Source organism: Myxococcus sp. MISCRS1, from assembly GCF_026626605.1.
GTDB classification, from domain to species: Bacteria; Myxococcota; Myxococcia; order Myxococcales; family Myxococcaceae; genus Myxococcus; species Myxococcus fulvus.
In genome coordinates, this window is record NZ_JAPNKB010000001.1 from 1,842,469 (window position 1) to 1,899,540 (window position 57,072).

At 71.3% G+C, this 57,072-nt stretch carries 45 protein-coding genes (2 of these 45 cut by a window edge); 24 read left to right on the plus strand and 21 right to left on the minus strand.

Annotation, left to right across the window (positions count from 1 at the left end):
* On the plus strand, positions 1 to 239 hold the 3' end of the coding sequence (locus OWM54_RS07025; protein ID WP_223752213.1) for a hypothetical protein. It extends 1,768 nt beyond the left edge of the window; 239 of the gene's 2,007 nt are visible here — the last part of the coding sequence; its start codon lies beyond the left edge, outside the window; its stop codon occupies positions 237 to 239.
* Positions 240 to 306: 67 nt separating this feature from the next.
* On the opposite strand, the gene OWM54_RS07030 is transcribed toward OWM54_RS07025, so the two are convergent.
* The 4 genes from OWM54_RS07030 to OWM54_RS07045 form a co-directional block, all read right to left on the minus strand.
* Entirely contained in the window at positions 307 to 1,233 is a 927-nt protein-coding gene (locus OWM54_RS07030) for a TolB family protein (protein WP_267696978.1), read from the minus strand.
* 147 nt (positions 1,234 to 1,380) lie between these two features.
* Positions 1,381 to 2,193 (minus strand): LytR/AlgR family response regulator transcription factor, encoded by an 813-nt coding sequence (locus tag OWM54_RS07035; protein ID WP_248544815.1) that lies wholly within the window; start codon positions 2,191 to 2,193, stop codon positions 1,381 to 1,383.
* A 273-nt stretch (positions 2,194 to 2,466) separates the two neighbouring features.
* The gene (locus OWM54_RS07040; protein ID WP_267701100.1) at positions 2,467 to 3,597 is read right to left on the minus strand and encodes a sensor histidine kinase; all 1,131 of its coding nucleotides are present in this window, start codon (positions 3,595 to 3,597) and stop codon (positions 2,467 to 2,469) included.
* Positions 3,598 to 3,759: 162 nt separating this feature from the next.
* On the minus strand, positions 3,760 to 5,418 hold the full coding sequence (locus OWM54_RS07045; protein ID WP_267696979.1) for a M14 family zinc carboxypeptidase: 1,659 nt from the start codon (positions 5,416 to 5,418) through the stop codon (positions 3,760 to 3,762).
* A gap of 79 nt (positions 5,419 to 5,497) precedes the next feature.
* On the opposite strand from OWM54_RS07045, the gene OWM54_RS07050 reads away from it, so the two are divergent.
* Positions 5,498 to 5,956: a YaiI/YqxD family protein gene (locus tag OWM54_RS07050; RefSeq protein ID WP_141325926.1), complete on the plus strand. Its 459-nt coding sequence runs from the start codon at positions 5,498 to 5,500 to the stop codon at positions 5,954 to 5,956.
* Between the two features lie 10 nt (positions 5,957 to 5,966).
* Here OWM54_RS07050 and OWM54_RS07055 read toward each other — a convergent pair whose 3' ends face one another.
* The 3 genes from OWM54_RS07055 to OWM54_RS07065 all read right to left on the minus strand — a co-directional run bounded on the left by OWM54_RS07055 (position 5,967) and on the right by OWM54_RS07065 (position 10,058).
* Complete coding sequence (locus OWM54_RS07055) at positions 5,967 to 7,424, minus strand: glycoside hydrolase family 6 protein (RefSeq protein WP_223752209.1); 1,458 nt, start codon at positions 7,422 to 7,424, stop codon at positions 5,967 to 5,969.
* A 196-nt stretch (positions 7,425 to 7,620) separates the two neighbouring features.
* Positions 7,621 to 9,294, minus strand: a complete 1,674-nt coding sequence (locus OWM54_RS07060) for an amidase (RefSeq protein ID WP_267696980.1) — start codon at positions 9,292 to 9,294, stop codon at positions 7,621 to 7,623.
* 26 nt (positions 9,295 to 9,320) lie between these two features.
* Complete coding sequence (locus tag OWM54_RS07065) at positions 9,321 to 10,058, minus strand: lysophospholipid acyltransferase family protein (protein WP_223752207.1); 738 nt, start codon at positions 10,056 to 10,058, stop codon at positions 9,321 to 9,323.
* Between the two features lie 113 nt (positions 10,059 to 10,171).
* Here OWM54_RS07065 and OWM54_RS07070 point away from each other — a divergent pair, with 113 nt between their 5' ends.
* From OWM54_RS07070 to OWM54_RS07080, 3 genes are all read left to right on the plus strand, one after another.
* Entirely contained in the window at positions 10,172 to 11,068 is an 897-nt protein-coding gene (locus OWM54_RS07070; RefSeq protein ID WP_223752206.1) for a PilZ domain-containing protein, read from the plus strand.
* A gap of 57 nt (positions 11,069 to 11,125) precedes the next feature.
* A complete protein-coding gene (locus tag OWM54_RS07075; RefSeq protein ID WP_223785063.1) occupies positions 11,126 to 12,907 on the plus strand; it encodes a leucine-rich repeat domain-containing protein in 1,782 nt (593 codons plus the stop codon).
* A 223-nt stretch (positions 12,908 to 13,130) separates the two neighbouring features.
* Entirely contained in the window at positions 13,131 to 13,958 is an 828-nt protein-coding gene (locus OWM54_RS07080; protein WP_223752204.1) for a mechanosensitive ion channel family protein, read from the plus strand.
* Positions 13,959 to 14,024: 66 nt separating this feature from the next.
* Here the strand turns inward: OWM54_RS07080 and OWM54_RS07085 are convergent, their stop codons facing one another.
* Positions 14,025 to 14,966 carry a hypothetical protein gene (locus tag OWM54_RS07085; RefSeq protein WP_223752203.1) on the minus strand — a complete coding sequence of 314 codons (942 nt, stop codon included), beginning with the start codon at positions 14,964 to 14,966 and terminating at the stop codon, positions 14,025 to 14,027.
* Between the two features lie 2,275 nt (positions 14,967 to 17,241).
* On the opposite strand from OWM54_RS07085, the gene OWM54_RS07090 reads away from it, so the two are divergent.
* The 3 genes from OWM54_RS07090 to OWM54_RS07100 are packed head-to-tail and all read left to right on the plus strand — an operon-like array spanning position 17,242 to position 23,327.
* On the plus strand, positions 17,242 to 18,441 hold the full coding sequence (locus OWM54_RS07090) for an HlyD family secretion protein (protein WP_223752202.1): 1,200 nt from the start codon (positions 17,242 to 17,244) through the stop codon (positions 18,439 to 18,441).
* Positions 18,442 to 18,444: 3 nt separating this feature from the next.
* Positions 18,445 to 21,141 (plus strand): ATP-binding cassette domain-containing protein, encoded by a 2,697-nt coding sequence (locus OWM54_RS07095; protein WP_267696981.1) that lies wholly within the window; start codon positions 18,445 to 18,447, stop codon positions 21,139 to 21,141.
* A complete protein-coding gene (locus OWM54_RS07100; RefSeq protein ID WP_267696982.1) occupies positions 21,138 to 23,327 on the plus strand; it encodes an ABC transporter ATP-binding protein in 2,190 nt (729 codons plus the stop codon). The genes OWM54_RS07095 and OWM54_RS07100 overlap by 4 nt, the downstream gene beginning before the upstream one ends.
* Before the next feature lie 1,105 nt (positions 23,328 to 24,432).
* Here the strand turns inward: OWM54_RS07100 and OWM54_RS07105 are convergent.
* Both OWM54_RS07105 and OWM54_RS07110 read right to left on the minus strand, forming a co-directional pair.
* On the minus strand, positions 24,433 to 26,232 hold the full coding sequence (locus tag OWM54_RS07105) for a hypothetical protein (RefSeq protein WP_267696983.1): 1,800 nt from the start codon (positions 26,230 to 26,232) through the stop codon (positions 24,433 to 24,435).
* A 263-nt stretch (positions 26,233 to 26,495) separates the two neighbouring features.
* Entirely contained in the window at positions 26,496 to 28,016 is a 1,521-nt protein-coding gene (locus OWM54_RS07110; protein WP_267696984.1) for a cytochrome-c peroxidase, read from the minus strand.
* 739 nt (positions 28,017 to 28,755) lie between these two features.
* Here OWM54_RS07110 and OWM54_RS07115 point away from each other — a divergent pair.
* Positions 28,756 to 29,577 (plus strand): hypothetical protein, encoded by an 822-nt coding sequence (locus OWM54_RS07115; RefSeq protein WP_223751549.1) that lies wholly within the window; start codon positions 28,756 to 28,758, stop codon positions 29,575 to 29,577.
* A 102-nt stretch (positions 29,578 to 29,679) separates the two neighbouring features.
* On the plus strand, positions 29,680 to 31,068 hold the full coding sequence (locus tag OWM54_RS07120; RefSeq protein WP_267696985.1) for a di-heme oxidoredictase family protein: 1,389 nt from the start codon (positions 29,680 to 29,682) through the stop codon (positions 31,066 to 31,068).
* 134 nt (positions 31,069 to 31,202) lie between these two features.
* Here the strand turns inward: OWM54_RS07120 and OWM54_RS07125 are convergent, their stop codons facing one another.
* Positions 31,203 to 31,718 (minus strand): hypothetical protein, encoded by a 516-nt coding sequence (locus OWM54_RS07125; RefSeq protein ID WP_267696986.1) that lies wholly within the window; start codon positions 31,716 to 31,718, stop codon positions 31,203 to 31,205.
* Between the two features lie 4 nt (positions 31,719 to 31,722).
* Positions 31,723 to 32,310, minus strand: a complete 588-nt coding sequence (locus OWM54_RS07130) for a hypothetical protein (protein WP_267696987.1) — start codon at positions 32,308 to 32,310, stop codon at positions 31,723 to 31,725.
* A 220-nt stretch (positions 32,311 to 32,530) separates the two neighbouring features.
* Between OWM54_RS07130 and OWM54_RS07135 the strand changes: the two genes are divergently transcribed.
* Positions 32,531 to 33,310: an RNase H family protein gene (locus OWM54_RS07135; protein ID WP_267696988.1), complete on the plus strand. Its 780-nt coding sequence runs from the start codon at positions 32,531 to 32,533 to the stop codon at positions 33,308 to 33,310.
* Here the strand turns inward: OWM54_RS07135 and OWM54_RS07140 are convergent.
* Complete coding sequence (locus OWM54_RS07140; protein ID WP_267696989.1) at positions 33,273 to 34,250, minus strand: class I SAM-dependent methyltransferase; 978 nt, start codon at positions 34,248 to 34,250, stop codon at positions 33,273 to 33,275. The genes OWM54_RS07135 and OWM54_RS07140 overlap by 38 nt on opposite strands.
* Positions 34,251 to 34,402: 152 nt before the next feature.
* On the opposite strand from OWM54_RS07140, the gene OWM54_RS07145 reads away from it, so the two are divergent.
* Positions 34,403 to 35,266, plus strand: a complete 864-nt coding sequence (locus OWM54_RS07145; protein ID WP_223751543.1) for a hypothetical protein — start codon at positions 34,403 to 34,405, stop codon at positions 35,264 to 35,266.
* A 37-nt stretch (positions 35,267 to 35,303) separates the two neighbouring features.
* Here OWM54_RS07145 and OWM54_RS07150 read toward each other — a convergent pair whose 3' ends face one another.
* On the minus strand, positions 35,304 to 36,200 hold the full coding sequence (locus OWM54_RS07150) for a DMT family transporter (protein ID WP_267696990.1): 897 nt from the start codon (positions 36,198 to 36,200) through the stop codon (positions 35,304 to 35,306).
* A 124-nt stretch (positions 36,201 to 36,324) separates the two neighbouring features.
* Between OWM54_RS07150 and OWM54_RS07155 the strand changes: the two genes are divergently transcribed.
* The 5 genes from OWM54_RS07155 to OWM54_RS07175 all read left to right on the plus strand — a co-directional run bounded on the left by OWM54_RS07155 (position 36,325) and on the right by OWM54_RS07175 (position 40,839).
* On the plus strand, positions 36,325 to 37,248 hold the full coding sequence (locus OWM54_RS07155) for a LysR substrate-binding domain-containing protein (protein ID WP_223751541.1): 924 nt from the start codon (positions 36,325 to 36,327) through the stop codon (positions 37,246 to 37,248).
* A 15-nt stretch (positions 37,249 to 37,263) separates the two neighbouring features.
* The gene (locus OWM54_RS07160) at positions 37,264 to 38,796 is read left to right on the plus strand and encodes an aldehyde dehydrogenase family protein (RefSeq protein WP_223785058.1); all 1,533 of its coding nucleotides are present in this window, start codon (positions 37,264 to 37,266) and stop codon (positions 38,794 to 38,796) included.
* A gap of 64 nt (positions 38,797 to 38,860) precedes the next feature.
* Positions 38,861 to 39,475, plus strand: coding sequence for a PH domain-containing protein (locus tag OWM54_RS07165; RefSeq protein WP_223751539.1), 615 nt, complete (start codon positions 38,861 to 38,863; stop codon positions 39,473 to 39,475).
* A gap of 210 nt (positions 39,476 to 39,685) precedes the next feature.
* A complete protein-coding gene (locus OWM54_RS07170) occupies positions 39,686 to 39,964 on the plus strand; it encodes a hypothetical protein (protein ID WP_223785057.1) in 279 nt (92 codons plus the stop codon).
* Entirely contained in the window at positions 39,961 to 40,839 is an 879-nt protein-coding gene (locus OWM54_RS07175) for a hypothetical protein (protein WP_223751538.1), read from the plus strand. Before OWM54_RS07170 ends, OWM54_RS07175 begins: the two co-directional genes overlap by 4 nt.
* Before the next feature lie 49 nt (positions 40,840 to 40,888).
* On the opposite strand, the gene OWM54_RS07180 is transcribed toward OWM54_RS07175, so the two are convergent.
* From OWM54_RS07180 to OWM54_RS07195, 4 genes are all read right to left on the minus strand, one after another.
* The gene (locus OWM54_RS07180; RefSeq protein ID WP_267696991.1) at positions 40,889 to 42,325 is read right to left on the minus strand and encodes a glycoside hydrolase family 43 protein; all 1,437 of its coding nucleotides are present in this window, start codon (positions 42,323 to 42,325) and stop codon (positions 40,889 to 40,891) included.
* A 97-nt stretch (positions 42,326 to 42,422) separates the two neighbouring features.
* Complete coding sequence (locus OWM54_RS07185) at positions 42,423 to 42,695, minus strand: DUF2277 domain-containing protein (RefSeq protein ID WP_046717748.1); 273 nt, start codon at positions 42,693 to 42,695, stop codon at positions 42,423 to 42,425.
* Between the two features lie 149 nt (positions 42,696 to 42,844).
* The gene (locus OWM54_RS07190) at positions 42,845 to 44,116 is read right to left on the minus strand and encodes an RNA polymerase sigma factor (RefSeq protein ID WP_223751536.1); all 1,272 of its coding nucleotides are present in this window, start codon (positions 44,114 to 44,116) and stop codon (positions 42,845 to 42,847) included.
* Positions 44,117 to 44,233: 117 nt separating this feature from the next.
* Positions 44,234 to 45,568, minus strand: a complete 1,335-nt coding sequence (locus OWM54_RS07195) for a replication-associated recombination protein A (protein WP_223785054.1) — start codon at positions 45,566 to 45,568, stop codon at positions 44,234 to 44,236.
* Between the two features lie 234 nt (positions 45,569 to 45,802).
* Between OWM54_RS07195 and OWM54_RS07200 the strand changes: the two genes are divergently transcribed.
* Positions 45,803 to 46,159, plus strand: a complete 357-nt coding sequence (locus tag OWM54_RS07200; RefSeq protein ID WP_223751534.1) for a YciI family protein — start codon at positions 45,803 to 45,805, stop codon at positions 46,157 to 46,159.
* 115 nt (positions 46,160 to 46,274) lie between these two features.
* A complete protein-coding gene (gene poxB, locus OWM54_RS07205; RefSeq protein WP_267696992.1) occupies positions 46,275 to 48,002 on the plus strand; it encodes a ubiquinone-dependent pyruvate dehydrogenase in 1,728 nt (575 codons plus the stop codon).
* A 12-nt stretch (positions 48,003 to 48,014) separates the two neighbouring features.
* Here poxB and OWM54_RS07210 read toward each other — a convergent pair whose 3' ends face one another.
* A complete protein-coding gene (locus tag OWM54_RS07210; RefSeq protein ID WP_267696993.1) occupies positions 48,015 to 48,479 on the minus strand; it encodes a cupin domain-containing protein in 465 nt (154 codons plus the stop codon).
* A 103-nt stretch (positions 48,480 to 48,582) separates the two neighbouring features.
* Here OWM54_RS07210 and OWM54_RS07215 point away from each other — a divergent pair, with 103 nt between their 5' ends.
* On the plus strand, positions 48,583 to 50,010 hold the full coding sequence (locus OWM54_RS07215) for a PLP-dependent aminotransferase family protein (RefSeq protein ID WP_223785051.1): 1,428 nt from the start codon (positions 48,583 to 48,585) through the stop codon (positions 50,008 to 50,010).
* Between the two features lie 6 nt (positions 50,011 to 50,016).
* On the opposite strand, the gene OWM54_RS07220 is transcribed toward OWM54_RS07215, so the two are convergent.
* Entirely contained in the window at positions 50,017 to 50,400 is a 384-nt protein-coding gene (locus tag OWM54_RS07220; protein ID WP_267696994.1) for a VOC family protein, read from the minus strand.
* A 106-nt stretch (positions 50,401 to 50,506) separates the two neighbouring features.
* Here OWM54_RS07220 and OWM54_RS07225 point away from each other — a divergent pair, with 106 nt between their 5' ends.
* From OWM54_RS07225 to OWM54_RS07240, 4 genes are all read left to right on the plus strand, one after another.
* On the plus strand, positions 50,507 to 51,106 hold the full coding sequence (locus tag OWM54_RS07225) for a DUF998 domain-containing protein (RefSeq protein ID WP_223785049.1): 600 nt from the start codon (positions 50,507 to 50,509) through the stop codon (positions 51,104 to 51,106).
* Positions 51,107 to 51,279: 173 nt separating this feature from the next.
* The gene (locus OWM54_RS07230) at positions 51,280 to 52,620 is read left to right on the plus strand and encodes a hydroxymethylglutaryl-CoA reductase, degradative (RefSeq protein WP_267696995.1); all 1,341 of its coding nucleotides are present in this window, start codon (positions 51,280 to 51,282) and stop codon (positions 52,618 to 52,620) included.
* Complete coding sequence (locus OWM54_RS07235; protein WP_267696996.1) at positions 52,617 to 54,848, plus strand: MMPL family transporter; 2,232 nt, start codon at positions 52,617 to 52,619, stop codon at positions 54,846 to 54,848. Before OWM54_RS07230 ends, OWM54_RS07235 begins: the two co-directional genes overlap by 4 nt.
* Complete coding sequence (locus tag OWM54_RS07240; RefSeq protein ID WP_267696997.1) at positions 54,845 to 56,044, plus strand: glycosyltransferase; 1,200 nt, start codon at positions 54,845 to 54,847, stop codon at positions 56,042 to 56,044. The genes OWM54_RS07235 and OWM54_RS07240 overlap by 4 nt, the downstream gene beginning before the upstream one ends.
* Here OWM54_RS07240 and OWM54_RS07245 read toward each other — a convergent pair.
* A protein-coding gene (locus tag OWM54_RS07245; protein WP_223785047.1) for an FAD-dependent oxidoreductase crosses the window boundary here: on the minus strand, positions 56,041 to 57,072 show its 3' portion. It continues 330 nt past the right edge of the window; 1,032 of the gene's 1,362 nt are visible here — the last part of the coding sequence; the start codon falls outside the window, past its right edge — the gene reads right to left on this strand; the stop codon is at positions 56,041 to 56,043. The genes OWM54_RS07240 and OWM54_RS07245 overlap by 4 nt on opposite strands.

Consider the following 57,072-nt stretch of genomic DNA (forward strand, 5'->3'; position numbering starts at 1 on the left):
CGCTCGTGCCGGGGCGCGGCTGGGCCGTGGCCTTCGACACGTCGCGCGCCACGCGGGGGATGATGTGCGGCTTCATCACCGCCGACGGGCGGGAGCCACGCATGCCGTGTGACGCGGTGGCGAAGCGGGTGCGCGCCAACTTCCAGCTGGGCACCGCGCAGCCCGTCGCGTTCTTCGTCGACCTGCCCGAGGGCCACCCCGACGTGGCCCTGGACAACCTGCGCCTGCAGTCGCGCTGAGATGCTCGCGCGGGGCCCTTCCGCCCGGAAGAGGGATGACTCCGGGCGGAGGCGCTCACGCGGTGGCTCAGTGGCTCACGTCGCAGGTGCCGTCGTCGGACAGCAGCCCGCCGACGCGGACGTGGTAGAGCTCCCCGGGGACGAACGGCTCGTACTGGTGGCGCACGAAGTAGAGCGTGCGCTGGTCCGGCGAGAGCGTCGGGTGGTACTCGTCCAGGTCCGTGTTCACCGTCGGCCCCAGGTTGCGCGCCGGCTGCCAGCCACGCCACGTCTTGCGGGCGACGTAGAGGTCACCGTAGCCGTGGCCATCCGGGCGGGCGATGGACGCGAACAGCAGCGTCCTGCCGTCCGCGAGGACGTTGGGGTTGAACTCCCAGGACTCGGTGTTGATGGCGGGCCCCAGGTTCTCCGCGGGGCCGTAGGAGCCGTCGCGACGCGGGCGCGAGCGGTAGATGTCCCAGCCGCCGTAGCCGCCCTCGCGGTCCGAGCCGAAGTACAGCGTGCCCTCCGCGTCCACGCTCGGGTAGAGCTCGTCGGAGGTGCTGTGGACCGCGGCGCCCAGGTGACGCGGCTCGCCCCAGCCGCCATCGCGGCGACGCTCCACCACCCACATCTCCACGTCCGCGCGCGGCTGGCCGTTGACGGGACGGATGGAGGAGAAGAAGAGGCGGCGTCCGTCGGGGGAGACGAACGGGTCGATGTCCGAGTGCACGCCGGAGAAGGACGCGGGGCGGGGCTGCGTCCAGCGGCCGTTGCGCCACTCGGAGAAGACGATGGTGGCCTGACGCGTCTCGGGGAAGAAGCCGGCGCTCACGCCCCAGAACGCGGTGCGGCCGTCCGGCGTGAAGGCGATGCGCCACTCCTCCTGCTCGGGCAGGGAGATGAAGCCGGGGGAGAGCACCTCCGGCGTGCTGGGCGCGGAGGCGGAGGCGGACGTCGCGACGGACAGCGCGAGCGTCGCGAGCAGCGTGGGGATGCGACGGGACGACGACATGGTGAGCTCCTCTCGGGTGTGGCGAAAGGAGCCGGGCTCGCTCTCGCCATGGCCGTAGAGGTACAGGGTGCCCGCTCGCCTGTCCGGGAAGCGGGGATGAAGCGAAAGGGGCGCGGGATGGATGGCGCGCCACCAGGGACGGCGCCTTCAGCGGGCGCTGTCGCTTCCCAATCCCAGCGCGGCCTCGACGCGCGCGCGGTGACTGCGACCGGTGCGCACGGCGGTACCGCTCGAGCCGAGCACCAGCAGGTACTCCCCTTGGGACAGCGGCTCCGCCTCGCGCACCTGGTCCAGGTTCACGAGCACGGAGCGGTGCACGCGCAGGAAGCGCCGTGTGTCCAGGCGTTCCTCCAGGTGCGTCAGCGTCTCGCGCAGCACGTGCTGCTCCGCGCCCACGTGCACGCGCACGTAGTTGGCCTCGGACTCGACATGGGAGATGGCGGAGCAGTCGACGAAGCGGATGCGACCGTCCACCTTGACGGGCAGACGCCGCAGCGGAGCCTCCGCCAGCGCGAGCCCGGACAGGAGCGCCTCCTGCCGAGCCACCGCCTCGCCTCGACGCACCAGCCGCACCTGCTGGCGCGCGCGGGCGAGCGCGGCGCGGAAGCGCTCCTTGTCATAGGGCTTGAGCAGGAAGTCCAACGCCTGGGCCTCGAAAGCGCGCACGGCGTGCTGCTGCCACGCGGTGACGAAGACGACCACGGGCAGCGACTCGGGCGGCAGCGCGCGGAGGACCTCGAAGCCGTCTCCCGCTGGCATCTCGACGTCCAGCAGCAGCACGTCCGGCGAGGACTGGAGCACGCCGCGCACGGCCTCCGCGCCGCTGGCGGCCTCGGAGACGAGCTCGACGTGCGGCTCCGCGGCGAGCAATGCGCGCAGGCGCGAACGGGCGAGCGGCTCGTCATCCGCGAGCGCCACGCGAAGCACGGACGGCTCCGCCGCTTCACCACCGCCCATCATCACCCAGCCCTCCCGGACGCGCGCTCCATCACGACACGCCGACGCGCGGCTCTCATGCGGCCACCCGCTCCGGCGAGCGCCACGCGAAGCACCGACGGCTCCACGACCTCTTTGCCGCCCATCATCACCCTGCCCCCTCCACGCGCGGCCCTCCTGCCGCCACCCGCTCCGGCGAGCGCCACGCGAAGCACCGACGGCTCCACGACCTCTTTGCCGCCCATCATCACCCTGCCCCCGGAGGCGTGCTCCATCACGCCCCCCCACGCGCGGCGCTCATGCGGCCACCCGCTCCGCGCCGGGCGCGTCATCGAGCGGAACCCGCAGCTCCACCACCGCGCCGCGAGGCGTCCCCGCGCGCAGCTCCAGCGCGGCACGAGGCCCGTACAGCGTCGCCAGCCGGGCGCGCAGGTTCGACAGCCCCACCCCGCCACCTCGCGGAGGGCCGCTCACGGGGGGGCCCATCCCGTCATCGCTCACGCACAGGCGCAGCACGTCGCCCTCCCGCTCAGCGGAGATCTCGATGCGCCCGGGCTCCGCGCGCGGCGCCAGCCCATGACGGATGGCGTTCTCCACCAACGGCTGCAACGCCAGATACGGCACGCGCGCATCCAGCACGTCGGGCCCCAGCCTCCAGGCGACCTCCAGTCGCGGCCCGAAGCGCGTCTGCTCGATGTCCAGATACGGCGCCAGCGCCTGCTGCTCCTCGCGCAGCGTCACCTCCTGCCGCGCATGGGACTCCAGGCTGTGGCGCAGCAAGTCCCCCAGGCGCGCCAGCATCTTCTCGGCGGCGTCCGGGTCCACGTGGACCAGCGAGGACACGGCGTTGAGCGCGTTGAAGAGGAAGTGGGGGCGCAGCTGCGACGCCAGGGCCTGCAGCCGCGCCTGCGCGAGCTGCGCCTGCAACTGGTCGGCGCGCCGCTGACGCACGTGCGCGCGGCGCGCCAGGCCCAGCGCATGCGCTCCCGCCGTCAGCAACACGAAGGGCAGCAGGTTGTTGACGACGCTCTGCGCGAGCACGTCGAGCACCTGCGGCGTGCGCTCGTACCAGCCGATGAGGTCCTGCGTGAGCACGACGAAAGTCGCCCGCCCCAGCACGACGACGAGCAGCGCCCCTCCGTGGAAGCCCAGCGCCCGCCGCAGGTGCCCCCGCGACAGGGGCACCCGCTCGGACAGGCGCAGACACATCACCGTGATTGGCACCCACAGCAGGGAGCTGGCCAGCGACATCCGCCACAGCGCCCCCTCCACGACCTTCAGCTCGCCGATGCGTTGCAGCAGCTGCGTCTGGCTCACGGAGATGAGCGCATCCGCGAGCCACCACCCCAACGCCCCGATCCACACGGCCCAGGACGGCAGGGGCTCCACCTCATCCACTCGGGGACGAACCGGCTCCGCGTCGCGCATGCGCACGGAGGCTAGCCATCTCCCGGGACCGCTTCCACGTGCCCTGGGATGAACCGCGCCGCCTCAGGGATGAACGGCGTGCCCCCCGTCAGGCGGGCAATCCAGCGTCGCGGTGACGTTGCCATCCTGCTGGACCCCGACCCGCGTCAGGGCCCTTGGGCCTCACTCCGCCTTCTTCGGCGCGGGAGCGGGGCTCACCACGCGGTGCACGGGGTAGTAACCGCCCACCTCCAACAAGGTGTCCAGGAACTGCCACCGGCAGAAGCCATCATCGGAGTGCGGCTCCAGCAGGTAGACGGCCAGCGTGCCCGCGCGCTGCGCGGTGGGGACGCGGAGCGTGCCCTGGGCGAACTCGCGCTCGCCGCGCTCGGGCGACACCGTCAGCACCGTCTCGAAGCGCACCGGCTTGGGCTTCTGGCTCAGCGGCACCTCCGCCTGCCCCGGCGGCGGCACATTGGCGGCCACGTCCGGGCTGAAGGTCTCCTCGCGCCGGGCGATGCGGTAGCTGTCCACCAGGAAGCGCTGCGCCTTGGGGAGCACCTCGAAGCGGATGCCCTGCGACTCCAGCCGGGGCGCCAGCTCCGCGGGCACCAGGTACGCCTCCGGCGTGCTCACCGACTGCGTCGGGATGAAGGTGCGGAAGTGCGGCACGCGGTAGACCTTGCGCTTCTTGCCCGGGAAGCGCCGCTCCGTGACGCTCTTCTCGTCGAACGCCTGGATGCGCGCCAGGTCACCGGGCTTCACGTAGGCCGGGTAGTCGAACGTCAGCTTCCCCTCCCCGTCGCGCGTGGCCACGCCGTAGTTGATGCCCACCAGCGTCTGCGGATCCGGCGTGGTGCCCCGGGCGATGATGGCCTCCTCCTGCGCCTGGGTGAGCGCGCGGTACGTCTTCGCGCTCCGGGCCGCCTCGCGAATCAGCTCCAGCAGCCACGCGTACATCACCGCGCAGCGGCGCGGGAAGTCGATGTAGCTGTACGTCTCCAGCAGCACGTCCAGCCGGCCGAGCAGTCCCCGGTAGTGGCTGCCGAAGCGCGGCAGCGCCGGGTACGTATGCCAGCCCGAGCTGGGCACGCCCTCCTCGCGGTAGTTGCCGTACCAGAAGCTGTCGAAGCCGTGGCGCTTCTGCACCGCCTGGGCGACGCGGTCCAGCATCTGCCGGTTGTAGTCGCGCAGCTCCTGGAACAGCGGCTCGTTGGAGTGCGACGTGTCGTAGGTCAGGTCGAAGTCGTGGATGCTGCCGTCGGTGGTGTGGCAGTCGATGAACAGCTCCGGCCACCACGTCTGGTGCAGCTTCGCCATGGCGCGCGTCTCCGGCGCCTCCTGCTTGGTGCTGTCGCGGTTGAGGTTCCAGCCCTCGCCGGTGTAGCGCGTGCCCACGCCGCCCGCCGGGTTGACCTGCCCCTCCAGGTCCTGGAGGTTCAGCTTGCGGTTGTTGGGGCTGATGCGGTCATTGCCGTCCGGGTTGAAGTTCGGCACCAGCACGAGCACCAGCTTGTCGAGCAGCTTCTGGCCCAGCCTGGTGAGCGTCAAATCCCGCGCGAGCGCGAGCACCGACTCCTTGCCCTCCACCTCGCCGGCGTGGATGTTAGCCTCCACCATCACCACGACCTTCTTCTGCTTGCGCGCCAGCTCCGGCGTGAAGCAGTTGCGGTCGCTCACCACCAGCGACACCAGGGGCTGGCCCTCGCCGCTGGTGCCGAAGTCCACCCGTCGGGCGAGCTTCGTGCGGCGGCAGAGCTCGTCGATGAAGGCGAGCACGTCGGAATGACGCGAGGTTTCAGCGTGATTCGAGGCTTCGGCGCGGGTGAGCAGCTCGGACATGGGCGCGCATCCGAGCGCCACGCATGGGCGGCGTCAAGCACTTCATCTTCGCGCCTGTCCACGCGAGGATGCGAGCGCCATGCGAATCTGGGTCGACGCCGATGCCTGCCCCACGCCCGTCCGCGACATCCTCCTGCGCGCCTCACAGCGCCTGAAGGTGCCGCTCGTCTTCGTGGCCAACAAGTCCCTGTCCCTGCCCCGCTCGGAGCTCGTCTCCACCGTGCAGGTGGGCGCGGGGCTGGACGTGGCGGACCAGCACATCGCCACCTCCGCCCAGAAGGGGGACCTGGCCGTCACCCAGGACATCCCCCTGGCGGCGCTGCTGGTGCCGCGCGGCGTGGTGACCCTGGACCCGCGCGGCGAGCTGTTCTCCGAGGAGAACATCGCCGAGCGGCTGTCCGTGCGGAACTTCATGCAGGAGCTGCGCGAGAGCGGCGTCGTGACGGGCGGCCCCAGCGGCTTCAACGCCCAGGACCGCCAGCGCTTCGCCGCCACGCTGGACCGCGAGCTGGCCCGGCTCCTGCCCAAGCGAGGCTGAGCCCCGCCCGTCAGGTGCCGTCGATGAGCCGGAGGGCCAGGTCGGGGCTGAACGTGCCCGCGGGCGTGTTCGGCGCGATGCCGCAGTTGCCGTCGGAGTCCCCTGGCACCTTCACCCACAGGAGCAGCTCCGCGCCACCGCCCACCTGGGACGTCACGCCCAGCCGGCGGCCGCCGGGGTTGCACCACTCGCCGTTGTGCCCGTTGCCATTGCGGCTGGTGTCCACGACGAAGGGCTTCGTGTAGCCGTAGCGCGAGGTGAGCGCGGTGTTGACGTGGGTGCCGTACGTCGTCGACTGCGCCGTCGTGTAGAAGTTCGACACGTTGAGCGCGAAGCCGCGGATGTTGCGCACACCCGCGGACTCCAGCCGCTGCGCCATGGTGTCCGCGCCAATCCAGTTCGCGTTGCCGCCGTCCAGGTAGGCCCAGGTGTTGGGCGCCCTGTCGCGCAGCTGCTCCGTCGCGTAGCGCAGCAGGCCCAGGCGCGTCTGGCGCTCGGGGTCGTTGGGCAGACAATCCAGCTGCGCGACGGCATCCGGCTCGATGATGACGATGGCGGGGCGGCTGCCCAGGCCGGTGACGAAGGCGGAGATCCACGCGCGATAGGCCTCCGGGCTGCCCGCGCCGCCGCCGGAGTGGCTGCCGCAGTCACGCCCGGGGATGTTGTACGCCACGAGCACCGGCAGCTTGTCGGCCGTGTCCGCCGCGCCCACGAAGCCGGACACCGCGGCCGTGATGTCGCCGCTCCAGTTGCCGAACCAGCGCGCCCCCGGCTTGCTCGCGATGGACGTCTGGATGCGCGAGGCGCGCGAGTCCCCGCCGTTGTCGCGCACCCAGACGGCCGGGTTGGAGTGGGGGTCCACGTAGAAGCCGCTCGTCATCGCCACCGGCCCGCCGCCGCCCGGATTGCCTCCGCCCGACGTGGTGAGCGAGACGTTGTCCAGGAACAGCGAGAAGGCGCCCCGCCCGCCCACCTGGAACGTCACCTGCCCCGCCGCCGTCGCGAGATTCGAAGTGAAGGGGAACGTGAACGTGCGCGCCGTGCCATCCAGCGTGATGTTCTGGTCCAGCGGCGCGGTGTACGGCGCCGCGCCCAGCTGCACCGTGGCCCGCACCGTCACGTTCGCCGTCGCGGAGGCGGTGAAGGTCAGCGTGTACGCCTGCCCGTTCGCGAGCGCGATGTTGTCCTGCCCCATGGGCGCGTCCCACGGATTCGCCGTGCCACCCGTGACGTTGACGCGCAGCCGGCCGTTCTCCACCACCGACTGAGTGTTCGGTCCGCTCCACCAGGGCGCGGTCTGCCCGTTGCTGAAATCTCCGTTGACCACCAGCTCCACCAACTCCGCGGCCCGCACGCCTGTCGACTCCGGCGTTGGCGCGGGCGTCTCCGACGAGGACGGACCACATGCCGCCACCAGCGACGCCGCGAGGACGAACGGCACCCAACCCACCTGCGGACGCAGTTGCATGAAACAATTCCTCCTGCCCGGAACCGGATGCCAGGAATTGACGTCCAGCGAATCACGGGCCTGTGGCAGCCTGGAGAGTCCACGCTGCCGCGCCGAGGGAATATGGGCGGGTCTTTCTGGTTTTGCCAGCGTTAATACACACAAGCCCACCAGGAACGATGGGCTTGGCAAATTCCAGGATGTCTTTGAATCGTGCTCAGCGCAGGGCGGTGACATGCACGGCGGGCGTGCGAGCGGCCGTGGCGCGCTCCACGACGCGGCCCAGGCGCAGCAGCAGGTGCTCCTCGTAGGGGCGCCCCATGAGCTGCAGGCCCACGGGCAGCCCCGCGCTGTCGTGGCCGGCCGGGACGGACAGGGCGGGGAAGCCCGTCAGGTTCCCCTCGCGCACGAAGCGCATCAGCGCGTCGACGACGGGCAGGTTCGACTCGCCGTCGGGCAGCGTGCCCTCGGGGATGAGGGGCGCGGTGGTGGCCGTCGACGGGGTGACGAGGACATCCACGCCCGCCATGACGGCGAGCAGCTCGCGCGTCAGCCGGTGGCGATGCCGCAGGGCGTGCACCAGGTCCGTGGCCCGGAAGTGCCTGCCGATGGCCAGGTTGGTGCGCGAGTCGAGCCCGAAGTCCGAGGCGTGCTCGCGCGAGTGCGGCAGCATCGACTCGGCCATCTCGCTGAGGATGATGCAGCTGTGCGTCCAGAGCACGGTGTTCAAATCCGGCGCGGGCACCTCCACCACGGTGGCGCCCGCGGCCGTCAGCGCGCGCACCGCCTCCTTGCAGCGCGCCACCACGTCCGCTGACGCGTCCTCGAAGTACGGCCAGCAGATGCCCAGCCTCACGCCCGTCAGGTCCGCGCGCTCGTAACCGGACAGGTGGTGCGGGGGCTGTCCTTGGGAGACCAGGTCCTTGCCGTCAGGTCCGGCGAGCAGCGCATACGCCGCCGCGACGTCGTCCACCGTGAGGCCCAGGGGCCCCACGTGCCCCACGTTCCAGCACAGGGGCGGCACGCCCGTCTCGGGGATGCGGCCCCACGTCGCCTTGAGGCCGACGATGCCGCACAGGGCCGCCGGGATGCGGATGGAGCCACCGCCGTCCGCGCCGATGCTCAGCGGACACAGGCCCGCGGCGACGACGGCGGCCGAGCCGCTGGAGCTGCCTCCGGTGATGTGGCCCCGGTTCCACGGGTTGCGCGCGACGCCGTGGTGCGGATTCAACCCGATGGGGTTGATGCCAATCTCGTTCATGTTGGCCTTGCCCAGGATGAGCGCGCCCGCGGCCTTGAGGCGCGCGGCCACCGTCGAGTCCACCGAGGCCACCTGGTGGCGGAAGCGCGTGCCCAGCGTGGTGGGGAAGCCCGCCAGGTCCACCTCGTCCTTGAGCACCACCGGCACGCCGTCCAGCACGCTCAGCGCGCGGCCCTCGCGATGGCGCCCGGCGGAGGCCTCGGCGGCGCGGAGCACCTCGTCGGGCTTGCGCGCGATGAACCACCCCATGCGCGCCTCGCCGCGCTCCAGCCGGTCGATGGCCTCGTTCAGGCGACGGGCCACGGAGACCGGGTCCGCGCCGCCCTCGCGGTAGGCCCGGACATACGCGCCCACCGTCTCGCGCTCCGGCGTCACGGGCTGCGCCAGGACGGCGCGCGAGGCCTGCTCCGTGGGGGACTGGGGCTCGGTGGCGGGCGCGCCCGGAGGCAGCGGGTACTGGAGCGGGGGCGCATCACCGGCGGACAGCTCCCGCCACCGGTCGATGCCGCTGTCGCGCACCAGCTTCTCCAGCACGGGTGAGCCGACGGCGCTCTCCAGGGTGTTGACGAACGCCTTGAGCGCCAGCCCCGACACGCGTGGCGCCTTCACCGGGTTGCGTTGGTAGGACATGCCCTGGAGCCTACCCCCGGGCGGGGCTATTCCAAGCCCCGCTCCCGGGCGAGGGCGCGCAGCCGCTCCACGAGCGCGTCCCGGTCCTCGTAGCGCAGGCCCTCGGTGGGGATGGCGGGCAACAGCTCCACGCGCACCCGCCCCGGCCTGACGCGCCACTCCCCGAAGGGCAGCACGTCCCGCGCGCCGTGGAACACCATGGGGACCAGGGCGGCGCCGGAGCGGATGGCGAGCACCGCCGCGCCCTTGCGGTAGGGATTGAGCCGGCCGTCCTCGCTGCGTCGGCCCTCGATGGACATGTAATAGCTGGCGCCCTCGCGCAGGGCCTGGGCGGCGCGGTCCACGGCGCGGCGCGCCTGCGCGCTCCACTGGCGCACCACCACCGTGGAGCCCTGGGCCCAGGGCACCCAGCCCGCGAAGGGCAGCGCCGCATACTCGATGTTCATGAAGATGCGCACGGGCCGGGGCAGCGCCGGGGGCGTCACGAACGTCTCGCTCAAGCTCGTCTGGTTCAGTTGCAGGAACAGATACGAGGATGCGTCGTAGCGGCCCTCGTTGTGGTCCACCACCTCCACGTCCACGCCGAAGACGCGCCGGGCCCACAGACACCACGTCCGCATCAGCGCGTCCGAGGCCCCGGGGCTGACGGGCCCCAGCAGGAGCGCGGGCGTGAGCAGGGGCGGCATCGCCGCGCACGCCACACCCCAGCGCAGCAGGCTCGACAGCAGGCCCGGGCGGGTAGGAAGCGAGGGAGGGACGTCCATGCGCTGGCCTATACCAGGGTGTATGCATGAGGACAGGGTGGAAGTGGACCTCTCGCGCCAGTCCGTGAGGACATGGCAGGCTGGGAGGCGCGAAAGGCAGGCAGGGGGGCATCATGGGAAGTCCACGCGCCAACGCGCTCGAGGAATACAAGACGCTGCTGGAGCGACAGCGCACGGCGCCGCTCGGCCCCGACGAAGCGCAGCGTCTGGAGTTGCTCCGGGACGTGCTGCTGGAATTGGGAGCGCTGCCCCCCGAGGGCAGCCCCCTGCCCGCGCGTCCCGCTCGCGCGGACGCGGTGTTGGAGCTGACGTTCGCCACGCAGGATGACGTGGTGCGCGCGTACAGCAGGAACATCGGCACGGGAGGGCTCGCCATCCGCACCCCGCGCGCGCTGCCGGTGGGGAGCACGCTGGAGCTGCGCATCACCCTCCCCGACTCGGCCCAGGCGCTGCGGGCCTTCGGTCAGGTGGCGTGGTCGCGCGAGGACGGCATGGGCGTGGCCTTCACGCAGCTGGCACCCGACGGTGAGCAGCGATTGAAGGCGTTCGTGGCCCAGGACGCCTCGCTGCTCCAGCGCGTGCGGGGCGTGCTGAAGACGGATGTGATGGAGCTCTTGAAGAAGGACGTGAGGGAGCTGGGCAAGGGGCCCGCGCCCCAGGCCGCCAACGCGGTGGAGCTGGACACGCGGGAGCCGGTGCTGGTGCGCCTGTCGGACGCGCGCTTGATGGCGCTCATCACCGAGCTGTTCGAGCAGAAGGGTTTGCGCGTCGTGACGGACAGCGACAAGCCCGCGCGCATCATCATCGTGGACACGGGCTCCGCGCTGGATGTGCTCAGCACGGCGGCGCGCCCCGGCTCGCGCATCGTCATGGTGAACGTGAGCGGACCGGACTCGCTGATGGGCCGCCTGTCCAACCTCAGCCCCGCCGCCTTCGTCAAGCACCCGGCCAGCGCGGCCGCCGTGCTCGTCGCCGTGGAGAGGCTCCTGTCGGCGACGAAGTCCTCCTGAGCCGGGAGGGGAACCGCTACGCTCGGCCCGATGAGACCTGGGACGTGGCGGCTCCTCGTGGGATTCCTGATGGGCTGCGCCACCACGCCGCCTGTCGCCCCTCCTGCTCCTCCTCCGCGCGTCGAGCCACCTCCCGCGCTGCTCACCGCCTACCGCGTGCTTCCCGAAGGAGGGCTCGAGCGCTGGCGCCCCCTGACGACGGACGCGACCGGCTTCCAGCCCCCCACCGGGGGCACGTGGTGCGCGGAGCCGCTCGGCGCGCTCGTGACGGAGGAGGAGGCACGTCAGCGGGCCACCGCTTTGAAGGCGCATCAGGTGCCCGAGCTCTGCTTCGACTCGGCGCCCCTGCCCGCCCCGTCGCTCCTCGCGCGGCTGCTGCGCGACTCGGGCGCGGTGGGCCTGCGCGCCTCGGGCACCCCGCTGGGCGACGCGCACCTGGAGGCCCTGCGGGAGTTCACATCCCTGGAGGCCCTGCACCTGGACGGCACCCGGGTGACCGACGGGGGGCTCGCGCACGTGAGGGAGATGCGGAGGCTGGCCGTCGTGCGTCTGGATGAGACGGCCATCTCCGACGCGGGCCTCGGCTTCCTCTCCGGGCTGACGACGCTGCGGCGCCTCACCCTCGCGAGCACCGCCATCAGCCCGCGTGCGCTGTCGGCCCTCGCCGCCCAGTCGGAGCTCGAGTGGCTGGACCTCTCCGACACCGCGGTGGACGACACCGTCCTCGCCTGGGTGCCCGGAGCGCGCCTGCACACGCTGGTGCTGAGCGGGACGCACGTGACGGACGCGGGCCTCGCGCGGCTGCGGGAGCTGCCGGGCCTCACGTGGCTGGGCCTCGCGCGCACCGGGCTCACCGACACGGGCCTCGCGCACCTCGGCACGCTGCGGAACCTGGAGGCGCTGCACCTGGGCCACACCCGCATCACCGACCTGGGCCTTGGCCACCTCTCCGGCCTGAAGGCGCTGCGCGCCCTGGTCCTCACGAAGACCCACCTGCGGGGCCCGGGGCTCCGGCACCTCGCGGCACTGAGCGCGCTGGAGCTGCTCCACCTCGACGACACCCGCGTGGACGACGCGGCCCTGCGACAGGTGCGAGGACTCGTGGCCCTGCGGGAGCTGGAGCTGTCGAGGACCGCCGTCGCGGCGGGGGGACTCGACGTGCTCGCGGGCTTCATCGCGCTGGAGCGGCTGGGCCTGTCCGGCCTGGCCGTGACGGATGACTCGCTCGCCACGCTTCGAGGGCTGGAGCGATTGGTTCGGCTCGACCTGAGCGCCACGCCCATGGGCCCCCAGGCCCTGGGGCATCTGCACGCGGCCCTGCGCGAGCTGGACGTGAGCCGGACCGCCTTCAACGACGAGTGGCTGCCCGCGCTGCGCGCCCTGCCCCACCTCCAGTCCCTGCGCGCCGAGCGCACCCTGCTCACCGACCTGGGGCTGGGGCAGCTGGCCGAGCTGGCCGGCCTGGAGTCGATTCACGTCGCGGGCACGCCCATCAGCGGCTCCGGACTGGTGGCCCTCCAGCGACTGCCGCGCCTGACACGACTGGACCTGGGCGCCACGTGGCTCAACGACGAGAGCCTCCAGGCCCTGAGGGGCTTCCCCCAGCTCACCTGGCTCAGCCTCGCCCGGGCGCGCATCGGCGATGCGTCCCTGGGACATCTGCCCAGGACGCTGCACACGCTCCACCTGCCCCGCACCGGTGTCACCGACGCGGGCCTGGCCGCGCTGCGCGCCCTGCCCCAGTTGCGCGTGCTGGATGTACGAGGAACCTCGGTGTCGGGCGAGGCCCTCGGGGCGCTGGTCCGGGAGCGAGGGCTGCGGCTCGTCACCGCGCCCTGAAGGGCCCACGCCGCCGCGTCGAGGCCCCCCTGACGCGTCAACGTTCGCGGCTGACGTGTCCAGGCTGGGGAGGACCTCCCCGCGTCGCTTGTGACCTCGGCATGAGGAAGCCGGGCATTCGCGGACTTACGTGAGGCCGCCGGGATGGCCCGTGCCCTGCACACGCGGCCGGACCGGAGCAGGCCCGCCACGTCCGTGGACTCTCGGCCGCTTCAGGAGCGTCATGGACGCGGTCATCGAACAGTTGAAGACGTTGGCTCTCGCGGAGGCCTTCCCGTTCCTGCTCAAGGCAATGGGCGCCCTCGTGTTGTGGTTCGTGGGACGTGCAATCATCAGCACCTTCCGGCGCGTGTTGAACCTGACGCTGCAGAAGCGGCAGTTCGACGCCACGCTCATCCGGTACATCGAGTCGCTGTTCGCGGGCTCCCTCACCATCCTGTTGCTGCTGGGCATCCTGGGGATGATGGGGTTCGAGACCACCTCGTTCGCCGCGCTGCTGGCCGCCGCGGGCATCGCCATCGGCACGGCGTGGTCCGGGCTGCTCTCCAACTTCGCCGCGGGCATCTTCCTGCTGGTGCTGCGGCCCTTCCGCGTGGGCGACGAAATCTCCGCCGCCGGCGTCACGGGCCTGGTGCAGGAGATCGGCCTGTTCGCCACCACCATCGACACGGGCGACAACCTGCGCATCTCCGTCGGCAACAACCGCCTCTTCAGCGACAACATCATCAACTTCAGCCACCACCCCCACCGCCGCATCGTGGTGAAGGTGCCGCTGACGCACGGCGGGGACATCCATGGGCTGATGAAGGCCTTCCGCGAGCGCGTCGTGGTGGTGCCCGGCGTCCAGGCGGCGCCCGTGCCCAGCGTCGACGTGGCGGAGTTCACCGCGCAGGGGCCCGTCATCGCCATCGGCGTGAATTGCAAGCCCACCCAGGCGGGCGCCGTGCAGGGCGCCGTCTCGCTCGCCGTGGAGGAGACGCTCATCGCCACCGGCTACGTCGTCCTCGCGCCGTCGGCCCTGCCGCCGCCACAGCTGGCCCGGGCCGGCTGAAGCAAGGCGCCTTCCCGGGGCGCCCCTTGGAGCCGAGAGGGGCGCTCCCAGGTCCGGCGGAGGCGCTCAGCGCGCGTTCACCGCGGCGTTGCACGCGGCGTTGGCCGCGTCGGCCCAGCGCTTCCCGATGGCCGCGTACCCCGGCGCCTGGACGAACGGCGGCAGCATGTCCTCCGACGTGCGCTCGTTGTGCATGTTGAGCGGCCAGATGTCCTGGGCGGCGCAGGCCAGCCGCACGGCCCTCCAGGACAGCCCCGCCGCCTCCATCACCCGCAGGTAGTCGTCCCGCTCCAGGCTCCTGGCCGCGTTCTCGAAGATTTGTGGCCGCATGGCGCGCGTCGCCGGCTGCACGGGCCACCAGTCCTTGCTGCGCCGGCGGTACTCCTTCACGTCCGCCTCCCGCAGGGCCGCCAGTCGCGTCTGGAAGCTCGCCTCCGTGTCCGTCAGCAGCTCCAGCGCCTTCTGCCCCATGGCCGCGTAGAACACGTCGCTCGAGTGGTCCTTGCGAGCCTGAGGCCCCACGAACGCGACGTACTCCCGCGTCGCCGCGAGCAGCTCCCGCTCCGCGTCCTCCACCGAGGGCACCGCCGCCGAGCGCGTCTCCGGCACCTCGCGAAAGCCGTCCTCCTGCGACACGGCGGACTGGGCCTGGGGGCCCGGCCACGGGAAGAAGTAGCGGTACCAGACCACCCGGTCCGGGAACACCAGCGCCAGCTCCGGCAACCGGGGCGGGGAGTCGGGCGGATCGTACAGCACCCAGATCGAAGGGTCGGAGACGCGGAGCGAGCGGATGGCCAGGAGCCCCCGCGCCTTCATCCGCTCGAACCACCGGTCGAACGACGGCTCGAAGCCCCCGTCCACCTCGAAGCCCAGGAAGGTCTCCGGGCTCCGCGCGAAGGAGCCCGCCCACGGGTCCTCGAGCATCAGCGCGCGCACCGGGCGGCCCTCCAGCCGCGCGTTGCCGACGATGGCCGCCTGCCAGGCATACACATGAACCGGGTTGATCATCCCGGGGACTCTAGCGCGCCCTCCCCACGACAGGGATTCGCGCGAGCCTCACCGGGCCCCGCAATGACAGCCGCCAGAGGGCGAGGAACTCCGCCCCCTGGCGACTCGCGTCTTGGACAGGCACTCTACGTGCCCAAACAAGGACTACAGCGCGTAGGCGGCGTCCAGCACGGGCTGCGTGGGCAGCGGGAGAGAGCCACCACAGCCACGGGGACCACCACGAACCTTGGTCTTGATCTGCATGACGAGCTCCTATCGAGAACAGCCTGGGTTGGACTCAGTCTGGAAGACTGACGACTACGGGATCTGCGTGAGGACGCCGCCCGTGGTGCGCACGGGAATCGCAACACCACCGCCACAGCCACGGGGACCGCCACGAACCTTGGTCTTGATCTGCATGATGGACTCCTCGGAATCAGGTGTGAGTGAAGTCAGCTCGGGATGCTGACGGAGGACTACGGGATGGCCGCGAGCGCGTCGGAACGCACCGCGATGATCACGCCACCACCGCAACCACGGGGACCGCCACGAACCTTGGTCTTGATCTGCATGATGAGCTCCTTGGTGAGGATGACTCCATCGCTGGAGTCGGGTGAGGATGATCCAGCGCCGACTACGGCAGCTGGGTGCGGACCGTGCCGGTCAGCACGGGCAGGGAACCGCCGCAACCACGGGGACCGCCACGAACCTTGGTCTTGATCTGCATGATGAGCTCCTGGTGAGGATGACTCCATCGCTGGAGTCGGATGGATGAAGCGGTGATGCCAGTCGACTACGGCAGCTGCGTGCGGACCTGGTTGGTCAGCACCACGCCACCACCGCAACCACGGGGACCGCCACGAACCTTGGTCTTGATCTGCATGGTACGCTCCTGGATGTACTGCGTTGACACCAGACACCCAACCCCGGGGATTGGATGGCTGGAAGGCGTTGATGAAAAGCTCTTGAGTCTACGGACGACGACACCTTCTGGTTCTTCCGGTGCCAGCCAATCTATACACACCCCTCTGACACGCGAGCTCCAAGGTCACCCGCGGTCCCGCCGCCCCTCGGCCAGCGCTGCTCCCGGCCCCTCCACAACCCGCGCTACCCGCCCCTATTCCCCGTCCATCCAGCCATTACGCGGCTCCCGAGTCGCCATTGCGTGCGATTCACCGTTCCCGGTCCGCATCAGAAGTAGAATCATTAAAGGCGGGTGTAATCGGCCAGTCAAGTGACCACGCAAAGAATGCGGCGAAAGTCTTTGTAACCTCTCACGCCACAGCCAATCTCAGACTTCGCGAATCGGAAGAAAATACAGGCGACCTCGCGAAGGCATAAAAAAATCGCCAGCGAGCGATGTTCCGCTCACTGGCGATTTCGAGCTTCGTCCGAGCGAATCACCGCCCGGGGACGAAACTACGGGAGCTGCTGGAGCACGTCGTCGTACCAGATGCTGATGCCGCCGGGGCCGCAACCACGGGGACCGCCACGAACCTTGGTCTTGATCTTCATGTGTCTGCTCCTGGTGATTGAGTCACTACGGTGAAACAACGACGTCTGGACGACTACGCCAGAACGGTGTCGTACCAGATGCTGATGCCGCCCGGGCCACAGCCGCGGGGACCGCCACGAACCTTGGTCTTGATCTTCATGATGTCGCTCCTGGGTTGAACCACGTTCGCTCCAGGCGACACGGTTGCCCATGCACACCCGGAGTAGAATCATTAAAAATCGATGAAAATTGGGAGTCAAGCCTTGAACTGAAAAACCCGCCAATCCAAATAGATCCGGGGACTTGGATAGATGGCGCAGTTTATCGAAACCTGAGAGACCCCTGGGTCATGAATCCACCTGGGGCCCGAAGCCAGTGCGCCCGAACCGGTTACAAGGGGCCGGCTCCGGACGCGGCGGAGGGACGCCGCCTCGGTGATACGTGGAGACCGCATCACGCCCCGCGTCGCAATGTCCTGAAAACATGTTTTAGCCATTTTATGAGCCCTATCTTCGAGATAGGACTGACCTGGACAACCCTTGACATGTCGGCCGGCTGTGTTCCGGGCGCCGCGCGGCTCCGGGCCTGGATGGATTGTCCATTCACGAAGGCGCGGAGAAGACAATCGCGGACGGGGCGCGTGCGGCATGGGGAGGTGACGCCCCTGGCTTTGCCGCGCGTCAGTCCGCCGGGCGAGGATGGGCGCCGACCTCCGGGAGCGTCCCGGGTGGAAGGTCTGGCGGGGAGTCCGTCTGTTCCACGGTGATGAGGTAGGCTTCGCTCATGAGAGTTGGTGAAGGAATGTTCCCGCGCACCGTGCGCGCGCTGCTGCGGGGGCGAGGGCGCTCGGCGCTCTGGTTGTTGCCGGTGGGGCTGTTCGCCGTCTGGGGCGTGTGGTTCCTGCGAGCGAGCATCACCGTCTACGAGCCCAGCGTGCAGGCGCGGCTGGAGGTCCACCGCGAGGTGTACGCCGTGGATGCGCCGGTGGACGGGCGGCTGGTGAAGACGCGGGTGGAGCTGCACCGGCAGGTGCGCGCGGGCGAGGTGCTCTTCGAGCTCGCCCACGAGCAGGAGGCGCGGCAGCTGGCGGAGGCGGAGGCCCAGCTTCGGGGCCTGGGGCCGCAGCTGACGGCGGCGCGCGCGGAGCTCGAGGTGGAGCAGGGCGCGCTCGTGGCCCAGCAGGAGCGCGGCGCTGCGGGCGTGGAGGAGGCCAAGGCCCGGCTGGTGGAGGCCGAGGCGCTGGCGCGCCGGGCGCTCGAGGAGAAGGCGAGCGCGGAGCAGTTGCACTCGCGCCAGTTGATCAGCGAGTCCGAGTGGAGCCGCGTGCGCACCGAGCTGGAGCGCGCCCAGGCCTCCGAGCAGGCCTCCCGCGCGGCGCTCACGCGCGTGAAGATGGATGGGACGATGCTGGCCACCGAGCGGCGCATCCGGGCCGCGGCGCTCAAGCGGGACATCGCGGAGCTGGAGGCCGCCGAGAGCGTGGCGCAGGCCTCCGTGGAGCGCCTGCGTGAAGAGCTGGAGCGGCGCGTGGTGAAGGCGCCCGCCGACGGCATCCTCGGCGAGACGAGCCCGGTGCGCGTGGGCACGCAGGTGAGGGCCGGGGACCGCATGGCCACCGTCGTCGCGGGGGGCGACGTGCGCATCGTCGCGCAGCTGTCCCCCGCCACGGCGCTGGGCCGGGTGCGCGCGGGCCAGCCGGCGCGCATGAAGCTGGAGGGCTTCGCCTGGACGGAGTTCGGCATGGTGCGCGCCACGGTGGTGGCGGTGGCGAGCGAGGCGCGCGACGGGCTGGTGCGCGTGGAGCTGTCCGTGGACGAGATGCCGGTGGGCATCCCCCTGGAGCACGGCCTGCCGGGCACCGTGGACATCGCGGTGGAGGACTCCACGCCGCTCAAGCTGGTGCTGCGCGCGCTGGGGCGGGGGCTGGAGGCGCCGGCGCGCTCGCGCCCGTTGCCGCCGCGCTCGTCGGGGGATTTGGAGATGTCGCGGGGCGGGAGCTGAGCCATGGCGGGCACACGAAGGCTGCTCATCCCCGAAGTCATCCAGACCTCCGCCATGGACTGCGGTCCGGCGGCCCTCAAGGCGCTCTTCGACGGCTTCGGCGTGTCCGTCAGCTACGGCCGGCTGCGCGAGGCCTGCCAGACGGACATCGACGGGACGTCCGTGGACGTGCTGGAGGAGCTGGCCGGCAAGCTGGGCCTGGAGGCCACCCAGGTCGTCCTGCCTCGCGACCAGGTGCTGATGCCGGAGACGAAGACGCTGCCGGCCATCATGGTGGTGCGTCTGGCGGACAGCAACCTGCACTTCATCGTCGTCTGGCGCCGCATCGGTGACCGGGTGCAGATCATGGACCCCGCGCTGGGACGGCGCTGGGTGTCGGTGGCGGAGCTGATGGACCGGCTCTACGTCCACGCCCTGCCCGTCCCGGCCGAGGCCTTCCGCGACTGGGCCGGCACGGGCGAGTTCCTCGCCGGGATGCGCCTGAGGCTGCAGGCGCTCGTGGACAAGGCGCTCGCGGCGAGGCTGCTCGACGAGGCCCTGGCCGACGCGAGCTGGAAGGGCGTGGCGTGCCTGGACGCGACGACGCGCATGGTCCAGACGCTGGTGGACGGCGGCGGCGTGGAGCACGGCGAGGGGTCCGCGCGCTTCCTGGAGCAGCTGTTGAAGGAGGTGCACGTGGCCCTGGAGGAGGGCCGCGCCGAGCAGGTCATCCCCGCCACCTACTGGACGGCGGTGGGCGCTCCGGACGGCGAGGAGGTGACGTTGCGCGGCGTGGTCTGCATCCTCGCCCGGGGCCTGCGCCAGACGCGGGAGGAGGACGAGGAGCCCCTGTCCGCGGACCTCAAGGCGGCGCTCCTGGAGCCCCCCACCCGTCCGCTGCGCGAGCTCATCGGGCTGATGCGCCGCGACGGCCTGTTGGCCCCCTCCATCCTCGCGGCCATCGCCCTGACGGCCGCGGTGGGAGGCTTCCTGGAGGCGCTGCTGCTGCGCGGCATCATCGACGCGGGCCGCTACCTCACCACCCAGGAGCAGCGGCTGGCGGGCATCGTGACGCTGCTGGTGCTGATGGGCGTGCTGTTCACGCTGGAGCTGCCCCTGGCCATGGGGACGCTGAAGCTGGGCCGCCGCCTGGAGGTCCGGCTGCGGCTGGCGTTCCTCGACAAGATTCCCCGGCTGGGGGACCGCTACTTCAAGAGCCGGCTCGTCTCCGACATGGCGCAGCGCTGCCACGGCATCCACCAGGTGCGCAGCGTGCCCACGCTCGGCGTCGGCGTGCTGCGCGCCACCTCGGAGATGCTGGTGACGCTGGGAGGGCTGGTGTGGCTTGCCCCCGGCAGCGCGCCGCTCATCGTGCTGGGCGGGGCCATGGCGCTGGCGGTGCCGCTGCTCGCCCAGCGCTCGCTGCTGGAGGCGGACCGGCGCATGCGCGACTTCGACGGCGTGCTGTCGCGCTTCTACCTGGACGCCATGCGGGGCGCCGTGGCGCTGCGCGCGCACCGCGCGGAGCTGACCCTGCGGCGCGCGCACGAGGAGCCCCTGCACGAGTACGTGGGCGCCGCGCGCACGCTGCTGGGCCGGGGCATCCTCACCGACACCCTGTCCATGCTGGCGGCCACCGGAGGCTCGGTGGCCATCGTGCTGCACGCCGTGTCCCAGGGCATCCAGCCCGGGGCGGTGCTGCTGCTGGTGTACTGGGCCCTGGCGCTGGCCACGGTGGGCAAGCAGTTGGCGGACGCGCTGCGGCAGTACCCCGCCGCGTCGTCGCTCACCGGCCGGCTGATGGAGCCGCTCTTGGCCCCCGACGAGGTGGGCGCGGGCCTGGAGGCGGTGGAGGAGCCGTCCCCCGCGGCGCTCGCGAGCCAGCCCCGCGGCGTGGGCTTCACGCTCGAGCAGGTGGAGGTCAAGGCGGCGGGCTTCACGGTGCTGCAGGGCATCGACATGACGGTGCGGCCCGGCGAGCACGTGGCCATCGTCGGCCCGTCGGGCGCGGGCAAGTCGTCGCTCGTGGGCATCCTGCTGGGCTGGCACCGCCCGTCCTCCGGACAGGTGACGGTGGACGGCGAGCCGCTCAAGGGCCAGACGCTGGCGCGCCTGCGCCGGCAGACGGCGTGGGTGGAGCCCGAGGTGACGCTGTGGAACAAGTCGCTGGTGGACAACCTGGCCTACGGGGTGGAGACGGGCGAGGTGCTGCCGCGCGTGGGGCAGGCGCTCAGGTCCGCGGACCTCATCGAGTTCCTGGACAAGCTGCCCCAGGGGCTCCAGACGCGCCTGGGCGAGGGCGGCAGCCTGCTGTCCGGCGGCCAGGGGCAGCGCGTGCGCCTGGGCCGGGCGCTCTTGAGGCCCGGGGTGCGGCTGGCCATCTTCGACGAGCCCTTCCGCGGCCTGGAGCGGGACCGGCGCGCGGCGCTGCTGGAGCGCTCCCGGCAGGAGCTGGAGGGGGCGACGATGCTGTGCATCATGCATGACATCGCGGAGACGCTGACGTTCGACCGGGTGCTGGTCATCAAGGGCGGCCAGCTGGTCGAGGACGCCAACCCGCGCGAGCTCGCGAAGCGGGAGGACTCCGTGTACCGCTCGCTGCTGGACGAGGAGGAGCAGATGCGGCGGGCCCTGGGCGGCCAGGGCGGCTGGAGGCGGATGATGCTGGACCAGGGACAGCTCGCCGAGCAGCCCCCGGAGTCGAAGCGGGGTGCGGCATGACGCGCGCCTCGGAGGCGAGGGGGGCCCGGCCCGCGGAGCCCCTGGCGGGGCTGGTGTGGCCCATGGCGCGCGGCGCGGAGGCGCTGGAGGCGCTGGCGCGCTCGGCGGGCCTGCCGCTGCCCCGGACGCGGGCGAAGGTCGTCGGGCAGGCGCCCACGGACCCGAACCGGCTGGGCGAGTGGCTGGACGCCGCCGCCCAGTCGCAGGGGCTGGAGCTGGACCTGGCGTACACGCGCCATGGCGAGGTGGAGAAGGCGCTCCTGCGCGCCTCCCCTGCCCTCCTGGACGTCGTCACCAGCGAGGGCGTCCAGGTGGCGGCGCTGCTGCGCGTGTCCGCCTCCGGCCGCACCGCGCGCGTCATCGCGCCGGACGAGACGGAGCGCGACGTGCCCCTGGCCTGGCTCACGTCCGGGGTGCAGGCCCTGGTCGAGGGCACCCAGGCCTCCACGGTGGACCGGGTGCTGTCGCGCGCGGCGATGCCGGAGCCTCAGCGGCTGCTCGCCCGGCGCGCGCTGCTGGGCGCGCAGCTGGCCAACACGCACCTGGTGGCGTCGCGCACGCTGCGGCTGCCGCCGGGCGCCCGGCTGGTCCACCACCTCAAGGCCCTGTCCACCGCGCCGCGGCTGGCGCTGGTGCTGGTGCTGGCGGTGCTCATCCAGGTGTGCGTGCTCAGCGCGTGGTGGCTGATTGGCCGGGGCGCGTTCGAGGGGCAGCTGGACCACGGCTGGCTGTGGGCGTGGGCGCTGATGGGGCTGACGGCGGTGCCGCTGCAGGCGGCGCTGGCGTGGACGCAGGGCTCGCTGGCGTTGGACTTGTCCGCGCTGCTCAGACGCAGGCTTCTCGCCGGCGCGCTGGCCATGCCGGTGGATGAGGCGAAGCGCGGCGGCATCGGCGAGTACGTGGGGAGGACCTTCGAGAGCGCGGGCATGGAGCAGATGGCGCTCGCCGGCAGCTTCACCAGCCTGCTCGCGGTGGTGGACCTGACCCTGGCCGGCAGCGTGACGCTGTCGGGCCCCGCGGGCACGCTGGGGCTCGCGGCGCTGGGCGGCTACTGCGTCCTGCTGGGCGTGCTCGTGGCGCGCCAGTCGCTGCTGTTCCGGGGCTGGACGGAGGCGCGCGTGGTGATGACCCACGCGCTCATCGAGCGGATGCTCGGCCACCGCACGCGGCTGGCGCAGGAGCAGCCCTCGCGCTGGCACGAGGAGGAGGACCAGGAGCTGGCGCGCTACTCGGACGCCTCCGAGCGCTGGGACGCGGGCACCGCGCGGGTGACGACGCTCGCGCGCCGGGGCCTGTTGCCGGTGGCCATCATCGCCATCCTCCCCGGCGTGCTGGCCGGGGCGGACACGGCGAGCATCGCGGTGGGCGTGGGCGCGGCCCTGCTGGGTGCCCGCGCGGTGATGTCGCTGGCGGTGGGCGCGCTGGCGCTCATCGGCTCACGGGTGCTGTTCTCCGCGGTGCGCCCCATGCTCGACGCGGCCCGGCTCTCCGGCGCCGTGGGCGGGGGCAAGGACGGCGAGGACGCCGCGCCCCAGGTGACGCCGCTCGCGGCCACCGAGGCGCCGTCCAAGAGCCAGGCGCTGCTCGAGGTGCGCGACGTGTACTTCAAGCACCCCGCCTCGCCGCGCGCGGTGCTCGAGGGCGCGTCCGTGGTCATCCATCCCGGAGAGCGCGTGCTGCTGGAGGGCGCGTCCGGCTCCGGCAAGTCCACGCTCGCCTCCATCCTCACGGGCCTCAGGCGCCAGGGCTCCGGCGTGGTGCTGCTGCGCGGCCTGGACATGTCCACCTGGACGCAGGACGGCTGGGGCGCGCAGATCGCCGGCGCGCCGCAGTTCCACGAGAACCACATCATCTCCGGCACGCTGGCGATGAACCTGCTGCTGGGCCGCGCCTGGCCCCACACCCAGGACGACGTGAAGCTGGCGCGCGAGCTGTGCGAGGAACTGGGCCTGGGAGAGCTGCTCCAGCGCATGCCCGCCGGAATCCTGCAGATGGTGGGCGAGCGCGGCTGGCAGCTGTCCCACGGCGAGCAGAGCCGCATCTTCGTCGCGCGCGCCCTGCTCCAGCGCGTCCAGGTCGTGGTGCTCGACGAGGCCTTCGGCGCGCTGGACCCGGTGACGATGCGCAAGGTGATGGCGTGCGTCGAGGCGCGCGCGCCCACGCTCATCGTCATCGCGCACCCCTGAAGGGATTCGAAGCGCCGTCCGCGGGCCCCGGACACGGCCCGCGGGCGTGTAACCCCTCCGGCGCGGCGCCGCGCGCCCCACGTCACCGACGAGGCGCTGGAAACACGACGGCCGCCAGCAGGCACGAAGCCCACTGACGGCCGAAGGACTGACTCCGGGTCTGAATCAGACCTCGTCGTACCAGATGCTGATGCCACCCGGGCCGCAACCACGGGGACCGCCACGAACCTTGGTCTTGATCTTCATGGTGTTTGCTCCTGACGTGCGAGGGTGGAATTACAGCTCGTAGTAGATGCTGATGCCGCCGGGACCACAGCCACGGGGACCGCCACGAACCTTGGTCTTGATCTTCATGGTGTCTGCTCCTGAGGTGCGAGGCTGGAATTACAGCTCGTAGTAGATGCTGATGCCGCCGGGACCACAGCCACGGGGACCGCCACGAACCTTGGTCTTGATCTTCATGGTGCTTGCTCCTGGTGTGTGATGCGTGAACGACGACTCCGGGCGACGACTACTCCAGCACTTCGTAGCTGATGCCACCGGGGCCACAGCCGCGAGGGCCACCACGAACCTTGGTCTTGATCTTCATCTGGATTGCTCCTGGTGAAAGAGAGAACGGGTTCAGCGGTTCAGCGACAACACAGCTCAGACAGCGATGACGCCGCCACAGCCACGGGGACCGCCACGGACCTTGGTCTTGATCTGCATGTGCTTGCTCCTGGTGAGAGGTTGAGGACCTCAGCTACTGCACAGCTCAGACAGCCTTGACGAGAACGCCGCCACCACAGCTACGGGGACCGCCACGAACCTTGGTCTTGATCTGCATGTGCTTGCTCCTGGTGAGAGGTGAGAACCTCAACGACAGAACGACTCAGACAGCGATGACGACCCCACCACCACAGCTACGGGGACCGCCACGAACCTTCGTCTTGATCTGCATGGGGCTTCCTCCAGGACTCCGAGGCATCAGCACCAATCGCGACAGTTCAGCTAACTGACGTTTTTGGCTACTCCGATATAAGTCGGTGAAACATGTGAGTCAAGCTTCCCGGGCCTGAAACATTCCATCATGGCTCCAGGCCCGGGAGTGAAACACCGCGTCATCTCACGCGGCCACGGCGCGGGGGTTGCCCGGGGTGATGGTGACGGACGCGACGTCGTCCTGGATGGTCAGCCCGAGCTCCTCGCGGAACACCTCCATCAGGTAGGGCAGCACGCCGATGGTGGCGAAGCGCAGCCGGTGGTGGATGGAGAGGTCCAGGTTGGTGAAGTGGCGCTTGGGGTGCTCGCGCTTGAGCAGCTTGTTGACCTCACGCTGCACGTTGTCCAGGGTGCCCACGGCGGAGCGCTCGATGGTGATGTAGTCGGCGAGCACGTCCGCCAGCCGGTCCGTCAGCTCGGGGTTGGCGCCCTCGGGCGCCGGGGCCCGCTCGCGGAACAGCGCGCGCAGCTGCTGGACCGTCTCCTCGTGCACGGCGTCCTTGGCCGGCGAGAACACGTCGGAGATGTGCTGCAGCTTGTCCTCGGAGAAGCCGCGCAGGCCGCGCTGGGCGCGGTCGTACATCTCCACATAGCGGGCCTTGGCCCAGGAGCGCTGGACCTCGGTGTGCTGACGGGTGGGCTGGATGATCTTCCAGTCCTTCTCCAGCCGCTCGCGCAGCCGGCCCCAGCCGGTGTCCTTGGGGGCCTCGGCCTGGAGGATGATGTCGCGCAGCCGCTCGTAGGTGTGACACATGTGCGCCCAGAGCGTGAACTGGAGCGAGTACAGCTGCAGGCCGCGCAGGCCATAGTCGAACGCGGCGGGAATCTCCTCCAGCCACGTCGGCGGGGGCAGCGGCTCGCCCGCCAGGGGCTTGCCGTCCAGCATGGTGGCGAAGAACTCCTCGACCATGTGCGGCGGGCCGGCGCACACGCCGCGGGTGGACAGGAAGTGGTTGTCGCGCTCCGTCAGGTGCAGCAGCGACGCCGGGTTGATGGGCGTCTCGTACGGCATGGGCTGCTCGGGCAGGAACATCAGGTAGATGCTCACCATGCGCACGCCGTCGGTGACGCGGAACACCGACGACAGCAGCGGATCCAACGTCCCGTTGGGGACGGGGTTCTCGCCCCTGAGCAGCATCATCGACGGCAGCGCGAGCACCGCGCAGCTGAACGCGTGCAGATCTCCGATGCGCCACTGGCCGTCGGGCAAGAGCGGGTAGCGCTTGAGGAACTCGTCGCGCAGGATGAGCATGGCCTGCAGCGAGGGCTTCCAGACCTTGGTCATGGACTTGAGCGCCGTGACGTTCATCAGCGCGTCGTCGCGGAAGCGGCTGCCCGGGTACGGGCACATGCGCCACTCGGTCTCCATGCGCATGCGCATCGAGTCCGGGAAGACGTTGTTCTCGCCGATGTGCCGCCCTTCCGCGTCCAGCGCCGCGTGCGCCGCGCGGTGCACCGGCAGCATCGCCTCCAGGAAGCCGAACTCCATGGGCCGGCCCACCAGCTGCTTGAGCACGCCCTCCGTGTCGGGGTTCCACCACAGCGGGGACTCGGGCGCGGGGCGCTTGGCCTCCGCCGCCATGATCATCTTGTGGTAGTCGGTCTCCGCCGCGAGCTTCGGCGCCTCGCGCGACAGGATGTTCTCCGACAGCAGGTGCTCGAGCAGCTCCTTCACCCGCTCCCACGGCAGCGGCTCACCGGTGGACCAGCGCGTGGCCACGCCCGCCATGAAGCTGTCCTGCTTGAGCAGGTTCTCGCCGAAGGCGTGCAGCTCGGGCTCCTCGATGCTGATCTCCTTGAGCCCGTAGTAGATGCGCAGCTCGGTGGTGCCCTCTTCCGTCTGCACGTACTCACTCATGAACCGGCGCCGCATGGGCAGGTACAGCGTCTCATGCGGGTCGATGGGCACGGCTTGCTGACTCATGCGACTGCTCCTGGGGAGAAACCCGTTGTTCAGACCTGACGCAAAGGTCAGGAACTCTTCCACGAGGCCCCCGGAGCATCAAGCGAGCCCCGGGAGTCGAGACAGCACCCATTTTGACATGAGCCCTGACATCCGCGTTCCAGCCGGGTAGACAGGACCTCCCGCGCAAACCTTGCGTCCGGGAGTGCCAGAAAGGGCGAGGCCACCCAGGGGACTCAAGTCTCCCGTGGGTGGCCTGGCGTGTTACGGGAGGTGGCCTCGCGTCAGTTGCAGACGCCGAGCCCGGCGCGGCCCGTGACGGGCAGCGTCTCGCGGTTGGGGAACGTCAGCTCCGGGTGGTCGAACGGGGCGCGGTAGGTCTTGACGCGGCAGTCCGTGAGGGCGTTGCGCAGGAAGTCCACCAGCGCGGAGCGCTCGCTCGCGGTGAAGGTGCGCGGGACGATGTCCAGCGACTTCTCCGGGTTGGCGAAGTCACCGCCGCGCTCGTAGAAGTCCACCACGTCCTCGAGCGTGGGGTAGCCGCCGTTGTGGAAGTACGGCGGGTTGAGGCCCACGTTGCGCAGGGTGGGCGTCTTGAACGCGCCCATGTCGAACGGGGAGAGGCTGACGGAGTTGGGCACGCCGCCGAAGACGCCCAGGTCGCCGCGCGCCAGGTCGTCCTCGGTGGGACGCACGCCGATGTTGTGGAAGCCCGTGTCGCCGCCGTCGCGGTTGAGCGGGCCGGCGATCTCGTACCAGGACACCGTGGCGTCGGTCAGCATGGCGCCGGTGTGGCAGTTGATGCACTCGCCCTTGCCCACGAACACGGACAGGCCCTTGAGCTGCTTGGGCGTGAGCGCGGAGAGGTTGCCGCCCAGGAAGCGGTCGAACGGCGTCTGGTCCGGGATGAGCGTGGCCTGGTAGGCCTGGAGCGCCTCGCCCCAGAAGAGCGAGAAGGCGTTCTCGCCGAGGTTCGCCAGCGCGTCGCCGAACGCGTCGCGAATCATCCGGTCGTACGTGCACGGCGCGCCGTTGCACAAGAGGCCCGGGCCGTCCGGGTTCGCCATGGCGCCCAGCACGCTGTCGTTGACGGACACGCGCTGGTGGCGCAGCGGCTGACGCGGAATCAGCTTCGTGCCCAGGCTGTCGGGGCCGAGAATCTGACGGCCCGAGCAGCCCTGCTCGCTGAAGTTCGTCACGGGGCCGGTGGCCTGCGACGCCAGCGACGCGCCCTCGATGCGCACCAGGAAGCCCTGGCCGTTGTTGCCCGAGTCACCCCAGATGTTCACGCCGTTGAAGAGGACGTTCGCCTCGCCGCCCCAGAACTGGTTGCGGTAGAAGCCGGAGCCCACCACGGTCGGCGTGTGGCGCGGGCCCACCAGCCGGAACTCGTTGAACGGTGCGTCCGGCACCACCACGCACTGGTCCGCCGGGTTGTCCAGGTTGTCCATGTCCAGGCCGAGGAACGCGGCGCGGAACGGGCCCTGCGAGCCCACGCGGTCATCGCTGGTGATCTTCGCCAGCGTGAAGTCCTGGCCGGGACCCGCGATGCTGTCGAACGTGTTGTCGAAGCCCGGGTGGATGGTGTTGTTCTTGCGGTCATCCGCGCCCGCGGCGAAGTGACAGCTGGCGCACGCCGTCTCGCCGTCACCGCTCGACTGGATGTCCCAGAAGAAGGCCTTGCCCAGCCGGATGGCCGCGGCCTTGTTGATGATGCGGCTGCCCACCGGCTGCGGCACCGGCTCATGAGACAGCGGACGCAGCGAGAACACGGCCATGCTGTCCAGCAGGGCCTTCGCATCCACCGCCACTTCCTCATTCTCGGCGGGGGAGGGCTTGGGAGGCTCGACCTGTCCGGCCGGCTCACACGCCGACAAGGAAACCGCCAGAGCAGACGAGAAAAGGCCGCGGTTCAACCAACCACTCACTCCGCGGGACCACGACGAACGAGCCATAGAGAATGCCCCCTTCTCAGAGCGTCAGGACTTGTATGAGGTTGGCGGAATCACCAGTGTCTCCAGTCTGACGGACAGTTTTATACCGGTTCCGCATTATTCCTGTCCAGGCGGCCCCGACCCAGGGTGCACTTCCAGCCTCAGCGTAATATCCGGGTAGTAAATGCTCGCGGATTGGAACGACCTCACTGGGTGGGCGCGCTAAACCCGATGACGCGCCCTGTCCAGGGTACCCGGCTCCACGGCCCTGACAGCCCTTCTAGGAATGCGAGCCATTCGCATGACCAGACATGGAGCGAATGCCCATCACCCTGGGTGAATGCCTCATCCGGTGAGAATCGTGGGTGTGTAGCAAGCCGCGATACATGGCGCCCGTCGCCTGTGACGGTGGGCGCTACAGAGGGGCGGGCCGCGGAGGTGCAAAGGCTTGCTGATACAGAGGAGGTGAAACACGGCCGGGGGCGTTGGCGTGCGGGGTGCAATGGACAGGAGCGCCGCCGGAGGGTGGCATCCGGGCAGGGCCGGCACCGGATGCGGAAAGCCACTGGCGGAGCAGCGCATTCCCCCTATTGAAGAGGTAGGTCATTCCATGCAGCTGAAGATGATGAGCCGTCTGATGGCGGCCGCGCTCCTGAGTGTTTTGTCGGGCTGCCAGGGCGAGGAGCCCACGTCCACCGAGGGAGAGGTCGCCGCCCAGGAGGCCGGTGCGAAGACGCAGTGCATGACGCGTTTCGACGGCATCACGAGCTGCGCGCTGGGCAACGCGCAGCTGTCCGCGACGGACAAGGGCCTGAACGTGACGGGCCTGCGCAGCGCTCGCACGGACGGCGTGTCGAGCAGCTTCGGCCGCGCGGCCCGCTGGTCGCAGACGACGTCGGTGGCGCTGGGATCCACGGGCCAGCTGCAGTTGGAGGCGCGCTCGGGTGACCAGGTGGTCAGCACGCTGCGCGTGACGCCGGGCCGCGACGTGGACTCGGCCTTCGTGACGCCGACGTTCACCGGTTCGCCGGGCGGCTCCGGCTTCCGCATGAACATCTACCGCGAGGGCGTGCTGCAGGGCACGTCCACCCACAGCCCGAACGCGATGATCGTCTTCACCAACTGGCGGGACTTCTTCCGCTGGCTGGTGGCGGTCGCCGACTTCTACGAGCTGGACATCATCTGGACCAAGACGGGTGAGGCCACGGCCGAGAGCAACGTGGGCGCCTGCGGCTGGCAGATGACCACGCCGGGCAACACGTTCTCCGTGACGCTGGCGGACGGCAAGGTGGTCACCGGTGACTCCTTCGAGTTCGTCGAGGAGATCGGCGACGGCCACTATCCGTACAACGGCTTCACGGGCATGGACGTGAAGGCGACGGGCAAGGGGCTCAGCATCCTGAGCGAGACCTTCGTCCCGGCCGCGAAGTAGTTCCGGGTCCCATGCCGCGCAAGGCATGGGGCTGGCGCCGGGCGGCGCGTGGCAGCACCTTCGCCGCCCGGCGTCTTCATCGATGTTCCTGGAGAGCTCGCGATGAGACGGCGGCTGTACCTGCTGGGCATCCCCCTTGGAGCGATGGTGCTCACGGCCGTGTGGGCCCGGGCAGGCCGGCCTCCGCCGCCCCCTCCCCTCGTGCTCGGCGAGCTGCCGCTCGTGGCGGTGCCCGGCGAGGAGCTGTCCGGTGGCGGCGCGACGGTGAAGGACACGGGGCGCAACGCCTTCGGTCGCTCGCCGCCGAACCTGGACCGCGCGCGCTGGCCCCAGTTCCACATCGGCAAGCGGGTGTTCGACCGCGACTGGAGCGACCCCGCGCACGGACCGGGGTTGGGGCCGCTGTTCAGCGCCAGCTCGTGCATGACGTGCCACGTGAAGGACGGGCGCGGGCGTCCACCCGAGTCCCCTTCCGAGCCCGTCGTGTCCATCGCGTTCCAGCTGGGCTCGCCTGACGGGCCGGGACCGCATCCCGTGTATGGAGAGCAGCTCGACCTGCACCGGTTGGGCGGGCTCCGGGGCGAGGGCACCGTGGTGGTGCGCCACGAGGAGTTCTCCGGCCGATTCTCCTCCGGTGAGCCCTACGTGCTCGCGCGGCCCATCTACCAGTTCGAGCACCTGGCCCAGGGGCCGCTGGGTGAAGGCACGCCCTTCTCGCCTCGCGTGGCGCCGGCGAACTTCGGGCTGGGGCTGCTGGAGGCCCTCCCCGAGGAGACGCTGCTCGTCCGGGAGGATGCCGAGGACCGCGACCAGGATGGCATCTCCGGACGCGCCAACCGGGTCGAGGATGTGCGGACGCGCGGCACACGCATGGGGCGGTTCGGGTGGAAGGCGAATCAGCCCACCCTGCTCCAGCAGGTGGCGCATGCGCTGGTGGCGGACATGGGGCTGACGAACGAGCTCTATCCGCGCGCGCAGGAGGCCGGGGCGGCACCGGAGGCCGTCGACGTGCGGGCCTACGACCTGGAGCAGCTGATGTTCTACACGCGCCTGCTCGCGGTGCCGAAGCGACGGGACTGGGATGCGCCCGCGGTGCTGCGTGGCAAGGCGGTGTTCCGCGCCATCGGGTGTGCCGCGTGTCATGTCGACGAGCCGATGGAGACGGGGGACGTGCCTGGCTTCCCGGAGCTGTCGCGGCAGGTCATCTACCCGTACTCGGACCTGCTGCTGCACGACATGGGCGAGGCGCTGGCGGATGGACGACCGGACGGACTGGCCACCGGCCAGGAGTGGCGCACGCCGCCCCTGTGGGGCATCGGCCTGACGGCGACGGTGAACGGCCACACGCGCTTCCTGCATGACGGACGCGCGAGGAACCTCGAGGAGGCCGTGCTGTGGCACGGCGGCGAGGCGGCCCCCGCGCAGACCCGCTACACGCGGCTGCCCCGTGAGGACCGTGAGGCGCTGCTCGCGTTCCTCGGCTCGCTCTGAGCGGGAGCGGCATGGCGCGTGGGCTTACGGCCCACGTCGCATGAGCCGGCCATGCCCCCGTCCGCGATGGAGCGCGACTCAACGCGAAGGCGACGTCTCCCAAGTCGCCGCGTGGGACGTCCGCGGCCCGCGAGTCAGGCGGGCTGCCGCGCCGGCTCGTGACTCGCGCAGCGCTTGCGCCCCAGCGCGTACGAGACGCCCAGCGCTGGCAACGCGAGCAGGTCCGTCACGTCCATCGTGTGCGCCACCGGCGCCACGGCGGGGACCGCGCGACTGGAGAGCACCGCCCACGCCGCTCGCACGGGCCACTGCATCCCACCGAGCCCCCAGCGCCAGACCTCGGCCGCGGGCTCCCAGACCTTGATGGCGGTGAACACGCATCCCGTCAGCACCACGCACGCCGTCAGCACCGCGAGCGACGGCCGGAAGCCGCCCCGCGCGCTTCGTCCCCGCGCCTGCTCCCAGAGTCCCTGCAGGAGCAGCGGGAACATCGCCAGCCCCGCCACGTCCGACAGCTTGCCCGTCCACCATGACGGCCAGCGCGCCTTGAACACATGGTCGTTCAGCACGAGCACCAGCACCGCGCAGAACACCAGCGGATGCAGCAGCGTGTCACCCGGCACGCACGCGGTGGCACGCGAGGTCCTCACGCGGTCAGCGAGGCCCCACGGTGAACTCGAGCCCCTGCGGCTCCTCGTCCACCGTCTCGTCGAAGCTCACCTCCCCCACCATCTTCCAGTCCACCTCCACCACGCCGTGGACCGGCGAGCCCTCCGCGAACGCCACGTCGAGCGTCGCCTCCCACTCGCACGGCTGCTGGAGCCGGCAGACATCCCCGTCCGATTCCGCGTCGAACGTCACCGCCGCCCCCTCCGACACCCCCAGCTCCTGCGTCCTCGGCTTGAGCGGATGGGGCCCGAAGCGCAGCGTCGCCGTGAGACTCGGCGCCGTCCGTGAGCCCCCCTCGTCGTGCGTCCAACGGGCGGAGAGCGGCGCGCGCATCGTGGCCCATACCGTCTGCGTGGAGCCGTTCGGCACCGCCAGCCGCACCGGCAACACCACGCTGGCCGAGGGCGCGTCCGCCGTCAGCCTCAGCACGCCCGGCGCCGACTCCTCGACGCGGGGGCTCGGCGCGCTGCGCGACGTGGCCACCGAGGCGGCCGCCGCCACCAGCAGCGCGAGCCTGGCGGCCCACGCCCTGCCGCGCGAGGAGACGGGCCTGGAATCGCTCTGGGAGGACATGGAGTGCTCGGTCGACATGGTGGTGTGGATGGCTTTCCCTCGGGCACCGGCGCTCCCGCCCGAGCCCTCGCGGCTTGAGCAAGCCACGTACCACGCTCACGCCTCCAGGTGAGGAGGACTCGGGCTCCCGGTGGAATCATGACTTTCATGTCAGCCCGAGGACGCCCGTGTCGCGAGTCGTCCTGGCCGCTCCGCCCCGAGGCCGCCTAGGGTGCGCCGCATGAAGAGCCACGCCACGGTCGTCTTCGCCGACGGAGCCTGCTCCGGCAACCCGGGCCCCGGGGGCTGGGGCGTCATCATCGCCACGCCCGACGGACAGGTGACGGAGCTGGGCGGCCACGAGCGGGAGACCACCAACAACCGGATGGAGCTCACGGCCGTGGGCATGGCGCTGCGCCACCTGGAGGCCACGGCGGGCCCGCTGCGCATCCACACCGACTCCACCTATGTGATTCAGGGAATCACGAAGTGGGCGTTCGGCTGGAGCAAGCGCGGCTGGAAGACGGCCGAGGGCAAGGAGGTGGCCAACGCCCCTTACTGGAGGCGGCTGATGGCGCTGCTCGCCCAGCGCAAGCAGACCCACTCCGGCGAGGCCGCCGCCGTCGAGTGGCACTACGTGCGCGGCCACGTGGGCGTGCCCGGCAACGAGCGGGTCGATGAAATCGCCGTGGGCTACTCGCGCGGCAAGGGCGTGCGGCTCTACTCGGGCGCGCTGTCCACGTACGACGTGGACGTCTACGACGTCCCCGAGGACACCTCGCTCCCCGAGGAGAAGCCCCGACAGCCCGCGGCCAAGGCGCACTCGTACCTGAGCCAGGTGGGCCGCAGCGTGAAGCGCCACGCCACGTGGGCCGCGTGCGAGCGCCGCGTCAAGGGCGTCTCCGACGCGCGCTTCAAGAAGACCAAGAGCCCCGAGGACGAGGCCCAGGTGCTCGCGGACTGGGGCGTCAAGCCGGGGACGTTCAGTCGGAGGACTGAGCCCCGCCGCGCACCGCCGTGAGCAGCAGGTCGAACTTCCCGCCGAGGAACGTGCGGAAGCCGTGCTGGTGCAGGTAGCGGCGGTAGAACGACAGGTCCTTCACGAGCAGGGACAGGTCCGACTCGCGCAGGTTGCGCACGCGGGCACCGTAGACCACCTCGCCGTCGCGGAAGCGCGAGTTGGGAAAGCCGAGCACGAGCGTCGCCTCGGACTCCAGATGCTCCTGGACCAGCGTCCGCAACAACGCGTGGTCATCCACCCCGGGGCTCTGCAACGTGCCCACGGACACCACCAGGTGGAAGCGCCCCAGCGCGGCGGGCAGCGCGTTGAGGTCCGCCACGTGGAAGGCGTGACGCGCGTCGGGGAAGCGGGCGCGCGCCTGGGCAATCGCGGAGGCGCTGTGGTCCACGCCCACGAAGGAGACGTCGGGCACCTCGTCCAGCCAGGAGAACGCGTCCAGTTCGTCCCCGCGATTGACGCCCAGGTCCAACACCCTCGCGCCCGCGGGCAACCTCACGCGCCCCAGCGCCTCCAACCACGGCAACAGGAAGCCCGCGTCCTCCAGCTTGCGCACGCGCGCGAAGGCGGAGTCCGCCCCATATCGCTCCTCCGCGGGCACCGCCGCCTCCGTCCTCGCGCTCCCCGCGTGCCACGAGGCCTCCGCGCCCAGGGACTCGAAGGTCAGCGACACGTGCGTCGCCTCCACGCCGCGCGGCGTGCGCAGCCGGCAGCCCAGCCCCTCCGCCAGATCACACCAGTGGCGCAGCGGACGGTGCACCAGGCCCCCCTCCGGCCCCACCCGCTCGCCCGGATAGCGCCCGGCCCCGAGGTCCGGGTCCGGCACCTCGATGCGCACCCGGCCCGCCTCCGTGAGCCCCGCCTTCAGGTGGCGGAGGATGAGGATGAGCGGCTCGTCGTGGAAGCGGCGCGCGGGGAGCAGGGCATCGGGGTGGCGGGACATCGCGCCGGCAGCGTACCTCGACGCGGCACCTCAGGACGCGGTGCGTTGGCACCCGTCCCTTTGACCGGGGCTCAACATCCCTCGCTCGCCCTCCGGCCTCTCGACGAGGCTCGCGTTGACGGGTCCGCGCTGGTCGCTTTCTCATACTAAGCATGAAAATCACGACCATCTCGATTGCATCCCTCGGATTGCTCGTCACCGCGTGTGGAGGGGGCCTCGAGCCCGACGACGGCGCGCTCCAGACGCGCGAGCAGGCGGCCTTCTCCGGCGTCAACGGCGAGTACTGTCTGGTGAGCGCGTACAACTGCAAGCTGCAGGTGAGCGGGGGCAACCGCGTCCCCACCAACGACCCGGCGGACGACAACTGGGGGCTGGTGACGGGCGTGCCCATCCGCGACGGCAACGGCACCGTGGTGGGCACCAACACGCGCTCGAGCGCCGCCTTCAACCACGGCCAGACGCGCACGTTCGCCGGGGAGCTGCACGCGTTCGCCGTCTCCACGTCCAATTCGAGCGCGGGGTGGCTGCCCATCTCCAGCATCCTGGGGCGCACGTCCTTCGAGCAGAAGGTGGGCCATGTCTCCGCCCTGGGCGCGGGGCTGGCGAAGCTGGGCTGCTACGCCGTGCGCAACACGCATGACCCGGTGCTCGAGTTCAAGAAGGTCGTCTACGACAGCGACGCCACCCACGAGCGCGCCGGAGACTACCTGCCGCTGGTGCGCGCCAACGGGCAGCGCTCCGTCAACCTGGTCTTCAACGTGCCCGGCATGGCGCTGGGCGGCCCCGCGGTGGACCACTTCCCCGCGGGCACCAAGTTCCAGCGCCTGGACGTGCCCACCGAGCACGGCGTGCCCTCCATCGACATCCCCCTCTGGGTCCAGGACAGCGCGGGCCGCTACCGCCAGCAGTCGGGGGAGATGAAGTTCCTCTACGGCTACGTCATCGCGGCCACCGGCACCAAGCGCAACGGCTGGATGGCCTACGACGCGCTCCAGGTCAGCTCCGGCTGTCCTTGAGAGCCGTTGGCGCCCCGGCGGCGGTCCGCGCGCACGCTCACGCGGACTGCCGCTGGCTCAGCGCGACGCTGCCCAGGATGAGCGCGCCGGCGACCGCCATGGACAGCGTCACCGGCTCGCCGAGCAGGAGCCACGCCCAGGCCACGCCGAACAGGGGCAACAGGTAGGTGACGGTGACGGCGCGGGAAGCGCCGATGCGCTGGATGAGCCGGTAGTACATGGCGTAGCCCAGCCCCGTGCAGAGCATCCCCAGCGCCGCGGCCGACAGCCAGGACACGCCGCGGATGGGCTGCACGGGCCAGGTCGCGATGGCGAACGGCAGCGTCAGGAGCGCCGCGCAGCCCAGCGTGGCCGCCGCGACGGCGCCCGCCGGCACACCCTGCAGGTGCCTGCGCACCAGGTTCGCCGAGATGCCGTAGAAGAAGGCGGCCGTCAGCGCCGCGGCCACCCCCAGCCCGGGGCTGGCGCCCTCGATCTTCCCGCTGGCGAGCACCACCACGCCCGCGAAGCCCACCACCAGCGCCACCCCACGACGCGAGCCGATGCGCTCGCCGTAGAAGAGGAAGGCCACCAGCGCGGTGAAGAGCACGGTCATGCTGTTGCTGATGGCGCTGATGCCCGCGGGCACGCGCTGCGCCGCCCAGGCGAAGAGCGCGAAGGGCACCGCCGCGTTGAGCGTCCCCACCAGCGCGAGCTTGGGCCAGTGCGCCGGGGTGATGGAGGCTCGCGCGCGCAGCAGCAGGGGCAGCAGCACCAGCGAGCCGAGCACCAGCCGCACCACCACGAGCGGCAGGGGCCCGAAGTCCGGCGCCGCGATGCGCATGAACATGAAGGACGAGCCCCACAGGGCCCCCAGGAGCCCCAGCTCCAGGAAGGTCAGCCAGGCACCGGACAACGTCGGGACGACGGGACGGACAAGCGAGGGAGTGGTCATGGGCGGTTCACCAGGTGGAGCGAGGCACGAATCTGACTCCGGTCGCTCCCTTATCTGCGCCTCTGGCACGGGAGTCACAACCGCATGGTTTTGCGGTCAGCCACGCGTATGATTTGAGGCTCCCATGACTCTTCCCACGGCGTGGCTGCCGGCCCTGGCGGCCTTCGAGGCGGCCGCGCGACACCAGAACTTCGCCCGCGCGGGCCAGGAGCTGCACCTGACGGCCAGCGCCGTCAGCCACCACGTGCGCAAGCTGGAGGGGATGCTCGGCGTCACCCTCTTCCAGCGCCACGCGCGCGGCGTGGAGCTCACCGTCGAGGGGCGCCAGCTGGCGGACGCTGCGAGCGGCGCGCTGACGGACATCCATGACGTGGTGCGCGAGCTCTCGGATGCCCGGAGCGAGCGCCACCTGGTGCGCGTGACCACCATGCACTCCCTGGCGCACACGTGGGTGGTGCCCCGGCTGGCGGACTTCAACGCCCAGCATCCCCGCCTGCGCGTGCGCATCGACTCGGAGACGGCGCTGTCGCGCTTCGAGGAGGGCGGCCCGGACCTGGGCATCCGCTACGGCCTGGGCCACTGGCCCGGGATGACCGCCCACGCGCTGATGCCCGACGCCATGTTCCCGGTGGCCTCCCCTCGCCTGCCCGGCGTCGACGCGGTGCGCACGCCGGCGGACATCCCCCGGCTGCCGCTGGTCGAGGACCTGGCGCGACAGTCGTGGCCGGACTGGCTGCGCGCCGCGGACGTCCATGGTGCCACGCTGGACGTGCGTCACAGCTTCAGCGACACCACCAACGCGATGCAGGCCGCCGTGTGGGGCCTGGGCGCGGCGCTCGCCCGGGAGCGCGTCTGCGAGACCTTCCTCGCCGACGGCAGCCTCCTGCGACTGCCCGGCCCCGCGCTGCCCACCCGCTACTCCTACTTCGTCGTGTACCCGTCCCACCGCCGACTGCGCACCGCGGCACGCGCCTTCATGGACTGGCTGCTGACCCAGCCCGGACGCCCCGCCCCGACGCGGGTCGCCACGAAGCCCCCGACGTTGTAAGCAGCCCCAAACGTCATGCTCCATCCCATTCTCGACGCGCTCGGCCTCGGCGAGCACAACCCCGGCAGCTACCTCGGCGACGGCGAGTGGGCGGACTCCCGCTCCGAGCCCTTGCTGGAGGTCCTCAATCCCTCCAACGGACAGCAGCTCGCCACCGTGTCGTCGGCGACGGCGGACGAGTACGAGCGGATGATGCACGCCGCGGCCCAGGCCTTCGTCGCGTGGAGGGCCCTGCCCGCGCCGCGTCGGGGCGAGGCCATCCGCCTGTGCGGCGAGGCGCTGCGCCGCCACAAGGACGCGCTCGGCTCGCTCGTGTCGCTGGAGATGGGCAAGGTGAAGGCCGAGGGCGACGGCGAGGTGCAGGAGATGATCGACATCGCCGACTTCGCCGTCGGCCAGTCGCGCATGCTCTACGGCCTGACGATGCACTCCGAGCGCCCCGGCCACCGGATGTACGAGCAGTGGCATCCGCTGGGCCTCGTCGGCATCATCAGCGCCTTCAACTTCCCGGTGGCCGTCTGGTCCTGGAACGCGTTCATCGCCGCGGTGTGCGGCGACGTGTCCATCTGGAAGCCCTCCCCCAAGACGCCGCTGACGTCCATCGCCGCCACGCGCATCTGCAACGCGGCGCTGAAGGCCGGCGGCTTCCCGGAGGTGTTCTTCCTGCTCAACGCCGCGGGCACCGCGCGCGCCGAGCGGCTGGTGGACGATTCGCGCGTCGCGCTGGTGAGCTTCACCGGCTCGTCCGCCGTCGGGCGTCAGGTGGGCGTGCGCGTCGCGCAGCGACTGGGCCGCAGCCTGCTGGAGCTGGGTGGCAACAACGCCATCATCGTGGACGCCACCGCGGACCTGAAGCTGGCCATCCCCGCCATCGTCTTCGGCGCGGTGGGCACCGCGGGCCAGCGCTGCACCACCACCCGCCGGCTCATCGTCCACGAGTCCATCGTCGACGACGTGCTGAACAAGCTCGCCAGCGCCTACGCCCAGGTGGAGAAGCGCATCGGAGACCCGCTGGAGGCCGGCACGCTGATGGGCCCGCTCATCGACCGGGCCGCGGTGCAGCGCTTCGAGGCCACGCTCGAGAAGGCGCGCGCCGCGGGGGCCCGCGTGGTGAGCGGCGGCAAGGCGCTGGAGCGCCCCGGCCACTACGTGCAGCCCACGCTGGTCACCGACGTGGAGCCCACCGACGCGTGGGTCCAGGAGGAGACCTTCGCGCCCATCCTCTACGTCATGCCCTACCGCACGCTCGAGGACGCCATCGTCATCCAGAACGGCGTGCCCCAGGGCCTGTCGTCATCGGTGTTCACCAAGGACCTGCAGGTCGCCGAGCGCTTCCTGTCCGCCTCCGGCTCCGACTGCGGCATCGCCAACGTCAACATCGGCACGTCCGGCGCGGAGATTGGCGGCGCCTTCGGGGGTGAAAAGGACACCGGCGGCGGCCGCGAGTCCGGCTCCGATGCGTGGAAGGCCTATATGCGGCGGCAGACCAACACGCTGAACTACTCGGACGCGCTGCCGCTGGCGCAAGGGATTCGCTTCGACCTGTGAGGGGCTCTCCCCTATGCTCCCGCCGGGCCTTGGGGGCCCGGCGGTACACACAGGGAGACACAGCATGTTCGGGAAGCTCGCCGCGGACGCACTCGGCCTCAGTGACGTCGGCTCGGTCATCGCTCCGGCCGACTACGACAAGGTCGACGCGGATGACTATGTGAATCACGAGGACCAGGAGAAGATCTACTTCCTCATCAAGTCCAAGTCCGACGAGTACTGTTTCACGAACCGGGCGCTCATCCACCTGGACGGCACCAGCGCCGCCAGCAAGAAGCGCATGCTGCGTCGCTTCACGTACGCCGCCAATCCCATCTCCAACGTCATGCTGGAGACGGCCGGCACCATCGACATGGACGTGGAGATCAAGTTCCGCCTGGGCAACCGCGACTACTCCATCGACGTGCACAAGAAGCAGCTGGAGCAGGTGAAGGACCTCTACAAGGCCCTGTTCCGCATCTCGGAGATGCAGCACGAGAACGAGCTGTCGCTCGCCCACGCCAAGACGAGCCTGGACGTCGCCTCCACCACGCTCGGCCGCGGCTCGTCCGGCGGCGCGCCCGTCGTCGAGTCCTTCAAGGAGCTCAACCAGGCCGCCTTCGCCTGGCTCACCGGCGCCCAGCAGAAGTACTGGGTGAAGGACTTCGGCGCCGTGTTCGAGCGCTACATCAAGGCCTGATACCCGTTGGATGACGCCCGCCGCCGGCGCACCTGCTCGCCCGGCGGCCGGGCATGCTGCACGCCGCGTCAGCGGCCCCTACACCTGTCGTGGCGACAAAGACAGGGCCTCCCGGAATTCCTTGCGGAACGAGCGGCAATCGACGCGGGGGACGGACGGGCCTCTCGTATGTCTTGAGAAATCGCTCTAGCGTGTGCCTCCCCAACAGGAGTGTTCGCGATTCTGAACCCGTCCTCCCAGACCGCCCCCGCCGGCTGGCACGACATCCTCGTGCGTCACCTCGAACCCCTGCTCGGAGGCTTCACCGCCAAGATGGCCATCCATACGGCCGCGTTGCGCGCCCTCAAGCGTCCGCCCGAGCAGGTCACCCCCCAGGACCTCCCGCAACTGCTCGAAGGCCTCAAGCCGATGCTCAACACCTTCATTGGCGCGCTGCACGCCAAGGTCATCCTCGCGGAAATCGCCACGTCGCTGGAGAAGGCGCGATGACGGCGTCCTCGCGTTCCTCGTCCGTGGCGCCCTGGTTCGGCGCCGTCGTGGTGCTCCAGGCCGCGCACCTGTTCGCGGTGGCCAGCTCCGAGCCCGCGAAGCTGGGGCTGGTGCACGACGTGGCCGGCTGGTTGAGCGGGCTGCTCGCCGTGGGCGGCACTCTCGCGGCGGCCAGCGCGTTCGTCTCCGGCGACTACCTGCGCAAGGTCTGGGGCGGGCTCACGGCGGGGGCCGTGCTGTCGCTGGTCAGCGCGGCCATGCGCAGCTACTGGCTGCACACCGTGCCGGACGTCCCCTTCACGGCGTCCCCCCTGCTGCCGTACCGGATGGTCGTCGTCGTGCTGGCCAACATCGCCACCACGTACGCGCTCGTGCTCCTGGCCATGACCTATCAGCAGTCCGGGCTGCAGCCTCCGTCCAGCCCGCGCTCGCGCGCGCTGTGGGCGGTGACGGCGCTGGCGGCGCTGGCCGTCGGCGTGCCGTCGCTGGTCACCGAGGTGCGCAACCTGCTGTCCGGCCAGAGCCCGGCGCCGTCGGTCGTCATCAGCCTGGCCTCCACGCTGGCGGACATGACGACCATCTTCCTGGTCGCCCCCATCCTGCGCGTCGCGTACATGCTGCGCGGCGGCAGGCTCGCCTGGGTGTGGTGGGCCATGGGCCTGTCGGGCGCCACGTGGCTGCTCTACGACGCGCGCGTGTGGCTGGCGGCGCTCCTGCCCGGTGACGAGGCGCTGGGCGCGGAGCTCTTGCGCACGCTGCGCACGTCCGGGCTCGTGCTGCTGGGGCTCGCCGGCTGGTTCCAGCGCTCCGCCCTGGGGCCGCAGAAGTTCGAGGCGCCGGAGCCCTCGCTCCAGGCGTCCACCGGAACGCCCTGACGTCCCCCGGGGGCACGGACAGACCCCGTGCCCCCGAGGACCTCACGCGCTACGGCCGGGGACGCGAGCCGGCCGAGGGCGCCTCCGGCACCGCGGGCCAGCCGTTGGGCCACGTGATGGCGTCCACCAGCATGACCCGCGCGGAGTGGGCGCTGTTCCAGGCGTGGTAGACCATGTACGTGTCTCCGCCCGGCCCGTTGACCACCGAGTTGTGGCCCGGCCCCACCCAGCCTCCGCCCGTCGCGAGAATCGGCGCGCCCGCCTTGGTGTACGGCCCCAGGGGGCTCGTGGCCCGCGCCACTCCGACAGCGTAGGTGCTGTTGTAGTACGCGTTACCACTGTAGAAGAGGTAGTAGTAGCCGCCGCGCGCGACGACCCACGGCGCCTCCACCACGCCGCCCTCCCAGCCCAGGTTGTTGGTGATGAGCGTGCGGCGCGTGCCCACCAGCGACAGGCCGTCCGCGGAGAGCGCCTGCCCGTAGATGGGCGTGGGCTGGCCCACCGCGTTGCCGTCCGCCTTCCACACCAGGTAGCCCGTCCCCGCGGCGTCCGCGAAGAACGTCGCGTCGATCATCCCCATGCCCGAATCCAGGATGAGGGGGCGGCCCAGGTCGGTGAAGGGACCGAGCGCGCTCGTGGCCGTGGCGGCGCCGATGGCCAGCTTCCCGCTGGAGTGCCGCGCCGTGTAGTACGCGACGAAGCGGCCGCCCACGCGGTGGATTTCGGGCGCCCAGAAGTCACCGGTGGCCCAGGACGGTCGCGTACCGGAGGGGAAGATGGAGCCGGCGCTCGTCCACGTCACCAGGTCCGTGGAGACTCGCAGCGGGAAGGCGCTGGCCGCGCCGCCGGAGGTGCACGCCGCCACGTAGCGCGTGCCGTCGTGGATGACGCCCGGGTCCGCGCAGTCCGTGGGGACGACGGGGTTCTGGTAGAGCCCGCCGCAGCCCGTGTAGCGGAAGGACATGCCGCAGGCGTTGGTGCCCGTGAAGTACGGCCCCCACCCGTTCGACAGCACCGCGTACGAGTTGGGCGACGCATTCACACAGGCGCGGTCCCAGAACACGCGCCCGCCGGTGTCATCGTGCTGGGCGGGGTGGTTCGCGGGGTGGATCCACGCCGGGCCGTAGGTGACGCGCGTCGCGCACGCGGAGGCGCCGGGACAGTCCGTGTCCAGCGCGAGCACGCAGGCGTTGTTGCCGGTGAAGTACGGCTTCCAGCCGTTGGAGAGCAGGGCGTAGGAGTTGGAGCCCTCGTTGATGCAGGCGCCGTCCCACGTCACCAGGTCCGAGGCCACGTCGTATTGGTTGGGATGGTTGGCGGGGTGGATCCACCGGTCGCCGTAGGTGATGCGCGTGGAGCAGGCCAGGGCCGCGCGGGATTGCTCCGGGGCCTGGGCGTCCTGGGGCGCTTCGGCGCCACAGCCCGCGCCGAGGGACAGGACGAAGCAGAGACAGCCAACGACGGACCACCACGGGGACCGCTTCATCGGACGACCTCCAGGGCACGACGGGCCACCTCGGCACCGCGCGCCGTGTGTGCACTGCGTGGGAACAGTCGGTCAGCGCTTCGGGGCGCCCGGGGCCTCAGCCCGCGTCGGCGGCCTTCTTGTAGCGCAGGCGCTTGAGTGCCTCGAACCGCACCCTGTCTCTGGGGGGCGTCGTGGCCACCAGCCCGTCCAGCATCCGCTTCGAGCTCTGGTAGATCTCCTCGACGGCGACGTCGAACGCGTCCGTGTTCTGCTTCGACGGCTTGCGGGTCCCGGCGATCTTCCGGACGAACTGGAGCGCCGCCGCGCGGATGTCGTCATCCGTGGCGGGCGGGGTGAAGTTGAAGAGGGGCTTGATGTTCCGGCACATGCGCCCAGGGTAGACCATCCCGGTGCGGGTCCACCCCGCACGCGTGCTCCAGGACGGCCTCCATCCCTCGCCGCGAGCACGGACGCTCGCTGGTCGACGCTTGCGCTGCATGGAGCGCGGAAGATTCCCGCGGGACTGCCACCCCACGCTCACGCCCTGCGGCGGGAGCAGTCCTGGGCGCGCTCCAGGAGCAGCGCCTGCTCGCGGGCATTCCGGGTCAGCGAGGCCGCCCGCTCGAACTCCTTGCGCGCCTCGTCGAAGCGCCCCAGCTTGCGCAGCAGGTCTCCGCGCACGCTCGGCAGCAGGTGGTAGTTCGCGAGCGTGGGCTCCGACGTCAGCGTGTCGACCACGGCCAGGCCCGCCGCGGGGCCATAGGCCATGGACAGGGCCACCGCGCGGTTGAGCTCCACCACCGGCGAGGGCGACAGCCGCACCAGCACGCCATACAGCGACGCGATGCGCGCCCAGTCCGTCTCCTCCGCCGTGCGTGCCCGCGCGTGGCAGGCGGCGAGCGCGGCCTGCAGCGCGTACGGGCCCTGCGCGCCGCCCAGCTTCTCCGCCCGCTCCAGCGCCGCGAGCCCGCGGCGAATCAGCAGCTGGTCCCACAGGCCCCGGTTCTGCTCGAGCAGCAGCACCGGCTCCCCGGAGGGGCCCACGCGCGCCCGCGAGCGCGACGCCTGGATCTCCATCAGCGCGACCAGGCCGTGCACCTCCGGCTCCAGGGGCGCCAGCTCGGCGAGGATGCGCCCCAGCCGCAGCGCGTCCGCGCACAGCTCCGGCCGCATCCAGTCATCGCCCGCCGTCGCCGAGTAGCCCTCGTTGAAGATGAGGTAGATGACCTCCAGGACCGACGACAGCCGCGCCGCGAGCGCCTCGCCGTGGGGCAGCTCGAAGGGCACCTTCTCCTCGGACAGCGTGCGCTTGGCGCGCACGATGCGCTGCGCGACGGTGGGCCCGGGGACCAGGAACGCGCGGGCGATCTCCTCCGTCGTCAACCCACCGAGCAGCCGGAGCGTGAGCGCGACGCGCGCCTCCGTGGAGAGGATGGGGTGGCAGGCGATGAACATCAGCCGCAGCAGGTCATCGCCCACGTCGTTGTCGAGCGCCGTGTCCAGGTCCGGCTGCCCGTGGGCCTGGTCGGACTCGAGCTCGTGTCCCAGCTCCTCGTGCTTGCGCTCGACGCGCTTGCCCCGGCGCAGCTCGTCGATGGCGCGGCGCTTGGCGGTCGCCATCAGCCACGCGCCCGGGTTGTCCGGGATGCCGCTGTCGGGCCAGCGCTCCATCGCCGCGACCAGGGCATCCTGCGCGAGCTCCTCCGCGAGCCCGACGTCGCGCACCATGCGCGTCAGGCCCGCGATGAGGCGCGCGGATTCAATCCGCCACACGGCTTCGATGGCGCGGTGTCTCTCGGGGGACGTCACGGCGCCGGACTAGAGCACCCCCGCTTCACGATGCAAGGTCGACGCGCACGTCGCGTGTCGGCCGACGACGAGGATGTCGCCTGGGTGGAGGGGGAGGCCCACATGGGCCGGAGCGCCCTACTCGCCCTTGCTCGCCTTGTCCTCGCGCCACCAGTGCGTCATGCGCTCGTGGACCTCCGCCTCGTAGCCCTCCTTGCTCGGGCGGTAGAACACGGCGCGCTCCAGCGGCGGGGGCAGGTACGTCTGTCCCGGCGCGTAGTGGTCCTTGAAGTCCCACGGCGGCTGGTAGCCCTTGCCGTGCCCCAGCTCCTTGAGCAGGTCCGTGGGCGCGTTGCGCAGGTTCAACGGCGGCCCGACGTTGGGGTTCGCCTCCAGCGCCTCCAGCGCCGCGTTCATGGCGGCATAGGCGCGGTTGCTCTTGCGCGCCGTGGCCAGGGTGATGACGGCGTGCGCGACGAACAGCCGGCCCTCCGGCATGCCCGTGGAGTGGAAGCCCTCCTCGCACGCGCGGACGATGGTGATGGCCTCCGGCATGGCCATGCCCACGTCCTCCACCGCGATGACCTTGAGCCTGCGCCACAGCGACACCACGTCGCCGGTCTGCAAGAGCTTCGCCGCCCAGAAGATGGCGCCCTGCGCGTTGGAGCCCCGACAGGACTTCTGCAGCGCGCTGAGCAGGTCGAAGTGCTGGTCCCCGTCCTTGTCGTGGCGCGACAGGCCCACGCCCACCGACTCGCGCGCGACGTCCACGGTGATTTCGCCGCCGTCGGCCGTCAGCCCCGCCGCCATCTCCAGCGCGCCCAGCGCCTTGCGCACGTCCCCCGCGCCGCCCCGCGCGAGCAGCGCCAGGGCCTCCTCCCCCACCGTCAGCCGGCGCTTGCCCAGCCCGCGCTTCTCGTCGGTGAGCGCCCGGCGCAGCGCGCCCTGGATGTCCGCGAGCGTCAGCTCCTGGAGCTGGAAGACGCGACACCGGCTGACGAGCGCGGGCCGCACCTCGAAGCTGACGTTCTCCGTCGTGGCGCCCAGCAGGATGAACAGCCCGCTCTCCACGTGGGGCAGCGCCTGCTCCTGGACGTTCTTCGCCCAGCGGTGGATTTCGTCCACGAAGAGCACCGTGCGGCGCGAGTACTGGTTGCGCGCGCGCTCGGCCTCGGCCACCACCTCGCGGATGCGCGGGATTCCGTCCGACACGGCCGACAGGATGACCAGCTCCGCGTCGACGTTGGCCGCCAGCATCCGCGCCAGCGTCGTCTTGCCCACCCCGGGCGGCCCCCAGAAGAGGGAGGACACCAGCTGCTTGCGCTCCATCAGCCCGCGCAGCGGACCTCCGGGGCCCAGCAGGTGCGCCTGCCCGATGAACTCGTCGGGCGTGCGCGGCCGCATCCGCTCGGCGAGCGGCGCGAAGCGGTTCACATCCACGGAGGCGGAGAACAGGTCGGGGCCGGCGCTCATCGCACCGCAAGCTCCCCTCTCCGAAGCGCGCGGTCAACCCTCACCCATGGTGCGGAGCGCATTCCACAGCCGTCGGAAAGCGGACACGCCGCGCGCGCCCGTCCATCCGCGCGGAAATCACACCGTGGCGTTGGCTCGCGAGCGACCAGGACCGAGCAACTCTCCCCCGGGCCCCCTCGACGGCGTGTCACGGCCGCGTCGTAGTATCGCCGTCCCCAAAAAGGAGGGAGCGCGATGTCTTTCATGCTGCTGATGATGGAGGCACCCGGGAAGCGACAGGAGCGGCCGCTCGAGGAGGGCCAGAAGGCCTACGCACGGATGATGGCCTTCCAGAAGACGCTCCAGGACAAGGGCGTGCTCGTCGCCGGAGAGGCCCTCAAGCCGGACGACAACGCCATCCGCATCGAGAGCATCAATGGGCGGCGGACCGTGAGCGATGGCCCCTTCACCGAGTCGAAGGAGATCATCGGCGGCTTCTTCCTGCTCAACTGCAAGAGCCGCGACGAGGCGCTCGAATATGCCCACATGTGTCCCATGAGCGACTGGGGCATCGTCGAGCTGCGCGAGATCGCGAACAGCTGTTTCGAGTAGCCCCCCGCGTCACCGGCGAGAGGGAGCACGCTCCCACGCCCCACACCCACGGGAGCGCCCGTCACCCCGCTCCCCTGGGTTGTCCCCCGCTGTCACCCCGCCCAGCTTTGAGCCCATGAGCTCTCTCACCGTGGCGGAAGCGCTCGTTCGTGTGCTCATCGAGGCGGGAGCCGAGCGCATCTACGGCATCGTGGGCGACAGCCTCAACCCCATCACCGACGCCGTGCGGCGCAGCGACGGAAAGCTGCGGTGGGTCCACGTGCGCCACGAGGAGGCGGGGGCCTTCGCCGCGTCCGCCGAGGCGCAGCTGAGCGGCAAGCTGGCGGTGTGCGCGGGCAGCTGCGGCCCGGGCCACCTGCACCTCATCAATGGCCTCTACGACGCGCACCGCAGCTACGCGCCCGTGCTCGCGCTCGTCTCGCACATCCCCAGCGAGCAGATCGGCACGTCCTACTTCCAGGAGACGCACCCGGAGCTGCTCTTCCGCGAGTGCAGCCACTTCTGCGAGATGGTGGCCAACCCCAAGCAGGCCCCGCGCCTGTTCCGGCTCGCCGCGCAGACGGCGCTCGCGAAGGGCGGCGTGTCCGCGGTGGTGGTGCCCGGGGACGTGGCCGCGCTCGAGGCCGGCGAGGACGTGCCCTCCACCTTCGCCACCGAGCGCCCCGTGGTGCGCCCGGCCGACGCGGAGCTGGACCGGCTCGCCGAGCTGCTCAACTCCGCCTCGCGCGTGACGGTGTTCTGCGGCAGCGGCTGCCGGGGCGCCCACGCGGAGGTGCTCGCGCTGGCGAAGCGGCTCCAGTCGCCCGTGGGCCACGCGTACCGGGGCAAGGAGTGGGTGGCCTACGACAACCCCTACGACGTGGGCATGACGGGCCTGCTCGGCTTCGGCGCCGCGTACGAGGCCATGCACGCCTGCGACGTCCTGCTGCTGCTGGGCACCGACTTCCCCTACGACGCGTTCATGCCCGTCAAACCCCAGATTGCCCAGGTCGACGTGCGGCCGGAGCACCTGGGGCGCCGCTCGCGGTTGGACCTGGGCGTCTGCGGCGACGTGCGCGAGACGCTGCGCGCGCTGCTGCCCCGCCTGGAGCAGAAGGAGGACCGGCGGCATCTCGAGGGCGCGCTGGAGGAGCTGGCCAAGGCGCGGCGCAAGCTGGACACGCACGTGCGCAACGTCGGCTCGCACCGCCCGCTGCATCCGGAGCTGGTGGCGTCGGTGCTGGACGAGGTGGCCGCCGAGGACGCCGTCTTCACCGTGGACACGGGCATGTGCAACGTGTGGTCGGCGCGCTACCTCCACGCCACGGTCGAGCGGCGCATCATCGGCTCCTTCACCCACGGCTCCATGGCCAACGCGCTGCCCCAGGCCATCGGCGCGCAGCTCCTGTACCCGGGCCGGCAGGTCATCTCCATGTCCGGCGACGGCGGCTTCGCGATGCTGATGGGGGACTTCCTCACGCTGGCGCAGTACGAGCTGCCGGTGAAGGTCGTCATCTTCAACAACAGCTCGCTGGGCATGGTGAAGCTGGAGATGCAGGTGTCGGGCTACCCGGACACGCAGACGGACCTGGTGAACCCCAACTTCGCGAAGCTGGCGGAGGCGGTGGGCGTCATGGGCCAGCGCGTGGAGGCGCCCGAGGACCTCCGGGGCGCCTTCGAGCGCGCGCTCGCCCACCCGGGGCCAGCGCTGGTCGACGTGGTCACGGACCCGCACGCGCTCTCGCTCCCGCCTCGCGTCACCATCAAGCAGGCGGCGGGCTTCGCGCTGGCCATGACGAAGCTCGTCTTCAACGGCGACGGCGGCGAGGTGGTGGACACGGTGCAGGCCCACCTGCGGCACTGACAGGGCCCCCAGTCACTCCAGGGTGGCCAGGAACGGCTGGCCGTTCGCCTCGCACCACTGGCGGTAGGACTCCAGCCGGTCCGCGGGCGTGACGTGCCGCGAGACCTGGCCGTCCGCCGTCAGGTACTCCACGCCGCCGCGCGTGTGGATGAGCAGCACGAGCGGCTCGGGGCCCGTCACCCGCCAGCTGTCGACGTTGCCGGCCGGCTCGTAGACGTAGCCCCTCGGGCCAATCACCTCGCCCGTGTCCAGCAGCTCGCGGGAGCCGGAGAGGTTGAAGGCGTGCGACTCGCCGGTGTGGCGGTGCGGGGGGATGACGGTGCCGGGCTCCAGGCGAAAGAGGTACATCCAGCCCGCACCGTCCTTGAAGAAGCGCAGCGGCTTGAAGGAGAGGCCCGGGGAGGTCATGGGAATCCAGGGCATGCGCTCGGCGTGGACCGGCTGCGAGGCGTACGAGGACGAAGGCGTGGGGCTCATGCGGTCTCCTTGAGGAAGTGCCGACAGGGTGCCCCGTCCCTGGCCCTCTCACGGTGCCAGGACCGACGAATCTCGTTGGGCCAATCCGTGGTAGGTCTGGGCCATGGACCTGCATGTCGACCTGACGGAGCGCAGGGACCTCGCGGGGCAGGTCTACCGGGGCCTGCGAGCGCGGGTCCTCGACGGACGGCTGCGGGACGGTGAGCAGGTGCCCCCCTCGCGGGAGCTGGCCCGGCGGCTGGGCATCTCCCGCAACACGGTGAGCGTGGCCTACGAGTGGTTGATGGCGGAGGGCCTGCTCGTGAGCCGGGGTCGCGCCGGGAGCTTCATCCAGAACGCACCTCGGGAGCGCGGCGCGCGCGCGAGGGCCTCCCAGGGCGTGGAGTTGCGGCCTCGCGCGGTCTGGCGCGGGCTGCCCGCGCCCCCCGTGCCCGTCCCCGAGACGCCGTACGACTTCCGGGTGGGCTATCCGGATGCGTCGCTGTTCCCCTTCGACGCCTGGCGCCGGCTCATGGCCCGACAGTGGCGCGCCTCCGCGGCGGGCCCCGCGTACGCGGACCCGGCCGGCCATCCGGAGCTGCGCGAGGCGGTGGCCCGCCACGTGGGTGTCTCGCGAGGCGTCACCGCGGACGCGTCCGACGTGCTCATCACCCACGGCGCGCAGCAGGCCCTGGACCTGGTCGGCCGGGTGCTGCTCGAGCCCGGGGATTGCGTCGCCATGGAGGAGCCCGGCTATCCGCCCGCGCGCGCGTTGTTCCAGTCGCTCGGCGCGAGCGTGGTGCCGGTACCCGTGGACGCGGAGGGGCTCGACGTGAGCCGCCTGCCGGACGACACGCGCGCCGTCTACGTCACCCCGTCCCACCAGTTCCCGCTGGGCATCGTCATGTCCCCGGCGCGGCGCAAGGCGCTGCTCGACTGGGCCCGGCGCCGCGACGCGGTGGTCATCGAGGATGACTACGACAGCGAGTTCCGCTTCGGCGGCCGTCCGCTGGAGACGCTCCACGGCCTGGACCGCTCGGGCCGGGTGCTCTACGTCGGCTCGTTCTCCAAGGTGCTGCTGCCCTCGCTGCGGCTGGGCTTCCTCGTCGCGCCGCCCTCGCTCCGGCGGGAGCTGCGGCTGGCCAAGCAGGTGACGGACTGGCACAGCCAGCTCCCCGCGCAGGGGGCGCTCGCGCGCTTCATCGACACGGGCGCGCTGGCAAGGCACCTGCGCAAGACGCGGCGCGAGTACGAGCAGCGACACACCCGACTGGCCGAGGGCCTCGCGCGCCACTTCGCGGACACGCTCGAGCTGCTCCCCTCCGTCGCCGGTCTGCACCTGTGCGCCACCTTCACGCGGGGCGGCGCGCGGCTGGAGAAGGAGCTCACCGCCAGGGCTCACGCGGCGGGCGTCGGCGTGGAGTCGCTCTCGCGCTACTTCATGGGAGCCCCCACCCGCCATGGCTGGGTGCTGGGCTACGGCGGCGTGACGGTGGAGCGCATCGACGAGGGGCTCCGGCGCCTCCGGGCGCGGCTCCACGAAGGACGCTAGCCCGCCTCACGTCCAGGCGTTCGGCGGCGGACCTTCGTCGGGTTTGTCCATCTTCACGATGCAGAAGCGATGGCCCGTGGGCGCCTCCATGACCCACCAGCGCTTCACCCAGCCGATGCGCCTCGCTCCCAAGGCCTCCAGGCGCGCGGCCTCGGCGTCCTGGTCATCCGCCTCGATGTCCAGGTGGACACGGGAGGGGTGGGTGACCCGCTGCAGCCCGACGCTCAGCCCCGCGGCAGTGCCCTCGAGGCCCACGTACTCGGAGGTCTCCCCGACTTCGTGCCCCCCCACCGGGAGCCCCAGCGCCTGGCTCCAGAAGGTGGCGGCGGAGAGCAGCTCCCCCGTCTCGCAATCGATGATGAGGCCCGAGAGACGACTGCGGTGCGCCATGACGCCCTCCGCTCGATGAGGTTCCCGCGCAATCTGACAACGCCCCAGGCACCGGTCTACCCCCGCCGGCTTTCGTCCGGGACGCCGCCGCCTTGATACTCCTTCAATGGTCCCGTGGATTCTCCCCAGCGCGTTGCTCGTCGTGGCTCTCGGCGTCCTGCCGCCCTTCTGGTTCGCGCGGAACAGGCCCGGCTACAGCCACGTGAGGAACACCATCAGCGAGCTGGGTGAGACGGGCGCCCCGGGGGCCGCCCGCGCGGGGTGGCTCGGCTTCGCGCCCGCGGGCCTGGCCGTCCTGGGTTTCTGCGCCCTGCTCCACGCGTACCTCACCGCCCAGGGCGAGGGGGGCACCGGGGCCGTGCTGCTGTCGCTGCTGGGCGTCAGCTACGTGGGCGCCGCCGTGTTCCCTTGTGACGCGGGCGCGCCGTTCTGGGGCACGTGGAAGAACCAGATGCACAACCTGGTAGCGGGCCTGGGCTACTTCGGCGCGGGCGGCGGCCTCATCGAAATGGAGCGCGTGTTCGAGGACGTGCCGGCGCTCACCTCGCTCTCCCCGGTGACGGGCGCGCTGGGCAAGCTCGTGCTGCTCGGCATGGTGGGCCTGTCCTTCGACTCCCCGGTGCGAGGGCTCCTCCAGCGCGCGGTGGAGGCGCTCGTGTTCGGATGGATGGTGGCCGTGGGAGTGTGGCTGATGCTCGCCCACTGAGCACGGCCATCGCCCCATGAGGAGGGGCAGGCGGGCGACGGGCGCGGCATCGCCCTCGCCACGCAAGTCCACTGCCGGATTCCACGCGGCCCCAAGGACTGGGTGCCCTGCCCAACCGCTCCGGTCGTCACCAGTTCCCATGGTGCTCGATGGCCGGAGCCACAGGGGGGGGCATGGGGGAAGTCAACGACGAGTCGGTGCAGGTGCCATCGGCGACGCGGTCTTCTCGCCTGCCGGGCTTCCACCAACGCAGCATGGAGGAGCGCTGGCGCGAGCTGGCGCTGCGCGGAGACCTCACGCCCGAGGAGCTGCGCGTGCTGTGCGCGCTGGACGCGCCGCACCTCGACGTCGTCAACCAGATGATCGAGAACGCCGTCGGCGTGTTCGCCCTGCCCCTGGGCCTGGGGCTGAACCTCACCGTCAACGGGCGCGACCACCTGGTGCCCATGGTCGTGGAGGAGCCGTCCGTCATCGCCGCGGTATCCCTCGCCTCGAAGCTGGTGCGCGACGCAGGCGGGTTCCTCGCCGAGGCGAACACCTCGATGATGATTGGCCAGGTGCAGCTGACCGGCTACGGCGACCCGGAGCTCGCTCGTGCCCGGCTGCTCGCGGGGAGGGAGCAGCTGCTCGCGCTCGCCAACAGCTTCCATCCCTCGCTCGTGAAGCGCGGCGGTGGCGCGTGTGACCTGCAGGTCCGCATCCTCCCCGCGCCCGAGGGCCCCCACGCGGAGCCGCTCCTCATCGTCCACCTGCTGGTGGACACCCAGGAGGCCATGGGCGCCAACCTCATCAACACCATGGCGGAGGGCATCGCGCCGCTCGTCGAGCAGCTCACGGGGGGACGGGTGTATCTGCGCATCCTCTCCAACCTCGCCGACCAGCGACTGGCGCGGGCCTCCTGCCGCCTCCCCGTGGCGTCGCTGTCGGGGCTGGGCATGTCCGGCGAGGACATCGCGGAGGGCATCCTCCAGGCGGGTCGCTTCGCCCGGGCCGACCCCTACCGCGCCGCGACGCACAACAAGGGCGTGATGAACGGCATCGACGCGGTGGCCATCGCCACGGGGCAGGACTGGCGCGCCATCGAAGCCGGCGCGCACGCCTATGCATGCCGGGAGGGCCACTACGGGCCCCTGACGAACTGGACGATGGAGGATGGGCACCTGGTGGGCCGCATCGAGCTGCCGCTGGCGCTGGGCCTGGTGGGGGGCCCCATCAAGGTGCACCCCGGCGCGCAGCTGGGGCTGAAGCTGCTGGGCGTGAGCACCGTGCGCGAGCTGGCCATGGTGTTCGCGGCGGTGGGCCTGGCACAGAACCTGGCGGCGGTGCGCGCGCTGGGCTCGGTGGGCATCCAGAAGGGCCACATGGCCATGCACGCCCGGTGCGTCGCGGTGACGGCGGGCGCTCGCGGCGCGGACGTGGAGAAGGTGGTCCGGCTGCTGATGGAGCGCGGCAACATCAAGGTGGAGACGGCGCGCGAAATCCTCGCCTCCCTCCAGGCCCTCTCGCCCCCATGAGCGCGGAGACGACGTCCCCCTCCCTGTTCGCCCGGCTCGCCCTGGGCGTGCATCGGCACCGGAGGGTGGTGCTGGTGGGCGCTGTCGTGTTCCTGCTCGTGGCCATCGGGGTGCTGAGCCGAGGCGGTCACCTCACCACCGGAACCATCGACGGCATCGAGGCCGCGCGCGCCGAGGCCCTGGCCCGGCCCGCCGCCGCGGGCTCCACGGACCAGACGCTGGCGGTCATCTTCCACCACGACACCTGGACGGCGAAGCAGCCGCGCTTCACCCAGGCGATGGCGGACGTGCTCGAGCGCGTGCGGCGGCTGCCGGAGGTGGAGTCGGTGGTGTCCCCGGTGGGCGCGCCCGAGGCGCTGGGCGCGCGCTTCGTGTCGACCACGGGGCACGACGTGCTGGCGCTGGTGCGCCTGAAGGGCGGGGAGCGCGAGGCCGTGGCCGCGTTCCCCACCGTGCGCGCGGCCCTGGATGACCCTCGGCTGGAGACGACGCTGACGGGCAAGGTGGCCTTCCTCGCCGCGCTCAACCAACTGCTGGAGCACGACCTGCTGCGCGCGGAGCTCATCTCGTTCCCGCTGGCGCTGCTGGTGCTCCTGTGGGTGTTCCGCACGGTGGTGGCCGCGATGCTGCCGCTGGTGGTGGGCGGGCTCGCGGTGCTCTGCGGCGTGGCGGGGGTGCTGCTGCTCTCGCGCGTCACGAACATGGCGCAGTACACGCTCAACGTGGTGTCGCTCATCGGGCTGGGCGTGGCCATCGACTACTCGCTCTTCATCGTGAGCCGCTTCCGGGGCGAGCTCGCCGAGGGGCTGTCGACGCAGGCCGCGCTGGTGCGCACGCTGGACACGGCCGGGCGCGCGGTGGCGTTCTCGGGCCTGGCCGTCACGGTGGGTCTGGCGGGGCTGCTCTTCTTCCACGGCTCGTACCTGAGCGCCATGGGCCTGGGCGGCGCGCTCGTCGTGGCCTTCGCGGTGCTCTTCGCGCTCACCGTGCTGCCCGCGCTCTTGTCCTGGCTGGGGCCCCGGGTGGACAAGGGGCGGCTGCCCTTCGGGCGCGGCACGGGGCGCGTCGGCGTGTGGCACGCGCTGGCCACCTGGGTGATGAAGCATCCGTGGCTGGTGCTGCTGCCCACGCTCGCGCTGCTGCTCGCCATGGGGTTGCCCTTCCGACGCCTGGAGCTGGCCGCGACGGACATCACCGCGCTGCCTCCTGGCACCGAGGCCCGGCAGGGCGCGCAGACGCTGGCGCGGCTGTTCCCACGCGAGGCCGCCACGCGCGTGCTGGTGGCGGTGGAGTTCCCTTCCGGGGATGCGCTCACGCCCGAGCGAAGCGCCGCCCTCTTCGACGCGAGCCGGCGCATGGCCGCGCTGCCCGGCGTGGTGGGCGTGGAGAGCGCGGTGGACCTGTCGCCCGGCCTGGACAAGGCCACCTATCAGCAGATGGCCGCCGCGCCCCCGGAGCTGCTGCCCGCCGAGGTGCGCGCCGCTCGCGAGGCGTACCGCGCGGGCAGCGTCGCCGTGCTCCAGGTGCTCACGTCCGCGCCGCCCAGCAGCCACCAGGCGCGGGAGCTGGTCCGGGCGCTGCGCCAGGAGCGCACGGTGGGGGACGGGACGCTCCTCGTGGGCGGACAGACGGCCACGGACGTGGACGCGACGGAGTTCCTCAAGGAGAACACGCCGGCCGCGGTGGGCTTCGTGATGGGGATGACGTGCATCGTGCTCTTCGTGCTGCTGCGCTCCGTGGTGCTGCCGCTCAAGGCGCTGCTGATGAACCTGCTGTCGCTGGCGGGCTCGTTCGGCGCGCTGGTGTGGATATTCCAGGAGGGGCACCTGCACCGGCTCCTGCGCTTCGAGCCCGGGCCCATCGAGCCGTCGCTGCCCATCCTGTTGTTCTGCGCCTTGTTCGGGCTGTCCATGGACTACGAGGTGCTGCTGCTCAGCCGCATCCGCGAGGAGTGGCTGCGCACGGGTGACAACACCCACGCGGTGGCCGAGGGCCTGGAGCGCACCGGTGGGCTCATCACCAGCGCGGCGGCCATCATGGTGGCCGTCTTCGCGGCGTTCGCGCTGGCCTCGGTGGTGGTGGTGAAGGCGATGGGGTTGGGCATGGCCATCGCCGTGGCGCTGGATGCCACGCTGGTCCGGGTGCTCATCGTCCCCGCGATGATGCGGCTGATGGGGGACTGGAACTGGTGGGCGCCCGGAGCGAGGGGACGGGGGGAGAGGCGATGAGCGCACGGGACATCGCGTGGGTGGCGGCGGGAGCGGCGGCGCTGGGCGTGCTGGCCCACGGACACCGGGGACTGATGGCGGGCGTGCGACGGCGCCGCGCGCCCCCCACCGCCCCCTTCGAGCCACCGTCGGTGACGCTCATCCGTCCCATCCGGGGACTGGATGTGGAGGCGCGCGAGAACGTCCGCGCGTTGCTCGCCCTGGACTACCCCGGCGAGTGGGAGGTGCTCCTCGTCTTCGACAGCGCCGAGGACCCCGCCTTCGCCATCACCCAGGACGAGCTGGGTCGTCATCCGACGCGCGCGAAGCGGGTGGAGCTGCTCGTGGCGGGAGAGCCGCCGCCGGGGATGACGGGGAAGCTCAACGCCATGCAGCTGGGCGTGTCACGCGCCCGGGGCACGCTCTTGGCCTTCAGCGACTCCGACACGCGGCCCGAGCCGGGCGTGCTCACGGCGCTGGTGGGCGCGCTGCTGGAGGACGCGCGCACGGGCGCCACGTTCGCGCCCGTGTACGCGGCGGCCAGGGCGCCCCTCGCGGGGGACGTGGGCTACGGGCTGCTGGTGAATGCCTGGTACGGCGCGTCCGTGGCGCGCGCGGCGGAGCCCGACGGCGCCCTGCCCTTCATCATGGGCCAGCTGATGGTGTTCCGTCGGGAGGCGCTCCAGGACATCGGCGGCGTGGGCTCGGCCGCCGGCCAGTTCGTGGATGACATGTACCTGGGGCGCAGGCTCCACGAGGCGGGGTGGAAGAACCGCGTCATCCACGCGCCCCTGCGCATCGTCACGGGGAACCTGGAGCTGAAGGCCTTCCTGCGCATCTTCCGGCGCTGGGTGCTCTTCTCGGAGGCGGGGCTCCCCTGGAGCTTCGCGCGCCCCAACTGGGTGCGCGGGGTGATGGGTTGGCTTTCGTGGGGGGGCCTGGCGGCGGCCGTCGGTCGTCGGGCCTGGGGACACGCGGCCGCGGCGGCGCTGCCCATCGGCTTCTCCGTGTGGAGCCAGCTGCGGCTGCAGCGGGCCTGCCATGGGCCGCGCGTCTCCCCCCGACACTACTGGGTGCCGGCGGTGCTGCCGCTGCTGGGCGCGGGCGTGGCGCTGTCCGCGAGGGTGTCACGCGACGTGGACTGGCGCGGCCGGAGCTACCGGCTGGACGCGCGAGCGGCCCTGGGTGGCGCGCTGCCCGCGCGGACGGGCCCCTAGGCGGAACGGCGGACGCGGCGATGCCACCAACTTCCCACCTGCTCCAGCGTACTCGCCACGGCGCCCCGCAGCGGTGGCCCGGCGGAGCGAAGCAGCGGCACGGCCGCGCGGGCACGGACGTCCCGCCGCCGCCCCGGCCGCAACGTCACCAGCGCGTGGCCGACGACGCAGAGGTATTCGCGCGCGAGCACCCGCATGCGCGACTCCTCGGACGAGAGCAGGGACATGGAGACGCGGGCACCTCGCGGGCTGTGCTCCCAGTAGCGCAGGAGCCCTCGCCGCAGGGCCCGCATGCCCGCGTCCTGCCCCGCGCAGGCGTCGTAGAGCGACGCGGCGAGCTGGACGCGGGTGCGCTGCGCGGGCCGCCGCTCGCAGGCATAGCGCTCCAGGGCCCGGGGGATGTCCTCGGGGTGGTGGCGCAGCGCCCGCTGGAGCGCTCGCGCGTCATCGAAGCACGAGGCCATGCCGCTCCCGGTGAGCGGGTGGCAGCAGGACGCGGCGTCGCCCACGAGCACGGCGCTCCCCTTCCACACCGTCCGCGACAACCGGTCGTCGTTGGAGGCCATGCGGGGTGTCGCGCTCGCGTCCAGCGCCCGTCGGACCTCCGCGCTCAGCGCGGATGGCAACGTGGCCAGCCATTCCGGGCGCTCCCGCAGGGTCTGGGCGGTGCTGCCCAGGGGGAGGTCCACCATCACCCGCGCCACGTCCGGCTGGATGGCATAGGCCAGCGCGTACAGCGGCCCTCCGACGAACTGATGTCCATGGTCGGGACGCGGCAGGCAGGCGCTGTCCACGGTGAGCCCCAGCATGGTGGAGATGCGCGTGAAGCGCTCGGAGATACCCAGCATCCGCCGCACGGGCGACGCGCGCCCGTCCGCGGCCACCAGCATCCGGGCGCCCACCGCGTGCTCGACGCCTTCGTGGAGGAAGCGCAGCCGGACACCGCGCGCGTCGTTGTGCTCCACCGACGTCACGCGGGAGCGGGCCTGGACGGTGACGCCCGGCCGCCGGGCCACGGCCCGCAGCAG

Excerpts from the sequence above, each read along its gene's own strand:
- poxB (WP_267696992.1), top strand. The coding sequence starts at position 46,275 with ATGAGCTCTCTCACCGTGGCGGAAGCGCTCGTTCGTGTGCTCATCGAG.
- OWM54_RS07155 (WP_223751541.1), top strand. The coding sequence starts at position 36,325 with ATGACTCTTCCCACGGCGTGGCTGCCGGCCCTGGCGGCCTTCGAGGCG.
- OWM54_RS07150 (WP_267696990.1), bottom strand. The coding sequence starts at position 36,200 with ATGACCACTCCCTCGCTTGTCCGTCCCGTCGTCCCGACGTTGTCCGGT.
- OWM54_RS07225 (WP_223785049.1), top strand. The coding sequence starts at position 50,507 with ATGGTCCCGTGGATTCTCCCCAGCGCGTTGCTCGTCGTGGCTCTCGGC.
- OWM54_RS07095 (WP_267696981.1), top strand. The coding sequence starts at position 18,445 with ATGGCGGGCACACGAAGGCTGCTCATCCCCGAAGTCATCCAGACCTCC.
- OWM54_RS07185 (WP_046717748.1), bottom strand. The coding sequence starts at position 42,695 with ATGTGCCGGAACATCAAGCCCCTCTTCAACTTCACCCCGCCCGCCACG.
- OWM54_RS07235 (WP_267696996.1), top strand. The coding sequence starts at position 52,617 with ATGAGCGCGGAGACGACGTCCCCCTCCCTGTTCGCCCGGCTCGCCCTG.
- OWM54_RS07090 (WP_223752202.1), top strand. The coding sequence starts at position 17,242 with ATGTTCCCGCGCACCGTGCGCGCGCTGCTGCGGGGGCGAGGGCGCTCG.
- OWM54_RS07135 (WP_267696988.1), top strand. The coding sequence starts at position 32,531 with ATGAAGAGCCACGCCACGGTCGTCTTCGCCGACGGAGCCTGCTCCGGC.
- OWM54_RS07105 (WP_267696983.1), bottom strand. The coding sequence starts at position 26,232 with ATGAGTCAGCAAGCCGTGCCCATCGACCCGCATGAGACGCTGTACCTG.
- OWM54_RS07040 (WP_267701100.1), bottom strand. The coding sequence starts at position 3,597 with ATGCGCGACGCGGAGCCGGTTCGTCCCCGAGTGGATGAGGTGGAGCCC.
- OWM54_RS07145 (WP_223751543.1), top strand. The coding sequence starts at position 34,403 with ATGAAAATCACGACCATCTCGATTGCATCCCTCGGATTGCTCGTCACC.
- OWM54_RS07215 (WP_223785051.1), top strand. The coding sequence starts at position 48,583 with ATGGACCTGCATGTCGACCTGACGGAGCGCAGGGACCTCGCGGGGCAG.
- OWM54_RS07195 (WP_223785054.1), bottom strand. The coding sequence starts at position 45,568 with ATGAGCGCCGGCCCCGACCTGTTCTCCGCCTCCGTGGATGTGAACCGC.
- OWM54_RS07045 (WP_267696979.1), bottom strand. The coding sequence starts at position 5,418 with ATGTCCGAGCTGCTCACCCGCGCCGAAGCCTCGAATCACGCTGAAACC.
- OWM54_RS07115 (WP_223751549.1), top strand. The coding sequence starts at position 28,756 with ATGCAGCTGAAGATGATGAGCCGTCTGATGGCGGCCGCGCTCCTGAGT.
- OWM54_RS07085 (WP_223752203.1), bottom strand. The coding sequence starts at position 14,966 with ATGATCAACCCGGTTCATGTGTATGCCTGGCAGGCGGCCATCGTCGGC.
- OWM54_RS07050 (WP_141325926.1), top strand. The coding sequence starts at position 5,498 with ATGCGAATCTGGGTCGACGCCGATGCCTGCCCCACGCCCGTCCGCGAC.
- OWM54_RS07200 (WP_223751534.1), top strand. The coding sequence starts at position 45,803 with ATGTCTTTCATGCTGCTGATGATGGAGGCACCCGGGAAGCGACAGGAG.
- OWM54_RS07140 (WP_267696989.1), bottom strand. The coding sequence starts at position 34,250 with ATGTCCCGCCACCCCGATGCCCTGCTCCCCGCGCGCCGCTTCCACGAC.
- OWM54_RS07210 (WP_267696993.1), bottom strand. The coding sequence starts at position 48,479 with ATGAGCCCCACGCCTTCGTCCTCGTACGCCTCGCAGCCGGTCCACGCC.
- OWM54_RS07055 (WP_223752209.1), bottom strand. The coding sequence starts at position 7,424 with ATGCAACTGCGTCCGCAGGTGGGTTGGGTGCCGTTCGTCCTCGCGGCG.
- OWM54_RS07070 (WP_223752206.1), top strand. The coding sequence starts at position 10,172 with ATGGGAAGTCCACGCGCCAACGCGCTCGAGGAATACAAGACGCTGCTG.
- OWM54_RS07165 (WP_223751539.1), top strand. The coding sequence starts at position 38,861 with ATGTTCGGGAAGCTCGCCGCGGACGCACTCGGCCTCAGTGACGTCGGC.
- OWM54_RS07130 (WP_267696987.1), bottom strand. The coding sequence starts at position 32,310 with ATGTCCTCCCAGAGCGATTCCAGGCCCGTCTCCTCGCGCGGCAGGGCG.
- OWM54_RS07230 (WP_267696995.1), top strand. The coding sequence starts at position 51,280 with ATGGGGGAAGTCAACGACGAGTCGGTGCAGGTGCCATCGGCGACGCGG.
- OWM54_RS07240 (WP_267696997.1), top strand. The coding sequence starts at position 54,845 with ATGAGCGCACGGGACATCGCGTGGGTGGCGGCGGGAGCGGCGGCGCTG.
- OWM54_RS07035 (WP_248544815.1), bottom strand. The coding sequence starts at position 2,193 with ATGATGGGCGGTGGTGAAGCGGCGGAGCCGTCCGTGCTTCGCGTGGCG.
- OWM54_RS07030 (WP_267696978.1), bottom strand. The coding sequence starts at position 1,233 with ATGTCGTCGTCCCGTCGCATCCCCACGCTGCTCGCGACGCTCGCGCTG.
- OWM54_RS07175 (WP_223751538.1), top strand. The coding sequence starts at position 39,961 with ATGACGGCGTCCTCGCGTTCCTCGTCCGTGGCGCCCTGGTTCGGCGCC.
- OWM54_RS07065 (WP_223752207.1), bottom strand. The coding sequence starts at position 10,058 with ATGGACGTCCCTCCCTCGCTTCCTACCCGCCCGGGCCTGCTGTCGAGC.
- OWM54_RS07220 (WP_267696994.1), bottom strand. The coding sequence starts at position 50,400 with ATGGCGCACCGCAGTCGTCTCTCGGGCCTCATCATCGATTGCGAGACG.
- OWM54_RS07120 (WP_267696985.1), top strand. The coding sequence starts at position 29,680 with ATGAGACGGCGGCTGTACCTGCTGGGCATCCCCCTTGGAGCGATGGTG.
- OWM54_RS07080 (WP_223752204.1), top strand. The coding sequence starts at position 13,131 with ATGGACGCGGTCATCGAACAGTTGAAGACGTTGGCTCTCGCGGAGGCC.
- OWM54_RS07100 (WP_267696982.1), top strand. The coding sequence starts at position 21,138 with ATGACGCGCGCCTCGGAGGCGAGGGGGGCCCGGCCCGCGGAGCCCCTG.
- OWM54_RS07180 (WP_267696991.1), bottom strand. The coding sequence starts at position 42,325 with ATGAAGCGGTCCCCGTGGTGGTCCGTCGTTGGCTGTCTCTGCTTCGTC.
- OWM54_RS07060 (WP_267696980.1), bottom strand. The coding sequence starts at position 9,294 with ATGTCCTACCAACGCAACCCGGTGAAGGCGCCACGCGTGTCGGGGCTG.
- OWM54_RS07160 (WP_223785058.1), top strand. The coding sequence starts at position 37,264 with ATGCTCCATCCCATTCTCGACGCGCTCGGCCTCGGCGAGCACAACCCC.